Origin of the sequence: Brucella tritici, from assembly GCF_008932295.1 — a bacterium.
Classification (GTDB): domain Bacteria; phylum Pseudomonadota; class Alphaproteobacteria; order Rhizobiales; family Rhizobiaceae; genus Brucella; species Brucella tritici.
Map to the genome: position 1 here is coordinate 339,181 of NZ_WBWA01000002.1, position 55,639 is coordinate 394,819.

The following is a 55,639-nucleotide window of genomic DNA, read 5'->3' on the forward strand; positions in this document are numbered from 1 at the left end:
GCAGCTAGGGAGCCATTATTGGGTGTTCCAAATGTGGTGAACGCTGCCTCCGTGTAGTAGGATCCAGATGCCGTGGTAGGTGAGGATATCCTCAGCTTCAATCCGGAAGTGAACGCCAGCGTCAGTTGTTCTCACAACCAGGAAAGCATTCCCAAAATCCAGGGTTCGTATATTTTTTCTTGTCGAAGTATGCTGGATGTAGGTACCAGTTTCCTCGCTGAATTGTTCTTCAACCTCTTTAGCATGCGGATGAGGAATGAACATTTCATCGATATGTTTATATATTCGATCTCTCATTTTGGAGGCCTTTTGGTTCGTTTCATTCCAATCGGTGTAAGTCTCCAATGCGTCCAAAGATAAAAATGTGTGCCAACTTAAAAGTTCTGTGCAGCCGAGCATTTGTCAGCGATCAATATCTTGCGATCAATGCCCAGATGGTATGAACCCAATTGGAGTTTACGCAGCGCTACGAGACAATGCGAAAGCTGGAGCGGCGCGCTAGGGCAAGCCGTCCTGCATGATATTGCTTATGATGTTGCGAACGGTGTTACAAAAACATTCGATGTGATTAGATTGATGGCTGGCTGTTATCGACACGCGCAGCCCCGCCGCGCCTCTCGCTACCGTCGGAAAAAATATAGCCGAAGCGTAGAAGCCGTGCTTCAATAGTTCCTGGGCGCATGCGATGGACGTCATTTCGTCGCCTATTGGAATAGTGCGGATAGGCATCGATGAACCGGTTTGCGCTGTTTCCAAAAGTCTGTCGAAAAGCGCTATATTTTCGCAAAGTGCGATCTGTCGTTGTTTTAGTTCCGGCGATCGGTGGATCTCGGCGGATGCCAGGGCGGCGCCAATTGCTGCAGTGTTCATGGATGCCGAAAATGCGTGTGCAATCGCAAAGCGGCGAAACAAGCTTTCCTGTATTCCGGTTCCAAGCATCAACAAGCCACCAGATGCTCCAAAGCCCTTACCCAATGAAGTAGCGATAATCGTTCGATTTCCGAGATCCCCAAATTGGGATCTCGCATAGCCTTGGCCATTCTCTCCGAATATTGAAACCCCATGCGCATCATCGATGTATAGAAATAGGCCAAATTTCTCCTGTAATCGCTTCAGTTCATTTATTCGTGCGTGTCCTCCCATCGAATAAACGCCGTCACAGACGTAGACTACCTTCCCGTTTTCCTTGCATATGTCTTCAAGTGCTCCGTAATCATTGTGGGGAATTGTTCGTACGGAAGTTTCGTTTGCGATGACGGCTTTGTGATAAGCAAGTGTTGCATGTGCAAAACGGTCAAAGACCATGACTGGCTTTACACCTCCAGTCAGATGCCCTGATGCGATAAGTGGAAGTGCGCTCATATTGGCAGCTAGAACGGTCGTGTAAGTTATGGCACGGGCCTTGAATAGATCAGAGAGGCTCTCTTCCAGTCGGTAAAGGTCAGCGAAGTTCAACCTTGTCCGCGCACATGACCAGTGCAAGCTGCCGTTTTGGCGGATTCCATCAATAGCTCCAGCAATGATACGAGGATGATTATCCAATCCGAGGTAAGAACATCTGACGAAATCGACGATCGGGTCTTCTTGGCCTTTCAACAAGACCTGTCGTCCCGGGTATGGGGTTGCATACAGCGCCATAACCCCCTGAAGGTGGGCTGCGTCGAAATGGGAGACAGCGGTATCGATGACTTTGGTTGTATTGCGCGCTTCGGCCTTTGAATAGTGCGGAAGCGATTCATTCGAACTCTTTGGCATCACATCCTCCATCGTGGTGCCAACATTTGAGTTTTTGTTTATGTGCAATGCAACAAAGTATTTATGAAGACTTTTTATGAAGTATTAAAAAAATCTTTATTTTTATAAAGTGCAAAGTTATTGGGAATAATCAAATGCGTAGCCTGTCGTATGTACTGTACGTATCATATTTTTACCGGTCAGTTTCCGCAGTCGACGCCGCAGATTGCCGACGTGAACGTCTACGGTGCGGGGTTGGACATAATGATGCGGTGGCCAGCCCATTTTTATAATCTGTTCTCGCTTCATCACCTGACCGGGCGCATCGACAAATCCTTGCAGAATGCGGAATTCGATCGGGGGTAGCTGTACTTCAACTTCTCCGTGTCTCAGTGTTCTTTCCTCAGGGCTCATGTCCAGGTTACCAAAGGTATTCTTACGAGGAGGTAATGTTGATGAGGTTGTGTTTGTCGAGACAGGCCGCCGATCTTGCAAGAAGGATAAAACTCGTTCGGGAGTGAATGGATGCGGAAAGCACTCGTCAAATCCAGACTTCAAAAAATCTAGGAAAGTCAGCTCGTTGCATGGATGAAGCAGGGCGACAAGAATTATCGATTCGGTCATGGAATTACGTTTAATTGAGGCGCAAAGTTCAAAAATCGGATCTGTGTTTTCACTTGTGTCAAATAATATAGCGTATGGAATCGTCTCAAGGGACAAATCTGTGGAGAAGGGGAGTTGCAACAGGTTTGGGTTGTACCCCGCGACGCTGAGAATATGCCCCAATATAAGGTATGTTTGGGGATCCTGTGTGCAGATTGATACGTTAATATTCAAGGCAGGGGTCTCCGTCGGAATGAATGTTGCGTCAAAAAGATACACTCAATGGAGTAATTTTAATAAAAAAATCATAAGCGTCAATAAATATCATTTTTAGAATATGATTACTTGGTATGAAAGCAAAATATGTGATATCAAAAAAATATTGGGTGTGGGTAGCTAACATTGTAGCCTGAATATCTCGAGGAAGCCTGCTTCTGGGTATCCGTGGATGAAGCTCGAGATGCGCAAAGTAAACGGAAAATCGGGCTCTGCCGAGTTCATCCGATGCTTTGCATTTGTGCGGGGAACATCGGCGGCAACTTTGTTGATCGAGTTTGGATACCATCCGACGACAGCGAGCAGGTGGGCTGATACAGGCTGGTGGACCAATTTTTTTATGGCTTGTAAATTGAAACGCCCTGATCGGTTCGTTCGTCAATTGTTTATCCTGAGCGGCCCACCTCGCGCCTGGAAATGGAAACTGTGATAACATTTTAAGCACCCAAACCAGTGCCCTACTATTTGATCGTGTCCCAGGGCGTGGTGTAGCAGGGCAGCGGTGGTCACCAGTGTTTTCCGGTAGGGTCGGGTTGTTCAAGACCAACCTGAAGGATACCACCGATGACCGACGACATGATGAACCTGCGCTCACTCGTTGAGAAGAGCGCCGACGCCGATCTGCTGCGCGAGATGATCGGCTTCGCTGCCGAGAAGTTGATGATGCTGGAGGTCGGCACGAAGACCGGCGCGGGCTATGGCGAGAAGAATGGCTTCCGGCTTGCCCAGCGCAACGGCTATCGCGACCGGGACTGGGAGACACGGGCGGGGACCGTAGAACTGCGCATTCCGAAGCTGCGCACCGGCAGTTATTTCCCGAGCTTCCTTGAGCCGCGCCGCATGGCGGAGAAGGCCCTGACGGCGGTGATTCAGGAAGCCTATATCCAGGGTGTCTCGACCCGCTCCGTCGATGACCTGGTCAAGGCCATGGGCATGAGCGGCATCTCCAAGAGCCAGGTGTCTCGGCTCTGCGAGGAGATCGACGAGAAGGTGAAGGCCTTTCTCGAGAGGCCCATCGAAGGTGAATGGCCCTACATCTGGATCGACGCCACTTACCTGAAAGTCCGACGCGGCGGTCGTATTGTCTCTGTCGCAGTCATCATCGCGGTGGCCGTGAACACAGACGGTCGACGCGAGGTGCTCGGCATGGAGATCGGCACATCCGAGGCCGAGGCGATCTGGACTGAGTTTCTTCGAAAGCTGACCAGACGGGGCCTGCGCGGCGTCAAGCTCGTCGTCTCCGACGCTCATGAAGGCATAAAAGCCGCCGTCTCCAAGGTTCTCTCGGCCACCTGGCAGCGCTGCAGGGTCCACTTCATGCGCAATGCCTTGGCCCATGCCGGAAAGAGCGGACGGCGTGTCGTGTCCGCCTTCATCGCCACCGCATTCGCCCAGGACACGCCAGAGGCCGCCAGCCAGCAATGGCGCAACGTCGCCGATCAGATCAGGCCGAAGGTGCCAAAGCTTGCAACTCTCATGGACAGCGCCGAGCAGGACGTGCTCGCCTACATGACCTTTCCCAGGCAGCACTGGACCAAGCTTCACAGCACAAACCCCATCGAACGTCTCAACGGTGAGATCAAACGACGCACAGAGGTCGTCGGCATCTTTCCCAACGATGACGCAATCGTCAGACTCGTCGGGGCGTTGCTGCTCGAACAAAATGACGAGTGGGCCGTCCAGCGGTCCCGCTACATGACACTTGAGACAATCGCCACGATGAGCGATGATCCGCTCATCAGCCTGCCAGCGGCAAGCTGACACGTTCCCGGCTCTGTCCGGAAGGCACGGCGAGCGCCGAAGCTACACCACCTCTTGGGACACGATCGCCTATTTTCTTTTCGTCTTATTGGTTTTGTCATCGAGACAAGAAACAACGAGAGCGTGCGATTTTTTGGGTGCTTATTATTGTGAATTTCACCCCCGAACCCACAGATTCCATTTTTGCAGTAACATTCTGGCATTCTCGTTTATCCATTTAGCATCAGGAATGACGACGCTGTCTTGCACCTGTTCGGCCGTCGGCATGAAGCGCTTTGTTTCGGCGGACATCATAGCGATCGCTTCTGTACTTGGTGGTGTACAGGCCAAGACATCGCAAGCTTTTGCCTGGGCGATCGGATTGTCGAGCCAAAAAGCTATCAGTTTGAGTGCATTTTCACGATTGGGGGCTCCTTTAATGAGGGCAATGCGATCGCCTACAAGAAAAGATGCGTCATAAGACCAGCCGATAGGAAGACCTTCAATTTGCATAGCCCTCGCACGGGTAAGCCAAATCTGTCCCAATGCATATTCATTATTGCGGAAACCTTGAACACTTTGGTCGCCGCTTTTCCACCACAACGAAACTGAGGGACGAATTTCATCTAGTTTTTTGAATGCCCGCTCGACGTCAAGGGGAAAAAGTTCGTCCCGTTTTACACCGTCAGCAAGCAGCGCAGCAGCCAATACACGCCAGGGATCGTCAAAATTCGGGAACGCCCGGCCTCCGGGAAACTCGGCAGTATTCCACATATCCGCCCATGTCTGCGGTTCCCGTTGGCCTTCCTTTTCTTTCCGGTAGACGAGCAACGTTGCGGTCGACTGGAGCAAAGCACCGCCCGGCGCACACGCATTCTCGGGCAAATCAGGCCGGTCAGCGAATGCTTTACAAAACTCGCTCAGATCTTCGGTTACAAGTCGATGAGCCTCGGATTCCGACTGGATTTCTCCATCAAGATAAAGATCCCAGGAAACGTTTCCGGCCTTGACCATTGCTGAGGCCTTAGCGCGCATTTCTGAATTGGTGGCGGAGACAATTTTTACGCGAATCCCCGTCTGTTTGGTAAACGGATCGAACCAGGCTTCCTTCAAAGCGCGATCATAAGCGCCTCCTGTTGATGCGATGATAACATCGCTTGCGTGAGCGATGTCGGCATATAAGGCCGCCCCCAGGGTCACCGCCAAAACCAACGAATTGCGAGCAATATCTTTAACGCTTTGATATTTCATGATGATTTCCCCACTTCTCAGTGTTGCTTGGATCGTGAAAGCACGAAGGAAAGTGCAATCAGGCACATTGACACCAAAACGATGACCGTCGAGGCGGCTGCGATGGTTGGTGTCAGATTGAAATCAATGTCTTCGAATATTTTTCTACCGATCGTCTTGCCGTTGATATCCGAAATGAAGAACGCCACCGTGGCTTCATCGAAAGAGGCCAGAAAGGCGAATACAAATCCAGAGCCGATACCTGGGGCGATAATGGGCAGAGTTACATGGAAGAACGCCCTGCCTCGTCCCGCACCGCAATTGAGAGCCGCAAGTTCTAATGCTGGATCGAAGCGCTGCAACGCAGCGACAACAGTAATCATTACGAATGGAACCGACAAAACTGTATGGCTGAGGAGAAAGCCCGAAAAGGTTCCCGTCAGTTGATGCGGTGCAAAAACCAGGTAGAGGGCGACACCCAGAACAATATGCGGAACAATCATCGGGCCGATCGTCAGTACCTGGAACACCCCTTTGAAGGGGAGCTCACCTCTAACGAAAGCGAGGGCTGCCATGGTTCCCACAACGGTGGAAGTTAGGGCTGTCGCCAAGGCTATTTTCAGGCTGAACCATGTTGACGCCATCCAGTCAGCATCGCTGAAATATGCAGCGTACCATCTCAACGACAAACCCTGCGGCGGGAATTGCAGATAATCTGTCCGGCTGAACGACATTGGAATGATGATTAAGGTGGGTAGAATGAGAAATAACAATATGACGCCCACGAAGAAGGTTGCGAGCAGTTTCCAGGCGACATTGCCCATGCGCCTTCCTGTCAGTGGCATCCTTGAAATCCTGATTTCTGGCTTCGAGCCGATTGTAGAGAATTGATCAATGGACACTGCCAAACCCCTTGTTGAGTGCTAATACTCGTCGGAAGCACGCGACAAAGATAATCGTCATGCAAAGCAGTACGGTTGAAAGGGCAGCTGCGAATGGCCAATCGAGCGTCACAGTGGTTTCTTGTCCAATAAGCGTTGCCATCAACATGGAATCCGGCCCTCCGACCAAAGCGGGTGTTATGTAAAAGCCAAGCGATAAAACGAAGCACAGTGTGGCGCCGGCAAATATCCCGGGAAGGCACAAAGGAAATGTGACGATGAAGAAAGCCTTCCAAGGATTTGCGCCTAGGTTTAGAGCAGCCCGATCAAGGTCCTTGGGTATAGCTTTGAGCGCAGCATAGATGGGCAGTACAACGAAAGGCATGAGAACATGTGCCATCGCCAGTGTAACCGCGCCTTGCGTGTAAAGAAGCTTGAGAGGTTGGTCAGTTAAACCGGCGGCGCTGAGAAATCCGTTCACGATCCCATTCCGCTGCAACAGGACAATCCAGGCATAGGAGCGAACAAGAACCGAAGTCCAGAGCGGAATGAAGACGCAAATCGCCGCTATAATCCCTGCAAGCTTTCCTGCTCTTGCCATGACCAGGGCGACAGGAAAGCCGAGCACGCAGCCAATGGCGGTTACAGCGACCGCAACGCCAACCGTGGAAGCCAGGACATCGAGATAAAGACGCCCCTCCATGATGCGTGCATAGCTTATCGCATCGTCTGAAAAACTCAGAACAATAAGCTTGCCTATCGGATACAAAAAGCCGAATGCCAACAGGGATAGCAAAGGCAGAACCAGCAACCATGACATTAATGGAGGGTACTTGCGTGCGGATTTTCCGTTTAAAAATGCACCAAAGTTCGAAGGTGAAGAAATCATGCTGCCAGCCTCTTCTCAAGGTCGAAAGTAAGAAGTGTGAGGGCGTCGAAATTCACTCCAACACGGCTATTCCTTCCGGGCACTGGCGAAGATGCCGCCGCAGGTAACTGAACACGCAGTTCGATATCTGGAAAAGCTTCAAGCCGGACCAGGACAACCGTGCTTGAACCGATGAAGACGGAAGCCTCGACTGTACCGGACAGCTGCCCCTTTTTAAGATCGGTAGAGATACGAATATTTTCCGGCCGCATGGCCAGCCTGATTTCGGAACCGATAGATTTTTCAGCTAGTTGGGGATGAAGTCGTGCATCGACTTCAACGACGACACCTTCTGAGATTTCCAGAATGCACTTACCGTTTTCTCGGCCGCGATAAGTTGTCGGAATAAAATTGATAGAGCCAATAAAATCGGCAACGAATGTCCCGTTGGGTTCCCTATAAAGCTCTGACGGAGTGCCAATCTGCTGCACGCGACCGTCGTGCATTACCACGATGCGGTCGGACATTGTCAGCGCTTCTTCCTGATCATGAGTGACATAGATGACTGTTGCTCCGAGATTCTCCTGTATGCGCTTGATCTCAAACTGCATTGCCTCTCGTAATTTCTTGTCGAGGGCACCCAGTGGCTCATCCATCAGAATGACTGGCGGAGAGAAAACTAATGCGCGAGCGACCGCCACGCGCTGCTGTTGTCCACCAGACAACTGGTTTGGATAACGATCGGCGAAGTCATCGAGACGGATCAGTTCAAGCATTTCATCGACGCGGGACTGGATATCTTTCTTCGAACCCAGTCGGCGCATTTTCAGTGGAAACGCAATGTTCTGCCGCACCGTAAGATGGGGAAACAGCGCATACTTCTGAAACACCATGCCAATATTACGTCGATTGGGTGGTAGCGCGGTTATATCGGTGCCACCAATAAGAATTCTGCCTTTCGTTGGATGTTCGAAGCCAGCGATCATGGTGAGCAGAGTCGTTTTGCCTGAACCGGATGGTCCAATTATAGAAACGAATTCGCCTGCCCGGATGTCAAGCGTAGCTTCGTGGACGGCCCAGGTTTCGCCAAATCTTTTCTGAACTGCGGCGAGCATTAATTTCTGACCGATCAAATTTTCCTCCTCCGAAAACCATGTTGAAATCTGTGCGTAGCGCCTTCAGTGCATGATGCCAGAAAGGCAAGGTGTGGGTCGCACGCAGAGGCGAACTTGATTGGCAACTGCGTGACTCCATAAGTGGGTGGTGCTAGAACCTTAAATGACGCGACAAAATCTTTACAAAAACTTTACATAGATGTTTTGTTGCATCAAAATTTAAATGTGTCAACAGAGATTGAGGCTTAAATGAGCGCAGGGAAAGTGCAGGACATAACGAATGAGGGGCAGGCTCCGGGGCTTGGAGATGTCGCTTATCGGGAAATGAAAGAGCGCTTGATACGGGGGGAGTATAAGCCTGGTAAAAAGCTTACCGTCCGTGCCGTGGCCGAAGATCTCGGATTTAGTTCCACGCCTGCGCGGGATGCAATCAACCGTCTTGCTGGTGAGGGTGCGCTGGTCTATTCGGGACCGAAAACTGTAATCGTACCGGTCTTGAATGAAGACAGTTTGCGTGAGATTACGCTAATTCGCCTCGCTCTTGAAGGTCTAGCGGCGCAGCTGGCGGCGAACTCAGCGACCGTTGAAGATATTGAAAGACTTCAAGATATTCAAAATTATATCAACGATGCGCTGGATCAGCGCGATTACGAGACGGCTTTACGGTATAACAAAGATTTCCATTTTCATGTTTATGGAATGGCCGGGCTGCCGCGGCTTTTGTCAATGATTGAGGGGGCCTGGCTTAGGGTTGGCCCATCTCTTTATGATCTGTACCCAGAGTTTGCCGAAGAGAAATATGGTGTGCGCAATCACCAACTGGCAATCGAGGCGCTTGAAGAAAAGGATGGCGCATCCTTGCGTGCTGCTTTCGAAAGCGACATTCGGGATGGATATCGGCGCTTGCGCCAGGCGGCGCGAGTGCGCTCCGAAACAAGATAGATTTTTGTTGTATGGACTTGACCTTTCGTATTTTTGTTGCAACAAAAGTGCAAAGGTAACGCAAAAGCGTTAGCTGATGTGCGTTTAAAAGGCCTAATCAATGATACCTAGTCCGAGAATAAACCGTGGCGATCCGGTGCAGAGAACGGAATCGTCACGCCTTTACGCCCGCAGCTTGCAGGCTTTGCCGCAAGGTGTTTCACGCGCCACGATCGATATCGATCCGATACCGATCTACATTGACCGTGGTGATGGCGCCTATCTGGTTGATGTGGACGATAACCGTCTTCTGGACCTCAACAACAACTTCACCACGCTTATACACGGACACGGCTTCGAACCGGTTGCGGAAGTGGTTGCTAGGCTATTGCGTAACGGAACCTGTTTTTCCAATCCGACGGAACACGAGGTCGCACTGGCTGAATTGCTGATCTCGCGGATCCCGGCAATGGAAAAGGTTCGCTTCGTCAACAGCGGGACCGAAGCGGTCATGTTTGCAATCAAGGCCGCTCGAGCGTTCACAGGTCGCTCTGCGATCGTTCGCTTTGAGGGAGCTTATCACGGGGGTTATGATTGGGCTGAAACGGGGCAAACCGGCACCTATCCCAATAACGGGTCCGGTCGAAACATTGCACGGCCAGGATATCATGGTGCGCCGTCCAGCCTTGGCGACGATGTGATCGTGCTCCAGTTCAATGACAAAGAGGGGATTGTTTCGAAACTCGAAGGCCACGCGCATCGGATCGCCGGTATTTTGATTGATCCGATGCCGAGCCGCGCCGGGCTATTTGGGCCAAGCCAAGGATTTATTGAAGCGCTGACAATCTTCGCGCAAGAGCATGGCATTCTGCTGATCGCCGACGAGGTGTTGAATATCCGGCAAGGTTATAGGGGGGCTTCGGACCGTTACGGTCTTAGTCCCGATCTGATAGCAACCGGCAAGATCATTGGTGGCGGGTTTCCAATTGGAGCCATCGGCGGGCGCGCAGAAGTCATGTCGGTCTTCGAAAAACGGGATGGTAAGCTGCCGGTTCCGCAAGGTGGCACGTTCTCCGCTAACCCAGTCTCCATGGCGGCAGGTCTTGCCGCTATGAATGCATTGACACCTGATTCCTTTGCACGGCTTGAGGAACTAGGAGATGCCTTGCGTTCACGTCTGGCTCAGATCGCTCAGTTGCGACAGGCACCTTATTCAATCACAGGAGCCGCTTCCCTCTTCCGCATTCATCCAAAACGTGAAGCGCCGACTGATTATCGCTCTTCGATTACGTCGCCTGATCAAGCCCTACGCATCCGAGAGCTCACACGGCATTTCGCCCGCAATGGCGTGCTGTTGCCCTTTGGGGCCGCGGCCAGCCTATCGACTCCGATGGGCGAAACAGAAGTCGACCTTATTGCCTCGCTTTTTGATGATTTCCTTGCACAAAACCCCGTACGGGAGGACAACTCATGATACATGCCGCAATTACAGACAGCGTTGCCGATCGAATCGCTCAAGCACTTGTCCGCCATGGCGTGGAAGTGATCTTCGCACAAAGTCTGCCCTCCGCTGTTATTCTTGCCGCGGAAGCACGTGGCATTCATCAGATCGCCTATCGTCAGGAAAATATGGGGGGAGCGATGGCGGACGGTTATGCCCGCGTTTCCGGCAAAGTGGGTGTCGTCGCGGCGCAGAACGGTCCGGCTGCTACGCTGCTTGTTCCACCATTAGCTGAAGCCATGAAGGCGAGTATTCCAGTTGTCGCGCTTGTACAGGACGTCGAGCGAAATCAAACGGACAAGAATGCCTTTCAGGATATCGACCAAATCGCCCTCTTCCAATCCTGCACAAAATGGGTTCGTCGACTTAATGTGGCCGAGCGCGTCGATGACTACATCGATGCAGCTTTTACCGCGGCGACAAGCGGGCGATCGGGACCGGTTGCGCTTTTGTTGCCTGCGGATCTGCTGCGTAGCCCGGCTCCGAAGGTCGATAAGCCGAGAACTGCTTGTCTTGGCTACTGGCCGCTCGACAGGTTTTGTCCATCCCATGACGTTATTCAGGCTGCGGTAGATACTATTGCTGAAGCTCGCAACCCTGTTGTGCTTGCCGGCGGCGGTATTCATGCCAGTGGCGCAGCGGCGGCGTTGGCCCGGCTTCAAGAGATAGCCTCCCTTCCTGTGTTCACGACGAATATGGGCAAAGGGGTGGTTGACGAATTCCATCCTCTATCTGCTGGCGTTCTAGGATCTCTGACTGGTCCTAGATCGCTGGGTTTCCACAGTCGTCAACTTATGAATGAAGCCGATCTGGTAATCCTTGCCGGAACACGCACCAATCAGAACGGAACCGACAATTGGCAGCAGATTCCTGCTACTGCAAAAGTCATCCACATTGACATCGACCCCAGCGAGATCGGACGTAATTACGAGGCGTTGCGTTTGCATGGCGATGCACGCGAAACACTCACGGCCTTATGCGAAGGGTTGTCTAAACGAACCTTCCTTCAGCGTAGTATGCCGCGCCTCGCCTATGAAGAGAGAATTGCCGGTTTCTGGACGAAATATGATGAATCTCGTCGACCAGTTCTTGAAGATCGGTCAGGTGCCATGCGGCCTGAGCGCGTTATGCAGGAACTGCAGCCCTGGCTCGATCATGACGTCACGGTTGTGGCGGATGCGAGCTATTCGTCGATGTGGGTTGTCGGTCAGCTTCGCTGTCGCAAGGTGGGCACGAGATTCATTACACCGCGCGGGCTTGCTGGCCTTGGATGGGGCCTACCGCTTGCGATGGGGGTAAAGGTTGCCCGGCCTGACAAGCCGGTGGTTGTCCTCGTAGGAGACGGTGGATTTGCACACAGCTGGGCCGAACTGGAAACGATGATACGTATGCAGCTACCCGTCACCGTCATCCTCTTGAATAATGGCGTGTTGGGCTTCCAGAAAGATGCGGAAACAATAAAATTCGGCCGCTATACAACGGCGTGCCATTTTGCACCGGTCGATCACGCGGCGGTCGCTTCAGCGTGCGGATGTCGATCTGCCACCGTCGATAATGCTGCTGACTTATCGGAGCAGCTACGTCGGAGCATTGAAAGTGGTAAACCGTCGCTCATTGAAGTGATTACGGATCCCGACGCTCATCCTCCGCTTTCACTTTTTGCCGCAATGGATCATGCAGCATGACAGTCGGCGCGCGTGAGCGTATAGCGGTCGTCACCGGGGGTAGTTCCGGTATTGGGCTGTCAACGGTTAGACGATTGGCGCAAGAAGGCTACAAAGTAGCTTTTTTCGGGCAGACACCTCAGCGAGTCTCGGCGGCTGGCGAAATGCTCATTTCGCAGTTCGGGGAAGATACCATCTTTTATCGAAGTGCAGACATAAATGAGCCGACAGCAATTGTCGGTTTTTTCGATGAGGTGCGAAGCTATTGGGGGTCGCCAGACACACTGATCTGTAATGCTGGCATATCACCCAAAGCCAAGGATGGCAAAGCTGCAACGTTTGTCGAAACGTCGACAGAGGAGTGGAGCGCAGTCCTTTCAACCAATCTGATTGGACCTGTCCTTTGTTGCCAATGGGTTTTACCTAATCTGATTAAACGGCGCTTCGGCAGAATTGTTTTGGTTGGCTCTATCGCCAGCAGGGCCGTGCCCTGCCTCGCTGGCAGCGCTTATACCGCATCAAAAGCTGCGCTATCGGGTTGTCTTCGTTCTCTCGTGTCCACACTTGGCGGCACCGGAGTTACGACCAACATGGTTGCGCCGGGACATGTAGTAACCGGAATGACTGGCCCGATTGATTCCGATGCAAATCGCAATGCTCTTTTGCGTATTCCAGTCGGTCGGCTGGGGAGCCCTGACGATGTAGCAGCTGTAATTGCTTTCCTGGCTTCGGAAAATGCTGGCTTCGTCAATGGCGCCACGATCGATGTAAACGGTGGAGAATATGTTTCCCCTTAATAGTGCTTCAGCAGGGCGATGAATGTTATGTCGAAGATTCTTATAAAGACATCTGACGCGCAATTGTTTTTGATGCTTCGTCATCTGCTCTCGGTTGAAGGGTTCGATGCGGAACTCGTATCAGAGATCAGAGACCTGACCAGTGCCGAGATAGGCGGCGAACTGAATGCGAGCGTCTTGATACTGGACAGCGGCGAGGCTGACCTTTTCGAGTTTTCTCACCTCAAGGGGCAGCTTCCCGGTCTCGCACTGATTTTACTGGCAAAGAGCGGTATCGATAGTAGGCTCGGGATCAATGAGCGATTGGATCTTGTTCTGAAACGCCCGTTCGATCCATTTATTTTGCTACAGTTTCTCCAAAGGTACCGAGGCGATTTCACGGCTACTGGCGTCACACGAGTTGTTTTGACCTACTGCGACCTATTGCTGAACCGTTCGCAATTCAGGGTGTATCGAAACGGTCATCACATCGATCTCACACCGTTAGAATTCAGTCTACTTGAAGCGCTCATGCAAAAGCCTGAAATTGTCTGGAGCAGGCAGGACCTTATCGATGCTGTATGGGGTCGAGGAGCTATCGGCGAGCCACGTACGGTCGACATTCATATCGGACATATCCGGCGTGCATTGGTGCGGCATGGTCCAAATCTGATCAGAACGGTGCAGGGCCGGGGCTACGCGCTCGATCGGCCTGCAGACCCGTTTCAGTAAGTTTCAATTCATGAGGCGCTGAAAAATCCGCGTCCAGAACTGAAAATTTCGCTGATCGTCTTCGAACCAGGCGTCGAGTGCAAAAAGCGCGGCAGCTGTGGGGGCTGTGTCTGCATAGATTCGCCTCGTGGCATCCACAATCAGACTGTCTTCAGCGCCATAACGGATAGCATCCTGCTGCAAAAGTTCCCGGGCGGCTCTCACATTCGAAATTTGCAACACAAGCATTCCTCCTGCGCCCGGCGGAGGGTTCAATGAATAGAGCCGGACGTTGTGGAGACCGCATGACGGCTTTTTTTAACAGCAATCGCTGTATCGTCGTCCCTGGCATGTGTTGTTTGAGAATGCACTGTCTTGTAACAGAATCAAATAGTTGTGGCAACAATCGGAAACAAGGTTTAGATGAATCTCAAGATATTTCGAGGAGCGCAACAACAAAGGAAAATAAGTGCTGTAGGATCGGTGGAGAAAACTCATATCTCGTCGGCAGAGCCACATAGGAATAAAATCGCACAAACTTTGCAAAGGCTTTCTTGATCGACGTCGTTCAATTTTGCAATTTAAGCCCACATTCAAAATAGTTCGCCCTTACTTTTTGACCGACAGGTGCGCCCGTGCTGATGAAAGACCGTATTGATCACTTGCCTCACGTAAAGCAGCGTGAGTTGCAGCGCGTGCTGGAAGTTATCTTCGAGGAATTCGAGGATGCGCTCAAGGAGGGGGCGGCCGAGTTCAAGAAGCGCGGTCGTATCGTCAAGACCATTTTGTTCGGATCGTATGCGCGCGGCACACAAGTGGATGAACCGTATACCGGCAAAGGCTACCGTTCCGATTTTGACCTGCTGATTATCGTCAACAATCGTAAGCTGGCGGACTTTGAGTTCTGGCGAAAAACCGAAGACCGGCTTATGCGCCTGCGTGATGTGCAGACTCCGGTAAACTTCATCGTCCATTCTTTGCGTGAGGTAAACACGCGAATTAAGGAAGGGCGATATTTCTTCACTGACATCCGCAAAGAAGGCATTGTACTTTACGAACTCGATCCCGAGCCGCTCGCCCAACCCGGTATTCTTAATCCGGAAGACGCCCATCGTATTGCAAGAGAATATTTTGATGATCGGCTACCGCATGCACGAAATTTCGTACTGACCGCCAATTTTTGCATTGAGACGGGAATTTTCAAAGAGGCGGCCTTCCTGCTCCATCAAGCGATAGAACAGGCGTATTCCACGTTCCTGTTGGTAACAACAAACTACTCTCCGTCTTCGCACAATCTGAAATTCCTGCGTCGGCTCTCGGAAGGGCAACGCAATGAGTTGGCCAAGGCATGGCCGCAAGATCAACAGCGTTACAAGGCGTGGTTCAATATCGTCAATGAAGCTTACGTGAAGGCGCGGTATTCTCCGCATTTTGATATCACCGAGGAAGCACTACGATGGCTCCTGAAGCAAACGAACCTGCTTATCGCTCAGATTGAGAAAATCTGTTCCGATTATCTGGAAGAAATGAACGATGCGCGATAGATGGCGCAGAAAAATTCAGTCGGAAGTATGTCCGTTTTATGATTGTTTCGGTTTGCTGAGTCTGCAAAGCTTATGAATGTCGATCCAGTTGAAATAATTTTTATAGTATAGGCGCCAGTATCCATTAATTTGTTGACCGAATTTGCGCAAAAACCTCAGGCGCAAACTCGAACTGTCGCGCTGTGCCTCTGCCCATGGAATTCTTGCCCATTGTTTCGGTCAGAATGCCACGTTGTACAAGAGCGTCCATCGTTTCAATGACGCCGCCGCGGGTCATTCCTGTAAAAACCATAACATTAGCAAGGGTTAAAGGCTCATGAGCCTGATGCATCATATAGAGGATGTTTACCATTCCAATCTGTTTGATGCGGGATTGAGGTGATTCATCCGCGAGCGGTTTTTCGAGAATTTCACGAACCGCGAAAACCGCCAGTGCCTGACTTTGCCATCGATCACTTAAAAAGCTTGCCATTTTTTTAACTATGCATTATTTAATCAGTATGAGTGCTGATGACATTACTTCATCATAACGTCGAAAGACGGTCGATAACGGAGTTATGAGCATGAGAAGCCTTCTCTTAAAACTTGCGATAGGGGTTATGGGTTGCGGTTCACTATACCTCATTCAAGCCCCCGACGCTCGCGCCGAAAGCTGGGGATGCCAAGTTATCCTGTGTTTATCCAATCCTGGCGGCCCAATGCAATATTCCGAATGTCGACCGCCTATCCAGAAACTCTGGAGTTGGCTGGCAAGAGGCCATGCATTTCCCACTTGCAATGGTGTTGGTTTCAAAAGTTCGCGGCCGCGCTATGAGCCGTATTATTATCAATCCGGATATCGTCTATTTGCCGGACAAAGTGCAGGCGGACGTGCGACGACATGTATCTCAACATCTCTTCAGGCTGTGGATGGCGCCTTTTGCCGGAACGAAAGAAGCATCGCCTCCATTGAAAAGACGGTCATCTCGCCGCGAATGCAGCGAAACAATAGCCGCAATCAATGCTTGGCATATGTAACCACCCGGCCATTCGTTCGCGAAAAACCGAGTTATATCGATGTGACCATCGATCACTTGGGTAAGCACAGAGTGTGGTACTAAGCCATGCCTGTTTCGTTTCTCGTTCTCGCTCAAACTTGCGCAGCTTTTGTTTCGCCCGAAACGCTCGCCGGTGTCGTCAGCCTGGAAAGTGGTTTTGCCCCTTTTAATATTCGCATCAACAGCGATTTGCCGCTCAAGCAGCAACCAGCGACAAAAGCCGAAGCGATTGAGGTTGCAACTTCACTTGTCACCGAGCAGCAGGACATTCAGCTTGGTTTGGGTGGTATCAGCCTTGAGGACTTGAGAAAATCAAATCTATCGATCGCTGACGCATTCGATCCCTGTTTGAATCTCAAAACAACTGCTCATCTTCTCGATGGGTATTATCGCCATGCAGTCGAGGAAAATTTCGATCCGGTAAGGGCTGAAAAACAGATGCTGAGATCCTGGTATGGGCGCGGTGACGCCTCGATCGGTGAAATGGTCCGATATGACGAACAGGTCTTCCAGAAAATCAAACAACTGCGGCCAACCATGGCCAAGCTCGTCATCGAAAATGCCGTGGAGCAAAGGGGCATTATACATGATTCATCTGTTGCCGCTGTGACAAGCAGAAGCAAGCAGAGCGCGGCTAATAATGCCCTGGAGGAAGCAGCTTCCGTCCCACCTGTGTCCTCGTGGGATGTCTTCAGGAACTCACGCAATTTATCGGTTCTCGTGTTTCAGAACAAACAAAAGGAGCAAAGCGAATGAATTTCTGTTGCCGCCTCCGTCCAATTGTCGCCTCTTGCATTATGGCCGCGGCCATTGTGCCGATAGTGAGCCAGCCTGCATTTGCACAAGCCGCTGGCATCGAGACCATTCTCCAAAACATCGTTGATCTTCTCACCGGCAACATATTCAGACTGCTTGCGACCATTGCGGTAATCGTGATCGCCATCGCATGGATGTTTGGTTACATGGATTTGCGTCGGGCAGGGTACTGGATCATCGGGATCGGCGTCATTGCTGGTTCATCCGAGCTTGTTGGCACCATCGTCGGAAGCTGAGCGATGACAAGTGTTGGGCCAATCTTCGAGGAAGACACATTGTTTCTCGCCTGCACCCGACCCGCTATGGTTGCTGGCGTGACGATGGAGGCCATGGGCATCAACGTCATGGCAACGACGATATTCTATCTCCTTGCTGGCTCGATTTCCTATGCTCTTGTCGGCATCGTTTTCCATTTCGTTTTTCGAGCTCTCATCAAACACGACCATAACATGTTTCGCATTGTGCTCGCATGGGTGGATACGCGTGGTCGATCTCGCAATAGCGGATATTGGGGTGGGTCAACGCTATCTCCGCTTTGCCTGATACGTCGATATGATGAAAGGGATCTCAACCTTGCCTGACATCATGAAGCTAAAGGTCCGGGAACTTCGACCGGAAATCTACATTCCTTACGTCCGTCATGTCGATGAGACGACGATTGCTCTTAACGCCGGAACGCTGATGGTGATGATCGCACTGGAAGGAGTGTCATTCGAAACGGCGGATGTGCTCGATTTGAATGGATTACACCGTGACCTCAATACCCTTTATCGCAACATCGCCGATGAGCGGCTTGCCTTATGGACGCATGTTATCAGGCGGCGGAACGACAGTTATCCGGACGGGGAATTTTCGGCAGCGTTTTCGAACGCCCTTAACGAAAAATATCGCCTCAAGATGGCTGGCGAAAACCTCTTTTGTAACGACCTTTATCTCACGCTGCTCTGGTCTCCGGCCCGTTACGGTGCAGATAAAACGACACGATTTTTTTCAAAGCTAAGGCGAGTGCAAAATGTCGAACTTGATGAGGAGGCATTTAAAGATCTCCAGGACAAGGTAATTGATGTAACCGCAGGCCTGGAGCGATTTCACCCGCGCGTGCTTTCGGTTTATGAGCGAGACGGGCTTGTGTATTCACAACTGAGCGAAGTTTTGCACCAACTGGTTGGTGGTAGGCGCGAGCCCGTTCCGTTGACGGAAGGACCAGTTTCTTCCGCTATTTACTCTGACCGCGTTATCATCGGGCGAGAAACTGTCGAGATCCGGCACGAGGCTGAAAGCCGCTATGCCGGTATACTGAGTTTCAAAGAATATCCAGCTCGCACCAGAATAGGCATGCTCGATGGAGTGCTCTCGAGTCCATTTGAATTTATCCTGACGCAATCCTTTGCATTCACCTCCAAATCAGACGCTCGATCGATCCTGGGCCGTAAGCAAAATCAGATGCTTAGCAGTGGTGACAAAGCAGCATCCCAGATTGGTGATCTCGACCAAGCGATGGATGACCTTGAATCAAACCGATTTGTTCTGGGCGAGCATCATCTTTCGGTTGCCGTCGTTGCTTCCTCCGTCAAAGATCTCGCCGACAACCTCGCCAAGGCGCGGGCAAGTCTTACGAGTGGTGGGGCCGTCGTTGCACGCGAAGATCTTGGATTGGAGGCCGCCTGGTGGGCACAGCTTCCTGGGAATTTCCGCTACCGTGCACGGTCCGGGGCGATTACATCGCGTAATTTTGCAGCGCTTTCACCCTATCATTCGTATCCGACCGGTCAGAAGGACAATAACGAATGGGGGCCAGCTGTCGCGCTATTGAAGACGGCTTCCGGGTCGCCGTTTTATTTTAATTTTCATTACGGCGATCTCGGCAACACCTTCATGTGTGGACCATCGGGAACCGGTAAGACGGTCATCATCAACTTCATGCTTTCTCAACTCGAAAAACACGATCCTCATGTTGTGTTCTTCGACAAGGATCGTGGAGCCGACCTTTATGTGCGGGCCGCCGGCGGAACATATCTTCCGCTTAAAAATGGTAGTCCGACCGGATGCGCTCCTTTAAAGGCGCTCGAGCTCACACCTGAAAATAAAGTGTTCCTTGCTGTGTGGGTTGGCAAACTTGTTCGCTCCAATGTTCGAGATTTGACCGTAACCGAACTGCGTGACATCGCTGCTGCGATCGATGGCCTATCAGATCTGCCTAGAGAGCGCCGAACGATTGGTGCACTACGCACATTCTTGAACAATACCGATCCTGAAGGGATCGCTGCCAGGCTTCGTCGTTGGGAACGCGAAGGGCCGCTTGGCTGGGTTTTCGACAATGACGATGACGATATTGGCCTCAACGAATTTGCCCCGATGAGGGCAGGAAGGGGCGGGAAGTTCGTCGGCTACGACATGACGGAGTTTCTCGACCATGAAGAAATCCGCACACCCCTTATGGCCTATCTGTTTCATCGTGTCGAACAGCTGATTGACGGAAGGCGCATACTCATCGTTATCGATGAGTTCTGGAAAGCGCTGCAGGACGATGGCTTTCGCGATCTGGCGCAAAACAAGCTCAAAACCATCCGCAAGCAAAATGGTCTGATGCTATTTGCAACACAAAGCCCACGCGATGCGATTATCTCTCCAATTGCTCATACGATAATCGAGCAATGTCCGACGCAGATTTTCCTCCCGAATTCGCGCGGTAATCACGCTGACTATGTCGATGGGTTCAAGCTTACCGAACGTGAATACGAACTGATTGCGCGCGAACTATCAGTCGAAAGCCGGCAATTCTTGTTGAAGCAGGGGCACAACAGCGTCGTTGCAGAGCTCGACCTGCACGGCCTTGATGATGAACTGGCTGTTCTTTCCGGTCGTACCGGAAATGTCGAGCTTGTCGATACGATCCGCGCTGAAATCGGAAACGATCCTGCGGACTGGCTTCCAGTTTTCCAGAAAAGAAGGAGTGCAAGTTGATGGCTTCCTATAGACGTTTTTGCGCAATGATGGTTGCAGTGCTGACCTTGTCGACAGGAGCTGCGATGGGGCAGGGCATCCCTGTCATTGATCAAACGGCGATCGCCAAACATCTGGAAAGTATCGCGCAGTTGAAATCGCAGCTCGATGCTCTTCATCAGCAGATTGAGAAGGCCGAAGAGCTTTATACCTCTTTCAACAAGCTGACAGACATGGCGGATGTCGCACAGGTTCTCAATGATCCAGCAATCCGAAAAGCCCTTCCGCCGGAATTTGCTGCCGTAGAAGGATTATACGAAGGCAATGGCAGCGGGGCGTTGAACGATGCTGCAACAAAATTCCTCGACAAAAATACGACCTACAAAACCTCTGCCGACGATTTTTACGCAAAAGAACTGTCCCGTGTGCAGAACAAAAATGCCGGCCAGATGGGGATCGGCCAGAAAATTTACGACGCAGCAACAAAACGCATCGAAGGAATTGATGAACTGCGTCAGAAAATTTCCACGGCAAGTGAAGCCAAGGAAATTGCCGATTTGCAAGCAAGGCTCCTGGCCGAGCAAGCCTTTGTGCAAACCGATGTGCTGCGAATGGAAGGCTTGCGCATGGTTCAGCAGGCGCAAACGCAGGTTGATGATCAGCGCAAGGCAGAAGATTGGCGCCGTCGCATGGATGCAATGAAGGGGGGGCTGAAATGAAAAATGTCCTGATCCTGACAGCGTTCGTCCTCCTGTCCGCATGCGCAGAGAAAGCAGAAGCGACCTACACGGTCGAAGACTTGCTGGCCGATCACAGAATGCTGTCACGCATTCTCGACAAGTGTCGCAACAATCCAGGTAAGTTGCGCAATACGGTCAATTGCATGAATGCCGAAGCGGCCAATAGCAAGTTGCGTTTCCAGAATATGCGCAAGGCGCTTGGAGGCTAGCACCGTGTATCACGTTTTCGAGTTTATTGATGGACAATTCAAGCGGCCGTTGGAGATGTTCATATCCGATGGGACGTCGAATATTGCCGAATGGCTTTCAGGCCCGCTTACCGTTGCCGTGACCCTTTACGTTATCCTGTTTGGTTATCTTATCTTGCGCGGTTCGGTGCATGAACCCATCCTGGATTTTGCTTTTCGCGCAATCAAGCTTGCGATCATCGTGACGCTGGTCAAGAACGCCAGCGAATACCAGACCTATGTCACCAATATTTTTTTCGAACAGCTGCCGCGCGAGATTTCGCAAGCACTTAATTCCGGCGCCGCGCCGAGCGCATCGACTTTCGATAGTCTGCTGGATAAAGGACAGAACTCAGCGACCGACATCTGGTCACGATCCTCCTGGCCCATCGATATTGTAACTGGTGTTGGCGGATTATTGGTGATTGGCGTCAGCTTTCTTGTCGCGGGAATAGGCTATGTCGTTTCACTTTATGCGCGATTGGCACTAGCCATCGTGCTGGCGATCGGCCCAATCTTCATCGCATTTGCCATGTTCCAGTCGACGCGACGCTTCACAGAGGCTTGGATCGGACAAGTGGCAAATTTTGTCATTCTTCAGGTTCTTGTCGTCGCTGTTGGAGCACTGCTGATTGCATGTCTCGACACCACTTTTACTGCAATCGAGGGCTATTCCGATGTCTTGATGCGCCCCATCGCGCTTTGTGCCATCGGCATTGCCGCTCTTTATGTCTTTTATCAGCTTCCAGGCATCGCTTCGGCTCTAGCGTCCGGCGGAGCGTCTCTGGCTTACGGCTATACAGCTTCACGCGATGCGCATGAAGGATTGCTTGCCAAGGCAACATCGCGCGGCGTCGGGTTCATGGCTCGCGGCACCCGCATGATGAGAAGAGCATTCTGAGCGAAGGAGATCTGCGTATGACCTCGTCTGCGGCGATAAAAAACAGGTATTTATCAGTGATCAAGCCGACCTTGGTTCTCGGGATCGCGGTCGCACTTGCCAGTTGTTCGTCGCTGACAAATTCCTTGCCAAAATGTGATGGAAATGCGCGAAGACCACTGAATCGCGCAATGTGGCAATGGGAAAAATCGAGTGCACTGCCGAAGTCCAAAGCCGAATCCATCACGCGCTTTGTTGATGAACGCAAACCATCCAGGGCTTTTGATCATTTCGATATTGGTGCTTCTTTTGGCGATTGCGAGGATTGATGGTCACGACAGACAATCTCAAAAGCTATTTCGAGAAAGCGCGTCGCTTTGATCAAGACCGCATGATTCAGGTCGAGCGATCAAATCGCTTGGCGTGGTCGATCGCAATTGCGTCCGGTATTGTTGCCGGCATATCAATCCTCGCCGTTGCGAGCCTTGCGCCGCTGAAAACTGTCGAACCTTTCGTGGTTCGTGTCGACAATTCTACCGGGATCGTTGATGTCGTTTCAGCGCTATCGGCGACCGCTGGCACTTACGACGAAGCCGTGACCAAATATTTTGCGGCAAAATATGTTCGTGGACGCGAAGGCTATGTCTGGAGCGAAGCCCAGGAGAATTTTCGAACAATTGCGCTTCTCTCTACGCAAGCCGAACAGGCGCGGTTCGCAGCTACTTATCGTGGCAGCAATCCGCAATCACCACAAAATTTCTATGGCCGTTCTGCCACGGTGCGGATTAACATAGTCTCCATCGCGCTCATTAATCAGAACGTGGCATCGGTACGCTATATGCGTAGCGTAACCCGCGGTGAAGAAGTGCGGACAACACATTTTGTTGCGACCCTCACCTATTCCTACGCCAACGCACCCATGTCATCGACAGACCGACTGGTGAACCCGCTTGGTTTCGCTGTTAGCGAATATCGGGCAGATCCGGAGGCAATCGATTGATGCGCTTTCCAATAATTGTCACATTTTTTCTGGCGTCATCTGTGTCCAGTGTCCTCGCGCTGGAGATACCGACAACAGCATCGCAGGACAGTCGGGTCCGTTTTGTCAGTTATCAGCCTTACAATATCACAAGGATCATCGGGTCCTTGCGCTCCTCGGTTCAAGTCGAGTTTGCTCGGGATGAGGAAATTGCACATGTGGCCCTTGGCAACAGCGTTGCCTGGGAAGTAGCACCAGCCGGTAATATCTTGTTTTTAAAACCACGAGAAAACCAACCGGTTACCAATATCTCTGTTGTAACGACACGTCGGGACGGATCTACGCGCAGTTATCAGATGGAACTTAAGGTGCGGGAGGGTTCGGTAGAAGTCGGAGAGAACACTTACTTTTATGTGAAATTCAGATATCCGCAGGAGGAAGCCGAACAGCGCCGCCAGCAAGCTGCGGCCCAGGCGCGCACAGTCCAAGCAAAGGATGCTGACGATGTGCTGTCGCTTCACGAGGCATATGGTCCGCGCAACTGGCGGTACTCTGCACAAGGGGCAGAGGCACTGGAGCCACAAAGCGTCTACGACAACGGTAAAATCACAACATTCTCCTTTGCGGGCAATCAGGAAATGCCTGCGATCTATATGGAAAACTCCGACGGGTCGGAGACCCTCGTGCCCAAAACTGTCGATGGCAATCTGGTCATGGTCCATGCGTTAAGCCGGAAATTCATTCTGCGACGAGGCAAAGATGTGCTGTGCGTATTCAACGAAGCCTATGACCGGATTGGCATCAACCCTGCCACAAACACGACGTCTCCTTCAGTTGAGCGCATCGTGAAACCGGATCTGGTGGGACAGGGGAAGAAGTGATTAAGATGGCCGAGATCGAGGAACATCAGATCCCAGGCGAACGCGCCGAAACGGTTACAGCTACACGCATCGACAATAATCCAGTCCTCAAGCGTGGTGCTGTTGCACTCGCCATTGTGTTGTTTATTGGCTTTGCTCTGTGGTCGACATCTGGAAGCAAAACAAAGGACAACAATATCCAGACCGAGCGCGTCGTGATCCGCCAAACGACACCCTTTGAGGCGGCAAGAGAAAAGACAGAGCCGGTTGAAGAAAAGCCGGTGGTAAAACTGCCAACACCGGTCCTTGAAGACCCCATGCCCGAAGTGGACCAATTGCTTGATGCCGCCCGTCGTGCGCCCGTTATGGCTTATAGCGGCGGACAGAAAAATTCGGCCTCACGAGGCGAGGGCGGGAACGGCAGTAATGCGGTGCCAGATGGGAATTTTGTGCCAATCGATGGCAATTTTATTGGCCAGAACCAGCAGAATGCCGACGAACAACGGTTCGAAAATCTTCTGCGACCGACCCGACTAGAGGGATCGCGCGCCGGTATGCTCGGAAATCGCGATTTCATCATCGCCATGGGTAGTTCGATCCCTTGTGTGCTCGAAACTGCACTTGCCTCTGATCAGCCGGGGTTTGCAAGCTGCGTGATCAACCGCGATGTTTTATCCGATAATGGCCGCGTGGTGCTGATGGAAAAGGGAACCCAGCTTGTCGGGGAATATCGTGGCGGCCTCCAACGGGGTCAAAAACGTCTGTTTGTGCTTTGGAACAGGGCGAAAACGCCTCAAGGTGTGATCGTCATGCTTGCCTCGCCAGCAACAGATGCGCTTGGCCGCGCTGGCGTTGATGGGCAGGTCGATACGCATTGGTGGGAGCGTTTTGGCAGTGCGCTTCTCCTTTCCGTCGTCGGCGATGCGACAAGTTACGCAAGCAGTCGTCTGCAAGACGGCAATTTTGATGCACAAAATACCGCAGATGCCGGCAAACAGGCTGCTGCCATTGCAGTGGAGCAATCTATTAATATTGCCCCGACACTCAACAAGCATCAGGGGGAATTGGTCTCCATCTTTGTCGCTCGCGATCTCGATTTTACAGGCGTTTACCAGCTTCGTGTAACCGAACCTAGAAATCGTATTCTCGATCGGGCAGCTTTGGGTGATTTCCACCCGCCATCGACGCTTGTGACAAAATAGGTGGAAAAATGGCTGAAGCCCAGGACAGCACTGTCGTTCGTGAACTTCTAAAGCCTCTCGCGGTCTTCCTGGATGATTGCTCGTTATATGAGATCATTGTCAATCACCCCGGTCAGGTGCTGACGGAAGGGCCGGGTGGTTGGCAGATACACGATCTTCCTGGGCTTTCCTTTGAAAAACTCATGCGCCTTGCCCGGGCGGTGGCGAGCTTTTCCCATCAAACCATCAATGAAACGCGACCGATACTTTCGGCAACACTTCCAGTTGGCGAGCGAATTCAAATTGTCATTCCGCCTGCCACCACGAAAGGAACGGTCAGCATCACAATCCGCAAACCATCATCGCTCGATTTTACGCTTGATGATCTGGACGCCAATGGCTTTTTCTCTCATACGCAAACAAGCTTTCGTGCCCTTTCAAAAGAGCAAGAACGTTTACAAGAACTCTACAAAAAAGGGCAATTCAAGGAGTTTCTTCGTCAAGCTGTTATCGCGCGGAAAAATATCATTATCTCTGGTGCGACAGGGTCCGCAAAAACTACTCTTTCAAAAGCTCTTATCAAGCATATTCCACAACACGAGCGTGTCATTTCGATTGAAGACAGCCCGGAACTTATAATTTCCCAACCAAATCAGGTGCGTCTGTTTTATTCAAAGGGCTCGCAGGGGTTATCGAATGCGGGTCCGAAGGAACTACTCGAATCGTGTCTGCGAATGCGTCCCGATCGTATATTGCTGCAGGAACTCAGGGATGGAAGCGCGTTTTATTATATTCGCAATATCAACTCGGGCCATCCAGGATCCATCACAACAGTTCATGCAGATTCTGCCAGACTTGCCTTCGAGCAACTGACTTTACTAGTCAAGGAATCGGAAGGGGGAAGCGCACTCGAACGCGCTGACATCCGACGTATGTTGGAGATTTCTGTTGACGTTGTTGTGCAATGTAAACGCACCGATGGAACGTTCCGCGCTGCTGAAATTTACTTTTCTGGCTGTGCGAACGATTGAGCACAATTGGAAGCATAATAATGATTTTTTTGCTTTCTCGTCCTCCCAATATGAACCTTTACCGTGCTGATCTCGCGTTTAATCGATTCTATTGTCGCGGTTGGTTTTTTTTGGTTGGCAGCAGCCTTTCTGATCGCATAAGCAACGGGAAGCAGGTTCTGGGAGTGCTTGCAACTGTTGCAAGCCTTTTCGTGAGCCTATCCTGCAGTAAGGAGGCCATGATGGCGAAGTGGGTGTACACGTTCGGCGACGGCAAGGCAGAAGGTGCGGCAAGCGACCGCAATCTTCTCGGCGGCAAGGGAGCGAATCTGGCTGAAATGAGCAGCCTTGGCCTTCCGGTACCTCCAGGCTTTACCATCACGACCGAAGTCTGCACCTATTATTACGATCACGACCGGTCTTATCCATCCGAGCTCAATGATCAGGTTCAGGCGGCTCTGACCCATATCGCAAAAGTGACGGGGCGCAATTTCGGCGATGCCGAAAAGCCGCTTCTGGTGTCGGTGCGTTCCGGCGCCCGTGCTTCCATGCCGGGCATGATGGATACGGTGCTCAATCTCGGCCTCAATGACGAGACGGTGCAGGCTATCGCCCGCGAGGCGGGTGACGAGCGTTTTGCCTATGACAGCTACCGTCGCTTCATCCAGATGTATTCAGATGTCGTGCTGGGCGTCGATCACGGCTTCTTTGAAGAAATTCTTGAAGACAAGAAGGCCGATCTCGGCGTTGAGGTCGATACGGCACTGACGGCCGAAGATTGGAAGGGGGTCATCGCCTCCTACAAGGCCAAGGTCGAGGAAGAACTCGGCCAGCCTTTCCCGCAAGACCCGCGCGAACAGCTCTGGGGCGCCATCGGTGCTGTCTTTTCAAGCTGGATGAATGCGCGCGCCATCACCTATCGGCGGCTGCATAATATCCCGGCGGCCTGGGGCACGGCGGTTAATGTGCAGGCCATGGTGTTTGGCAATATGGGCGAGACCTCTGCGACTGGCGTTGCGTTTACACGCAATCCTTCGACAGGCGAGAAGAAGCTTTACGGCGAGTTTCTCGTCAATGCGCAGGGTGAAGATGTCGTAGCCGGTATCCGCACGCCGCAGAACATCACCGAGGAAGCGCGCATTGCGGCCGGTTCCGACAAGCCGTCGCTTGAAAAGGTAATGCCGGAAGCTTTCGCTGAATTCCTCAAGGTCGCTGACCGGTTGGAACAGCATTATCGCGACATGCAGGACCTCGAATTCACTATCGAACGCGGCAAATTGTGGATGCTCCAGACCCGTTCGGGCAAGCGCACCGCAAAGGCAGCGTTGAAGATGGCCGTCGAAATGGCAGGCGAAGGCCTCATTTCCGAGGAAGAAGCGGTTCTGCGCGTCGATCCGGCAGCGCTTGACCAGCTTCTGCACCCGACCATTGACCCGCGTGCGGAGCGCCAGATCATTGGTCAGGGCCTCCCGGCGTCGCCGGGCGCTGCAACGGGCGAAATCGTCTTCTCTTCGGAAGAAGCCGAACAGGCAAAGTCGGAGGGCCGTAAGGTCATTCTCGTTCGCATCGAGACCAGCCCTGAAGATATTCACGGCATGCACGCGGCAGAAGGCATTCTGACGACGCGCGGCGGCATGACCAGCCATGCAGCCGTTGTCGCACGCGGCATGGGCAAGCCATGCGTTTCCGGTGCGGGGTCGCTTCGCGTCGACTATCGCAATGGCGTCATGCTTGCAGCAGGCCAGACCTTCAAGAAGGGCGATGTCGTTACCGTTGATGGTGGCACCGGGCAGGTCCTGAAAGGCGCTGTGGCCATGCTGCAGCCCGAGCTTTCCGGCGATTTCGGCAGGCTGATGGAATGGGCTGACCGGACCCGCCGGATGAAGGTTCGCGCCAATGCAGAAACCCCGGCAGATGCCCGCACGGCGCGTTCGTTTGGTGCAGAAGGCATAGGCCTCTGCCGGACTGAACACATGTTCTTCGACGGAAGCCGGATCGTGGCCATGCGCGAAATGATCCTTTCCGACAATGAAGAAGGCCGCCGCACGGCTCTCGCAAAGCTTTTGCCGATGCAACGTTCGGATTTCGTCGAACTTTTCGAGATCATGAAGGGGCTCCCGGTTACGATCCGTCTGCTTGATCCGCCATTGCATGAGTTCCTGCCGCATACGGACGAGGAAGTCGCAGAGGTTGCCCGGTCGATGGGTGTCGATGCGGCAAAGCTGCGCGAACGCGCAGATGCCCTGCATGAATTCAATCCGATGCTGGGCCATCGCGGCTGCCGTCTGGCTGTATCCTATCCGGAAATCGCGGAAATGCAGGCACGGGCGATTTTTGAAGCTGCCGTTGAAGCAGGGAAGAAAACTGGAGAACACGTGGTGCCGGAAGTAATGGTGCCGCTGGTTGGTCTGAAAGCCGAACTCGATTTCGTCAAGGCGCGCATCGACGCCGTTGCCAAGGAAGTCATGGCCGAGGCGGGCGTCAAGATAGACTATATGGTTGGCACGATGATCGAACTGCCGCGTGCAGCCTTGCGCGCTGCCGAAATCGCGGAAACGGCTGAGTTCTTCTCGTTTGGCACCAACGATTTGACGCAAACGACATTCGGCATTTCACGCGACGATGCGTCGTCGTTCCTGACCTCCTATCAGCAGCGTGGCGTGATCGAACAGGACCCGTTCGTGTCGCTTGATCTCGAAGGCGTTGGTGAACTGGTGGAAATTGCCGCTGAACGCGGACGAAAGACCCGCGAAAAACTGAAGCTCGGCATCTGCGGCGAGCATGGTGGTGATCCGGCGTCGATCGCCTTCTGCGAAAAGACGGGTCTCGACTATGTTTCCTGTTCGCCGTTCCGTGTGCCGATTGCCCGTCTTGCCGCTGCGCAGTCGGCCATACGCAAGGTTTGACAGCATGCCACAATTTGGCTTAGCTGCCGGAATAATCTCCGGTGGTTAAGCCATTTTCAGAAGATATTGTCATGCTTCGTTTTATTGTTTCGGCAGGAGCCGTCATTCTCGCCACGACTGGCATTGCCAGCGCATACGATATCTCGCCGCAGGAGCGCGCGGAGAATAAGGCTGCGCACGACACGATCAAGATCGTTGAGCCGCAATTGCATATCGCGCGGGGTGGTGCAGCATCGCCCCAGGTGGCACTGACGCTTGATGCCTGTATGGGCAAGACCGATCATCGCATTCTGGACATGCTGGTGCAGAACCGTATTCCAGCGACGATCTTCGTGACGGGGCGATGGATAAAGCAGAACCCGGCCGCCATGGCGGTTTTGAAGGCCAATGCCGATCTGTTCGATATCGAGAACCATGGCGCAATGCATGTTCCGGCCATTACCAACGAGCAGAAAATGTATGGCATCAAGACAGCAGGATCACTTGAGACGGTTCATCTGGAAATCGATGCCGGCGCGACGGCGATCACTGATGCCGGAGTGTCGAAGCCTGTCTGGTATCGCGATGCGACTGCCCGTTATTCGACCGATGCCATCAAGCTGGCAACAAGCATGGGCTACAAGATCGGTGGCTATTCGCTGAATGGCGATCAGGGTGCCTCGTTGCTGGCGCCGACGGTTGAGCGCCGCATCGCTGCTGCGCGTGACGGCGACGTCATCATCTCGCATATCAACCAACCAACGCGGTCGGCGGGTGAAGGGGTAGCCAAAGGCGTCCTGGCCTTGAAGGCGAAGGGGATGAAATTCGTGCGCCTCAAGGATGTCGAGACAACGATGACACTCAACCCGGTTGCTCCGCACAATCTTCATGCGGGCGTTCCAAAGCCTGTCGCGCCGAAATAATCCCGTTCAGGCGCCGTTGACTTTTTCCTTCAGGGAAAGACTTTTCATGACGGCGGCGTAGTTGCGGCCAAGGCTTTCAAAAACGGCATTTTCGCCCGTGGGCGGTTCAACGGACAGCGTCGTGCCGTCGTTGCGCAATGTGACGAAGATAACCTGATCTTCCGGTTGCCCGGCAATGGCAATTGCACCGATGCGTTGTGCTTCACTGGTGTCGAGAGCAGGCATATTGAACAGAACTTCGCCGCCAACGCGTTCTGCGGCCTTGGCGAGCGCGGAATCAAAACCTTCGATAAGGACGTCGATGGCTCCAAGCGCAAACTCCAGTTCGACGGCTTCAAGCGTCATCGCATCCTCTGCGGTTGTGCCGTCCGATGACTGGTTGCCATTTTGAAGGGCGCGATCCATTCCGTCCTCTCCGACGATTGCAATATAAGCCCCCACATACGCAATCATGCCTTCTGTTAGCGGTTGCTGCAATGCCTTTTTATTTGATTTACCTAGCTTTTTCTCACTTATTCTTAAAGCTGGTGATCTTTGCAGGCTAAGAACGCATCCCGAAAAGTGCAAAACGGTTTTCGGATCAGATGCGTGCTGAACAAACAATTGGAGCGCCAATCTGCCGTAATCAGATTGAATTGCGCCCCTGGAGGGTGCTGCCCCTAATGCGATTTGCCTAATCTATCAAGCACGCCAAACGTGCATTAGCTGTTGCTTTTGTAGATCGCTAAATATTCCCCCGACAGGTTTTGATCGCGGTCAATGCTCTTTCATCCCGAATCTTCGACGTTCTCCTCATCACAAGGGAATTGGTGTCGGAGGGCACATGAAACTGATCTGGAAAGCGGCGGTCGGCGGCGCGGGTGCGCTAGCCGCAGCTTGGCTCTTTGCGCTTTCAACACCCCATTGGCTGACGGCGAAACACGAAGCCGCCGTCGATGTCACCGACAAGGCTTTGATCGAAAAAGGCGAGTATGTCGCCCATGCGGGCGACTGCGCTGCGTGCCATACGGCTCCGGGAGGCAAGGCGTTTGCGGGTGGACTCGGCATGCAGACGCCGCTTGGCACGATTTATTCCACAAACATCACGCCAGACAGCAAAACCGGTATCGGCGGCTACAGCTATGCCGACTTCGAGCGCGCCGTACGGCAGGGGGTACGTCAGGATAATGTCCATCTTTATCCGGCAATGCCCTTTGTTTCCTATACGGTCGTGAATGACGAGGACATGAAGGCGCTTTATGCGTTCTTCATGTCGAAGGTGGAGCCGGTACAACAGGATAACCAGCCCAGCACCTTGCCGTGGCCAACCAACATGCGCTGGCCACTCGCCTACTGGCAGCTTTTCTTTGGAAATTCGCGTCCGTTCGAAATTGCAGCGGACACTGATCCGGTGATCGCACGCGGCGCTTATCTGGTCGAGGGGCTCGGTCATTGCGGTGCGTGCCATACGCCACGTGGTCTCGCCTATGAAGAAAAAGCGGTGAAGAACGATCCGAAGGGCAAGTTCCTGTCCGGCTCGGTTCTGGAAGGCTGGTATGCGAAAAACCTGCGCGATCAGGATACAGGCCTTTCGAGCTGGGCCGAAGACGAGATCGTCACCTTCCTCAAGACCGGGCGCACCGATCGCACGGCGGCGTTCGGCTCAATGGCCGATGTAGTGCAGCATTCGACCCAATACCTTGCGGAAGATGATTTGCGGGCGATTGCCCGTTATTTGAAGTCGCTGCCACCAAGCGAAGGACGCGAACGTGAATGGCAACCGAAGGAAGATGTGACGGCGGAGGCCCTCAAGGCGGGAGATTTCAGTGCACCGGGCGCTTTGTCCTATGTCGAGCAATGTTCGGTCTGCCATCGTATGGACGGTAAGGGCGCACCGCGCATCTATCCGGCGCTTGCTGGCAATTCGATTGTCTTTGCCGATGATCCAAGCTCGCTCATTCAGGTCACTCTGACCGGGGGCAGGACGCCTGACACGCCGGCGGACAAGATGGCTTTCACTATGCCGGGCTTTGCCAACCTTCCGAACTGGCAGGTCGCCGAAATCCTGAACTTCATTCGCAACGGCTGGGGCAACCACGGTGCTGCCATAACGGAGCAGGATATCGCGCGTATGCGGCGTGAAATCGCTCACAAGCCCGTCCATTACGTTCCGGAGAACAAGCAATGAAAACCAGTACGATTGTCGTTCTTGGTGCCAGTTTTGCCGTGGCAGTAACGGGCGGCGCATTTCTCTTCAATCACCTGCGGCCTTCGCTGGATGCCCCGGCTCCCAAAGCCTATGCGGTTCTGGACAAGGACAAAAATCAGGTCGGAACCTATGTCATCCCGCCGGACCGTGACATTCTCAAGCAGCCGAACGCGCCTGAAATCATGCACGGCAAGCGGTTGCTCAACGAAACCGCGCGGCTTCTGCCCGACAATGTCGGCAACGGCCTGAATTGCAACTCCTGCCACATGGGGCAGGGCAAGATGGATAATGTTGCTTCCTATATCAACAGCAGCAATTTCTATCCCGCCGTCATGCCCCGTGCTGGCAAGGAAGTCGATCTGGTGATGCGCATCAATGGCTGCTTTCAGCGTTCGATGAACGGCAAACCGTTGCCGCCTGACGGGGCCGACATGAAGGCGATGGTCGCCTATATGGACTGGCTTCGGCAGGATGTGAAAAAGGGCACCAAAGTGGCGATCCGCAATGGCGGTCCCATCGATGAAAGCCTTGTTCCCGATCCAGTCAACGGTGCCAGAATCTATGCCGCACAATGCTCGACCTGTCATGGTGCGGGTGGCGAAGGCATGAAGGACCAGGCCGGTGACTATATCTTCCCGCCGCTCTGGGGGGATGAAAGCTTCAACATCGGGGCCGGACTGGCCCGGACTTACAAGGCGGCGCAGTTCGTCAAATATGCGATGCCGCCAGCCCAGAACTACAATCTGCCCATCGGGCAGGGCGGTGTTCTGACCGATCAGGAAGCCATTGATGTGTCGGAATATTTCACCCACATGCCGCGTCCCGACTTCGCAGGCAAGGTGAAGGACTGGCCCAATATGAAGAAGCCGAAAGATGCGCGTTACTAGAGCATTTCCAGCAAAAGTGCGAAGCGGTTTTGCGTGGGACAATGGGACGAAACAAATAGTTAGAGCGGTTCCGGCAACTCAGTTTTGACCGGAGCCGCTCTAAATGACATCGCCGAGAAAAGTGCCCCGCCATGTCCAAGCCAGGTGGGGCATTTGAATTTCTACGCCGAAGTTTTGCCGAGCGAAAATCTCTCTGCTATTCATACTGTGTGAAAACAGAGAGACAGAGCGGCTCCAATGATTCAGTATAAGCTGGAAATGCTCTCGGAGACTGCATGAGAAAACTTCGCTACCAGCGGCGTCAGTCGCGCTCTGCAGTGTGGGCGCTTCGGCTTGGCATCTTTGCGCTCGTGCTGCTTGCGATGGCGTTTCTTTTGCATCGCTTCTGGACACTGGAGACACCGGATCTGGTGCTGCTTGCCGGATTGAGCACTGGTCTTGCCGCTCTGGCCCTTCTCTGCTCGGCTAAAGGTTTTCGCAATCTCTGGGTCAATGGCGACAAGGGCGGCGCACGCTCCTTCTGGGGCGGCATATTCGCTTTTGCCGTGCTACTTTCAGTCGGACTGGTCACGGCACTGTGGTATCTCTCTCCACCCCTCTACGACATCTCCACGGATTTCGAGACGCCACCGCAATTTCCGTCCAATATGCCGCCACGCCTGCAATGGATGAATCCGCTGACAGTGGCCGTGAGTGGCGATGCGCTGACCCAGTTGAGCGCCTATCCCGATGTGGTCGGACGCCGCTATGAAGCCGCACCGGACCGCGTTGCGCAGGGGGTCGAGACGGTTCTGAGGACTTTCGGGTGGCAGGAGATCGCACGTAATGCGTCTTCGCCGGAACAAAACGCGACGCGATTTGCCGTGACCGCGCATAGTTTCATTCTGGGTCTGAAAAGCGATATCGTCATCCGCCTGCTCGACGAAGGCGAAACCACCTATGTCGATGTGCGCTCGCTGTCACGCTATGGCAAGCGCGATATGGGGCAGAATGCCGGTTTCATTACCGATTTTCTGGGGGCGCTGGAAGGCGAGGTCAACAAGGCTCCAGCGGACGTGGAATAATCAGCCGGGAAGATAGATACTGCCCAGCGACGGATGGCCATCTGTCGTGACTTCCCCGCGCCCGACCAAATCTTCCAAATGTGCGAGCACGGACAGTGCAGCCGCACCGTGCAATCGCGGATCAGTCTCGCGATAAATCACTTTCACCATGTCGCCGATTGTCCGGTCCCCCTGTAGAACACGCTCTAGAATGGCACGTTCGCGCATCTTGCGATGGGCACGCAGGCCACGAACGAAGGCGGCAGGCTTGGTCACGGCGCCGCCATGCCCCGGCAGATAGACCTTGTCGTCGCGTGCCAGCAGTTTTTCGAGCGAGACCATGTAGTCATTCATCGAGCCGTCCGGCGGTGCGACGATGGACGTCGCCCAGGCCATGACATGGTCTGCGGAGAAAAGAATGCCGGTTCCTTTCAGGCCGAACGCCATGTGATTGGCGGCATGTCCGGGAGTGTGAATTCCTTCCAGAGCCCAGCCATCACCTTCGATCGTGCTTCCGTCGGTCAGTGCGATATCCGGAACGAACTCCGTATCGGCGCTTGCCTCAAGCATGTTTGTTTCGCCCGCATAATAGGGGCGGGCAGGGCGATGCGGTCCCTCGGCAACGGTGCGAGCGCCAAGTTTTTCCTTCAGGCGCTGCGCCAAAGGTGAATGGTCGCGGTGGGTATGGCTGACGAAGATATGGCTGACCGGACGACCGGCAATGGCTGCGATCAAGGCGTTGTAATGCGCCTCATCGTCAGGGCCGGGATCGATGATCGCCAGCGTATCCGTGCCGATAAGATAGCTGTTAGTGCCGTGAAAGGTGAAAGCGCTCGGATTGTTGACGGTGAGGCGCAAAATGCCTTTACTCAGTTCAACCGGCTTCCCATATTGGGGCGTGAAACTGCTGTCGAAAACAAGCGCCATTGAAGCGGCTTCCATTCTTCTTTGGTTTGATTGATGAAACGGCATAGGCCTTATATAGTCGGGTTGCAAACGTGAACAGTCACGCGGGCTGACAATCGCGTCAGCGGGCAGGTTCCGGAGAATTTCACATCCCGGTGTCTGTCGCCGCGTCAAAAGTGGAGTTGGATATGCCTCATAGAGCAAAGTCTCGCGTCGCCACCGCCTCTCTCGCAGCAGAATATCTGCCGACAAGACAACTGGCCCGTGCTTTCTGGTTTGTCGGGCTTGCGCTGATCGGAACGGCTGTTCTCACCATTTCTGCCAAGATCAAAGTCGATCTGGTCTACGTCAATGTGACGATGCAGACCTTCGCTCTCTTTGCAATTTCAGCGCTTTACGGTTCGCGGCTCGCCGTGGCGACTGTCGCTCTTTATCTGCTCGAAGGTGCGCTTGGCATGCCGGTTTTCACCGGAACGCCGGAGAAGGGCATCGGCCTTGCCTATATGGTTGGTCCGACAGGTGGTTATCTGCTCTCCTACCTTGCCGCTGCCTGGATCGTCGGACGTGCTGCCGACAAGGGACTGGCGCGTAACCCTCTCGCTCTCGGCGGTGCAATGCTACTCGCAGAAGCCGTCATTCTTTTGATGGGTGCAGGCTGGATGGCTTATCTTTTCGGTCTGGAAAAGGCGATTGCCTTCGGGTTCGGTGCCTTTATCGTCGGCGATCTCGTGAAACTCGCACTTGCCGCATGCGGTGTCCCTGCGGTGATGTCACTTTTGAAGCGCTGAAATTTTATCGGTCCTGCATGTTGAAAGCCGGGTTGTTGGCCCGGCTTTTTCTTGTTTCGGTTGAAACTGCTTCGCAATTGACAGAGACCTCTTCAACAAGCTTTGTCGTTATAAGAAATCTGCTTTTACGGGGAGGATGATTTGCACGTCGAAACTCTGGTGGTCGAACCGCTGACAAAAGACGCTTTTGCGCCATTTGGCGATGTCATCGAGACAGAAGGAGCCGAGCTTCGTCTGATCAACAACGGCACGACCGAGCGATACCACGATCTCGCGCGTGTCGAAGCCGCTGGCACTGAAGCAAGGGTTCTCGTCAATATTTTCCGCGGACAATCGTTCGAAGCGCCAATCGACATCGTCATGATGGAACGTCATCCTTTCGGTTCGCAGGCATTCGTTCCATTGAACGGCAGGCCGTTCCTTGTGATCGTCGCCGAGGATGACGGAGGCAAGCCTGCACGTCCGCGTGTTTTCCTTGCGCGCGGTGATCAGGGCGTCAATTATCTGCGCAATGTGTGGCACCACCCGCTACTGGCGCTTGAGCAGAAATCCGATTTTCTGATTGTCGACCGGGCAGGCAAGGAAGACAATCTGGAGGAGTTTTTCTTCTCCGATACCGCCTACCGCATTGAAACGACGCAACCTGCCTGAGCTTTATCGAGGGATATTATGGGTAAACTTTCCACACATGTTCTCGACACTGCCCACGGCAGTCCAGCGGCGGCGATGCGCATTGAGCTTTATCGTATTGCTACAAACGGCGTTTCCGAACTCATCAAGCGGACGGTGACCAATCTCGACGGACGCACGGACGCGCCTCTGCTTTCCGTTGATGAATTGCGCACCGGCACTTACGAGTTGCAGTTCCATGTTGCTGAATATTTTGAGGGACGCGGTGCGGAACAAGCCAATCCGCCGTTTCTCGACCTAATTCCGATCCGCTTCGCAATCGCCGATGTTGATGGAAACTACCATGTCCCGCTGCTTGTCAGCCCGTGGTCCTATTCCACCTATCGCGGAAGCTGATCCGGACTTATCCTCTTTTCGGACAGACGAACTAGACTCCTCGCATTATCCACTGCGAGGAGCTGTTCATGGACCAAACCCCAAATCTGAAAATGCCCTATATTCTGCCCAGTCAGGCGCAGAAACATGTCACCCACAATGAGGCCTTGCGGTTGCTCGATGCTGTTGTGCATCTGAGCGTCAAATCACGGAATCGAGCTGAAGCGCACCAATTGGCGCAGCATTCGCACCAACACCATAATTGCCTGACAATAAATGCGGCGGATTGGCCGCTTACAGTTTTGCCGCGGACGGTCTACGAGCCGTAATTTTGCCAAAAGATGTTTGTTAAGCGCCTGAAACGGCAATTGATATAGTCCTTCCGGAGGACTCATGTTAACGGTGGCGAGAAATTAGAATGCTTCGCAGTTATGGCGTACGGCAAGTCGCGAAGGGATTGACTAAGCTTTAGTCCCCATTAGTAGTATAAATAGCCTTATGGCGCTGGAATCGTTCCGGTATTTCTCTCCGGCGGAGAGCGGGATAACACGCGTATGAGTTTGAAATATCCATGGCAGAGATTGGCGCTTTTGCCCCGCGCCAGCAAACAGATCATTCTGATGCTGAGCGACTGTGTTCTGCTCTTGCTGAGTGCTTATCTGGCTTTTGTCATGCGCCTTGGTTTCGTCTTCGTGCCAAACGAGGGACAAACCTTCCTGATTTTCATCGCGCCCGTTCTGGCAATTCCGGTTTTTATTCGCTTCGGACTCTATCGCGCCATCATCCGCTATCTGGCTGAACGCGCGATCTGGCCGATTTTTCAGGCTACCGCCATTGCAGCGCTCTTCTGGGTCGCGCTTGTCTTCCTGATGGAACTCTACGGCAGTACCGGTTTGCCGCGCTCTGTTCCGCTACTTTACTGGCTTTTGAGCACTGTATTCATCTCTGCCAGCCGTTTCGGTGCGAAATGGCTTTTGCGTAGTTCCGAGTCGGACAAACGTTATACGAGTTCAGCACTGATTATCGGCGTGGGCGAGCCCGCCCGTCAGCTCGCAACCGCGCTCCGCAGCCATAGCGACACTCTGGTCGTCGGCTTCGTTGATCCCGATGGCCAGCTTAATGGCATGGATATTATCGGGCTGCGGGTCTATGGCGTGGAAGACATTTCCACCTTGATCGAAAATTACGGTATCAAGCAGGTAGTGGTATCTGAACCGTCGCTGGAACAGAAACAGCGTCAGGATTTCGCGCGGCTTTTGGGGCGCCTTCCGGTCAATACGCGTATTCTTCCGCCGATCGCCGATCTGACGGCTGGGAAATATCTGGTCAGTTCGCTACGCAATGTCGAGATCGATGATCTGCTCGGGCGTTCGCCCGTGCCGCCTGATGTGGCCTTGTTGCGAGAAGTGGTCGAAGGCCGTCGCATCATGGTAACGGGAGCGGGCGGCTCGATTGGCAGCCAGCTTTGCCGTACCATTTCACAATGGAAACCGGCCTGCATCGTTTTGTTCGAGTCGAGTGAATTCGCACTTTACAATATTGAGAGGCAGCTCAGGCAGATCGCCAGTTGCGAGATTGTGCCGATCCTTGGGACGGTCAGCAATCGGGACTGCGTCGAGAAAGCCATTCGCGACAACAATGTCGATACGGTCTATCATTGTGCAGCATACAAGCATGTGCCGCTCGTCGAGAAAAACCCGCTGGTCGGTATATTCAACAATGTGTTCGGCACGCTGGAAGTGGCGCAGGCGGCTCTCAACACCGATGTTGAGCGCATGGTCCTCATCTCGTCCGACAAGGCAGTGCGACCGACGAATGTGATGGGCGCAACCAAACGCTGGGCTGAGCTGGTCGTCTATTATTGCGGTTTGCTGGCCGAGCAATCGGGAAAGAAGAAGGCGTTCTATTCTGTCCGTTTTGGCAATGTGCTGGGGTCGAACGGTTCTGTCGTCCCGCTTTTTCGTGAGCAGATTGCCGGTGGTGGTCCGATTACGCTGACGCATGAGGACATGACCCGCTACTTCATGTCGATCAAGGAGGCTGCCGAGCTTATCGTGCAATCTGGTGGCATCGCCGCGTCGGGCGATACGGTTCTGCTCGAAATGGGCGAACCGGTGAAGATCCGCGATCTGGCCGAGAACATGATCCTGCTGGCAGGGCTGACCGTTCGAAATAACGAGAATCCGCACGGCGATATTGCAATTGAGACGACAGGGATTCGTGAAGGCGAGAAGATGTATGAAGAGCTCTTCTACGATCCTTCACAGGCGAAGCCGACCCGCCATCCCAAGATCATGCGCGCGCCCCAAGGCAATAAGGCTGCGGTCGATGTGCCTGCCAGCCTCACGGCGCTTCGTATTGCCATGGAAAGCGGTGATGTCGATGCGGTTCGCAAGGTACTGTTCGACGTTATAACTTCCTGAAGCCTCCGCGGAGATCCATTAGCAGAACAAGGGTTGCGACAATAGCGACGAGCAGAAGTGCGACCTGGGTAAGCATGTGATCAAGCGCGAGCAGCGTTATGGCGCAAGCGATGAGGATCAGATTCAGGAGCGCCACGTGGCCAACGACCTTTAGTACACTCCAGCCTGCGCGTTTTGCCACTTGATAAGCGTGTTTGGAATGCGCTTTAAGGATGTTCTCGCCTTGGCTTAACCGCATCACGATGGTCGTGCTTGCGTCGAGAATATAATAGAGCGGCAGGATCAGCGCGACGGCGATATGCGTTTCCCGTGCGAGCAGGATTAGCGCTGTTCCCGTGATCAGGCCAAGTGGCAGACTTCCAGAGTCACCCAGAAAGATCGTTGCTGGTGGACGGTTGAACAGGGCAAAGCCCAGCACTCCACCTGCCGCGATGATGCCGATACCGCCACTTTCGAGCCCGGTAAGGCAAAGGGCGGCCAGAGTGCCGATCCCCGCCAGCGGAATCCCTATGCCTGCGGCAGTCATAAGATCAAGACCGTCCATGAAGTTAGTCACATTGATGGCCACCACCAGCGCGAAGACAATAAGAGTTGCCTCCAGCCAGTAGGGCAGAAGGTCCGGCAGCAACCGGAAATCCGGGCCCAGGCCGTAGACAACCAGTCCGGCGGCAATGAACTGCGATCCCAGTCTGATGATCTCTGAAAGCTCATAGTGGTCATCCAGTCCGCCGACGATCCAGAGCAGCAGCGAGGCCCCGGAAAGGCAAAGCGCCAGAAATGCGTTGATTTCCAGATCCGGCGCAAAGATCAACAGCGTTGCGATAATTGCGGGAATAAGTGCCAATCCGCCGATCTGCCGCGCTACCGTCGTATGGTTGGAACGCGAACTCATGCGAGCCGCGAGAAAGCGCTCGGGCAAGAGCCGGTTTAGCAGATAGAGACCGATGCCGCACAAGGCAGCGCTGACGAGAAACGAAATCAACAAAAACAGCATAGTGAATACCGAAAATACACTCTTCCGTAGGAAGTAGCAGCTTTGAAGCCGGACGCAAATCAGCGGTTTCGTTTTGGGGAACGAGGAGCGATGATATGCGGTTGAAAACGTTGTTCACAGGGCCTGTAATCCTGAACGGGATTTCGCGATTAGGCGATTGCGCTCGGGTTTCGAAGCGGCTATAAGGCCGCGCAACCGATTGCTTCGGTTTGATTTGTTGGGGCGTAGCCAAGCGGTAAGGCAGCGGTTTTTGGTACCGCCATTCCCTGGTTCGAATCCAGGCGCCCCAGCCATGAATCATGCGTAGAATCAATATCTTATTGATTTTACTTAATGTTTCCCCAGGTGGGAATCCTCAGTCTTTTCTCGATTTCGCCGAATGTGCACGTAACTGTGACACAGAGCTATGACACATGCCGATTCGCCTTGGTCGGTTTGTCTCATCAGCTCCAAACGGCGAGCTTATTATGGCAGTCAGACATCAGGTTCAGAATCTTCAGCGGCGCGGAAATATTTTTTACTGGCGTCCGCGTCTTCCAGCACGAATGAGCGAGCATATCGGCGCGCGTCATCTTGCATTCAGCCTTAAACAATCAGATCATCGCCAGGCAGGTCGTATGGCCCGCAAGCTTAATCTGATGCTGATTGAAATAGCAGAACATCCGCGAAGTGCATTGATGTCGAAAGAAGCCCTCGAACGATTGTTTCAGTCCGAAATCGCGCGGATGAATGATCATATGGAGAACCTGCAATTTGCAGGCCAGCGCACCCCGACAGGTTTCCATCAGATCGATAATCTGGCCGCCGATCTGGAAGTAGGCTGGGCTCACAGGCTTCTGGAAAAATTTGGCACCCGTCGTGTCTTGTTTGAAGAAGAAATTTGCCAAGGTTGGCGCTTTCTGGAGCAATCGAAGGTACCGCAGAGCCTCCATCACGGCATCGCGATATCTTATCGTGCTGAACGCCAGGATGCAGAATCTTCGCGTTTTGTCGACGAAATGCGTGCTCTCATGCAAGAGCATGGTCTGTCTTATTCGATCCTTAATTTCGAAAAGGCCAAGGCTGAATATTTCAAAGCGCGCGCAGACGTTCTGCTCAATACCGATGATCGCTATCTCATCGATTATCCTGACGAGCAGGCTGAACCAGACCCTGCCCGGCCAGCACCAATTGTTTCGGTTGTAAACGTGGAACCTGTACCGGATATCATTCCACAGCCACAGCCACAGCCACAGCCACAGCCACAGCCACAGCCACAGCCACAGCCACAGCCGGTAGTGGAAAATCTTGTTCTTGCATCAGCATCTGACATGCTGGGGCTTACTGGGGAGGACCTGCCAGTGAAGCAATTCATGAAGCAGTGCGACCTTCTGATTGCCAACAACCGTGAGAACTGGAACGAAGGCACGGCAAAGGACGTCAAGACAGTCGTTCGCATTTTCTGCGGTATTCTGGGCGAGCACAATGTTCTCACGAGCAGTGCCATTAATCAGACCCACTTGGCGGCGTTGCGCCAGCATTTCAATAACATCCTTGCCAGATGGGGAAGCAGTTCGCGTTACGTGGCAATGACGACTGCGCAATTGCGCGAGGCGACAGAACGGGAAGTAATCCGCGCGCAAAAGCTTAATTTGCCAGCACCCAAGGTTGGTTTGTCTAGCGGGACCATCAGACGCCATCTCGGCAATCTCGAACAGTTCCTGAACCATCTTGTCGCGTCAGGTTTCATGTTACGGGCATTTACGTTCAAAGGGATCAAGCCGAAGAAACGCAGCCTCGCATCCGTTCGGGCGCTGACTGCTAAACCCGGCCCTGAGCAGGTTGAACCGATCTTCCAGATTCCGGTGTTCACCGGTTGTGCCGGGCCCATGTCGCAGGAAATGCGGGAGTTCGGGCAGGCCGTATATCATTCGTCCCTTTATTATGTGCCAATGCTTTACGCATATCTGGGCGCACGACGCGCCGAATTTACGGGCCTCATGGTCGATGATGTGGTTTACGCAAAAGATGAAGGTATCTGGTCCATCAAAATTCGGGAAAATGAGCTCCGAGGACTGAAGAACCTCCAATCAGTCCGCGATCTCCCCGTGCCAGATGAGCTTATCCGACTGGGTTTTATCGACTACGCAAAGCGTTTGAAGGAACTCGGACACAGATGTTTATTTCCGGAATTGGTCGCTCCAAGACGCAAAAACGATACCGGTGATCGTTTCTACAAGAGCTTTGTCCCTTTGCTGAAAGCGGAAACGGGGCTTGGTGATCAGCTTTGGGGTAGCGCAATCCATGCGTTGCGCCATGGTTTCAGCAACACGCTGAAACAGAAGGGGATAGAAATGTCGATTATGGAAGACATTACCGGGCATTTGGGCCGAACGGAAGGAGAAACACGTTATACGAATATTGCCAGCTTGCAGGTGATGAAAAAAGCTATTGACGTGTATCCAGTCATTACGAGCCATCTGCAACCACAGCCCTTATGCTTGCTGCCGTATGTCGAGGCAAAAGAACCTGCACCTTGGTTTAAAAAAGAAAAAGTGAAGCCGTCCCGACGTCGTAATCCGTAATCAAGAAAACAGCGCGCCGTCGTTAGATGTCGCGCTGTACTATTATCAACGTGGGAGATACCCCTCGAACGGAGCGGAAAGCACAGAAAACCCATGTTTCGGAAGTAGACCGGGAGAGATATATTGTATAGTGCAAATGGCGTTTGCATCGGCGGACCCAGTACGTGATATGGATTGCAATAATTTCTCGGCACTTCATTTGAAGTTGCGGGCAGGGCGCCGCAACGTGTCGGCATGCCATTGCGATTTGCCAGCAATGCACTTCAAATCGCGCTAATTTGCATTAATCCGATTCAAAACCTGGCAAGAGCGTTGCAAAGTTACGGACAAACGTTGCTGAACCCGTGATTTCCGTTTCATCTGCAAACGTCGTTTGCGGGCAGACCGGGGAAAACGCTTTATGTCAACAGGTTTCGAGCTCATAATTTAATTGTTAGCGGGCAACAGGGGGTGAAATGGCATCGAACAAACAGCAGGCAGAACGCTTGCGCAAGCAGCGTGAGCGGCAGAAAGAATATCGGGATCGTCTGAGAGCGGAGCGCAAACCGACACGAGACGACGTTGCTCGGGTGTTCCTGCATTTCATGATTGCCAAAGCGATGAGGTCTGGCAATCAGGATGGGATGGAGAAGCTGATTGATATGCTGCTTGATGGGCTGGCAGCTCAGGGCTTCGATAAAGACGCTTCGTTGGATGTCATTGATGATCTGATTGACAGATACACCAAAAAGGGGTGGGATTTCCGACGCAAAGTGCATTTGATGCCTCACGGAGATGCTGGCGAACCGGAAAAATGAATATGGCTTCCAAAACTGTGGCCACCTGATTTCACTGGTTCGTTTCATAAACGGCGTTTGGTTCTTTTGTCTCTTCTCCCCCCGTTACTCCATGAAACGCCGTTTGCAGATGAATCGGAAATCTCGGGCTTGAAATGGCTGACCGGTCGGGGCGCGTAATATGCAGGCACGTTATTTCGATTTGTCGGCAACGCATTTCAAATCGAAATAATTTGCAGTCATCCGATTCAGGAATCGAGAAAAGCGTTATCTGAGGTGATTTTTCCGATTCCGTTGCAAACGCCGTTTGCGAGCGGCTCGCAGGAAACGCTTTGCATCGAGCCGTGGGAAATACACGTGCGCTGAATTATGCTATCCGAGTGATCTGACGGGCGGGGAGTGGAAACTGATCGATCTTTTGATCTGGCCCGCCGAGTATGCTGGTTGTAGGTACGAGGCTGTCAATGGGCTGGCTTGCGCTCTGAACACAGGCTGTTCGTTCCCGCTGTTGCTGGCGAAGCAACACCAGACGCAAACGCCTTACGACACCATCCATAAAGCTGCGAAGGCCCCAGACCTTCAGAGCGTGCAATCGCCGAGACGTTGACCCCTGGCTGCAATGACACGGTAGCAATCCGCGCCTTCTCGTCATCCGACCAGTCACGCGGCCGCCGTCTGCTTCGCACGGGTTCCGCCGTCAAAACCTCAAATATCTGGGAATGATTCATATCCTCATTCATAGGACTCTCCGCATGATTCATACGGAAAATCGCCCATCACGCCGATAAAAGATATGTTGGGTGGCTTACGCGCTTTCGCTAAGCCAGTCTGACGGCAGTCATCATCGGAGCGGCGTCTTGGCTGGGGCCTTGAAAGTTAGCGCTTAGGCAGATATCACGACATGCTTCTGATACGAACGTCAAGCTGGCCTGCCAACGCCGTCATCGTACGCCTTTCACCTCGCGGATTGGCAACTTGCACGGCTCGGCTTCTCGGCCATGTTGGGTGCGCCCATGCACTATGACGGCAACTGCTTGGCCTTTGTCACCTCGCACAAGGCCGCCGATCACCTCGAGCTTCCCGGACTGGCTACACAATAGTGTAGGGCCAACCCACGATGTAGCATTCCGAGATGTCAAAAGCTGCGCTGGATCATCGACAGGGGAATTTAACCGGTTCGTTTGACAAATGGCGTTTGTTTCCTTTGTCTGTGCTCCCCCCATTACTTGATAAAACGCCGTTTGCAGGTGAATCGGAAATCTCAGGTTTGAACTGGCGAGCCGGTCGGGGCGCGTAATGTGCAGGCACGTCCTTTTGATTTGTCGGCAACGCGTTTCAAGTCGAAATAATTTGCAATCATCCGATTCAGAATTCGAGAAGAGTGTTACCTGAGATGATTTTCCCGATTCAGCCGCAAACGCCGTTTGAAATAAGGCCGGATATCCGGAGAGGCTGCTTCGCTTAATGAGCGCTATGACCTGCTGTTAAAATGGTTCCTGAGGCCCCGCCTGTGGATAACTTTTGCCTTGTTTTAATCGTGCTGGTCAGCCGTTGACAAATACAAAAGCCTTACGGGCACTGGCTTTTGAAGCCGTAGGCGCGAATTCGAAAAAGCCGGTGATATCCGGGACTTAGATAAAAATGCTCGATTGGGATCTTTTTTCGTTTTGGATCCTTGCAGCACGTTTGAGATCCTGCAATAGTCACTTTGTCTGATTGATCAGACGTCTTCATTCTGGTGCTGGAACACCAGAATGAAGACTAACTTAGCCTGCCAACAACAGGAGCCAAGCTATGCTGGTTATTAGCGACATTCGTCCCGGATTAAAAGATCCACGCCCTGAATTCCTCGTCAGCATGGCGGCTCGACAGCGGGAATAGTTTCCGCCCCTAACGCGTTCGGCGCTCTTTAAAGCCCGAACTCCCAATTTCCCATTCTGGCGCTCTGGTCGTGTGCGTTTGCGCGCAACGTCACGGTCTTTGCTGTCTTTAAAATCTGACGCTGCTTGCAAGGGCAAGCGCAACCGACCTTTCACACCCATTTGGCTCCGGCGATTGCATCGCTTCGGGGAAGGAGGACTTATGTTTGCAGAAACTGTCGTCGGCTACATCGATTTGATCGAACACAAAATCCCGGTCCGTAATGTCGGACGAGAATTGTATGCGTCGCAAAATCTGGCGTGGCTGTTTAACAGTATTGCCCACGCTGAAGATCGGGCCAGGCAGAAATGCGCCGTTCGTGACGTTCTTCTACGGTGGGCGATCTGGAACGAGGGTGAGAAAATCCTCGCACTTATTGAAGAAGCATCGGCGCGGGCAAAGGTTTCTGGTGATACGGAACCGACACGTGCGATGCCAATTACACGCGATATTCTTAATCGCGTCGTCAACTCGGTTGACCGCAAATCTGCACCGGACGAAGCTATTCTTGCAACTGCGACTTCGGCATTGCCCAAGAACGCACCGTACGCTTTTGATCTGGTGCATTACGATGCTGAAAAGAAAGCGTTGCGGATAATAAGTATGATCTATTGCATCAGCATGCATAAAGACGCGCTAGATCAATGGCGCAAAGAAGTCGCGACCCTGCCGTCGGCATGGGCCCGTTTGGCACGGCAATATTATGACATCGACATTGAGCACTGCGAATTTGCACTGATCGACCCGCTGCTCGATGACAGTGATGAAGAAACCGGGGTCTGGTCGATATTTGATCTTGATCAACTGCTCGGCAAAGCTGGGATTGCGGACAAGGTAGTGGCGTTGCAGGAGGGTCTCTGGGGAGACCTTCTCATCAGGATTGGTGACACTTTTGCAGATACACAAAGCGAGCAGGCGCAGTTGATGGAGCAGGAACTGGTGAAGATTGCCCTCAAGGCCCTGGACAGTAGGTCAGCACCGCAAGCTCAAATCCTGACGCCTGATAACGCATCGCGTTGACGAGATGCCGCTGGGGCGGTTCTGGTTAAAACGGAGTCGCTGGAGCCGCGCTGTCTCCTTGCTGTACGCATGTCTCGATCCCAAAGCCGGTTGCCGCTTTTCGGGATATGCTTAGGAATTCACTCTTCTATCCATGAGGTCGCTTCATGACCATTTCACCACCCGGCGCAAGCCGGCTTGGGCGGCATCTACTTGCCCGCCTGAAACATGCTTTGCATCGCGACGTGCGACAGGTTTTCTGCGAGCTCGATCTATTGTCTCAGACTGAAGTCGACATTGATGGGTTTTTCGCGATGCGCTTCGACATGCCCGAACAGTCATCTGATCCGGGTGATACAGATCGACCAGTATTACCTCTGACCGGTCATCCGGTTCATGATCTGCGTGTCTTGAACGCTTATATGGGTGCCAGCTTCAATCTGAGTGCTTCCAGCGTGCAAGATCAGTTTGCCCTTTCGCTGCCATTTCCAATGTTCCTGAGCGAGATGCTCTGTTATCCCGTCGAGCGAACATATCTTTTGAAACTCCTGCGCTGCTTTCATGTCGAGCCCGATATGGGCGATATCGCGGTCTGTCATCTGCTGGCACGGGCTCTGGAGGAGAGGAGTTTCGGGCAAAAACGCTTGATGGAGCTTTCACGCAGACGATCCGGGCTTGTCATCGTGCGCACCGATATCGAAGGCTTTGAAGATATCTTGTTCCGGATGTTGAATGAACAGCGGCTTTATCGCGGGCACGTTGTGGTACGGCCCCTTGAGCACTGGGGAATGACAACGATCCGGCAGTTAAAGCGGACAAGGGGCCGCCTCCGTCCGGCAGATGTCATTATCAATACTATTGATGCTGATGGATTTGAGAAACTGGCGCTGATCGATGAAGACAGCATTGGGGATGCACTGTCGCGTGGCGAATGGCTTCTTGGTATCGTTGATATGCAATACGAGATTCCGGCCAGGCTGAAAGTGGCGGCAGATATTGTCCTTGATACCGGTCCGCTTGATGGTGCTCTTCTCAACAGGCTGCTCGATGCGGTGACTGCACACGATGCCGACACCGTTTTTCCAGAGGAGTTTACACTCGGTTCATTACGTAAGTTGAGACACTCGTTCCGGGAAGCCAGCACACGCCAGGAAACCTTCGCTTATCTGCTGGCCCAATGGGAGTTGGAGGGGAGAAAGCAGGCACGCCCGGTGCAGGAGCAAAAGCAAAAGCAGAAAGAGGCAGATAAAAAGAAGGATAAGGCCGATGACAAAAAATCGTTCTCGACTGGAGAACGCGGTCGGCATGGCAGGAAGATTGTTTCCGACAGCCGATTGATTGAACCTGAACCGCTTAATGACGTCATCGGTGACGTCGGTTCCGCAGAGAGCGCCACGCGTCGAACACCAACTCTATGCGTGGAAAACCTGTCTGGCTATGGCGAGGCGGCTGACTGGGCGTTGGCGCTCAAGGATGACCTTGCATTGTGGACGTCAGGATCGCTCGTCTGGTCTGACATCAGCACACGGCTGCTTCTGTCCGGCCCGCCCGGCACCGGCAAGACCACATTTGCACGGGCGCTGTGTAACAGCCTGCGTATTCCTGTCCTTGCAACGTCTATCGCGACATGGCTGCGGATGGGCCATCTTGGTGATGTGTTGCTACGCATGAAGAGTGCGTTTGAAGAAGCGGCGTCTCATGCTCCGGTCATCCTGTTTATTGATGAGATCGACAGTATCGGGCGACGTCAGGATCCATCCCGCGATTATGCAGATTACTGGAACGCTGTCGTCAATCAACTGCTCGAATTGATGGATGGTGCTGTCAGACAGGAAGGCATCGTCATCGTGGGTGCGACCAACCGGCCTGACGATATTGATGAAGCATTGTTACGATCAGGACGGATGGAAACCCATGTCCGGATAGCAAAGCCTGACACGGATGCACTGGTCGGCATTCTCGCGCATCATCTGGGTGCTGATCTTGAAGCTGTGCTGGAAACACGACAGATGGAGCAACAGCGATGACAGGTTGCAAATCAGATGAACGTCTCAAGAGTTTGCGTGATCTGCGTCCTCTGGCGCTAAAGGCACAGGGTATGACCGGAGCCGATATCGAGCGGATTGCCCGTCAGGCTCGCCAGCAAGCACGTCGTACGAAGCGTCAGCTTACTTGGACGGATATTGAAAAGGGCATTGTTGGCAATCGCCGGGCAATCCTGCCGGAAGAGCGCTGGCGCATGGCGGTGCATGAGGCAGGCCATGCTCTCATCCGTCATATATTGCAAGTCGGCCATCCGCTGACGCTGAGCATTGAAGAACAGGTGGGGTTCGGCTTTGCAACGGAACGTCGCAAGCTTATTCCGCTGGAAAAGGATTGCGAAGACAATCTTGCGGTGATGCTGGCGGGAAGAGCGGCGGAAGAGCTTGTTCTTGGAGATGTCTCTGTCGGCTCCGGGATGCGACCGGGAAGCGATCTGGCGAATGCAACCGACCTGGCGCTGGCAATGGAAACGACATACGGCTTTGCCAGAGAGCGCCCATTGCTGTTTTGCGACGGCGTGGCACGACGGGAACTGCTCCATGAAACCCATCCCATAACCAGCCATGTCGATGAGCGGCTGCAAAAAGCCTACGACATTGCCCGTCACGGACTTATCCGTTACGCTAAAGCGCACAGGGCGCTTGCCGAGGCGTTGCTTGAACATGGCGTTCTGGAGGGTGAAACCGTCACCGCCATTCTCAACGATGCCATCCGGCGACAGGATCAACAAGGCAGTCATGCTTCGGTGAGCATAGCGGATAGCAGGCCTCAGGAGACGAGCGCACCCGGTCCAGCCTGAGCGGTCAGAGGCGACCGGCATTCAACTCAATCAACAATCCGGATTCATTCCAAAACGCGCTCGTCTGCTCGAACGCGAACGATCCCGCACATCCAATGAAAGGAATATCTCATGGCAATTATCGCAAACGATGGCGCGTTCAACCGGGAAAGGCTTGCAGCAGAAATCAAGGCCCTCAAGGCGCTTGTTCATGATCTCGAACGCCTGCTCAATGGAGAGCATCCAGATCCCAAGGAACTGGCGGATGCGCCATTGATCAACAACTGGGATTTTGATCGTCGGGACACAACATGCCTTGTGGGCACATTGATTTCTCATCCGCGCCTGGGGCGTATCGTGCCAAATGGCGTTACCTCCGAACTCTGGTACATAAACCCGGACGAAGGATATGCGCGTACATTCAGCCGCTTCTGCAGGCTCGGTAAACCGGCCCGGTTTCGGGAAAGCAAGCGTTAACACGCTCATTGAACCAGTGCTTTACAATGAACGCGGATTTTCATATTGGTGAAATGGGGAATGCTCCACTCATATAGGTTGATTTTGCTGCATTACTTCTCTTTGAGGTTTAATTTGAATAATTGACATCTGAGCTACGTCTGTTCTAACAGACAAGCTTGAAGCTAAAAGTCCAAGGTGGATCAGCGATAAATCGGTCTCAGAAATTTCACGGGTAATTGCCATCATGAATGGAATAAGGGCGAAAATTTTAAAAAAATTATGAACTCTAAGCTTTTATATAAAGAATGGAGTGAGGCCCGGCTGATACATAGAAGTAAACTATTTGATAGACAATGGTATGAGGCGCAATATCCCGACGTTAAGCTTGCGGGAGAACATCCAGTGAGGCATTATCTTCGGCATGGTGCGGAAGAAGGCAGGGATCCTAGCCCTCACTTTAGCGGACTTGCTTATCTTGTGCTTTATGAAGATGTGCGCGTAGCGGGATTAAACCCCTTAGTACACTATATAAAGTATGGAAAATCTGAGGGGCGGGCATTGCCTAATTGCTCGTACATGCAATCTCCATCTTCACCAGTGACTAAAATTGCGTTGGAAGATGAAGGTGTGGAGAGCGCAAACAGCCAATATCTGGAAGGTTATTTTGACCCCGAATGGTATCAAGCAACCTATGCAGATGTTCGTATGGGAGAACTCACGGCCTACGAACATTTCCTGCAGGTGGGGTTAAAAGAGCAAAGAAATCCTTCTGCGAGATTTGATTCCAGAGCTTACAAAGCAATTTATGCTGATGCAAGAAAATCTTCGTTGCCCCCAATTAGGCATTATCTAATATATGGCCGATTGGCAGACTACAGTGCTCCTCCTGTAGGTGAATATACCCCTTCTCACATTGATGACATACCATATGTATGGGCAGAAGGTGGGCTTACTAGAGATATTAATAAGAAAACAATTCTGCTCGTTGCTCATACTGTAGGAAAGTTTTTATTCGGTGGAGAGCGTAGCTTTATCGATATAATAGATGGTTTGTTGGCTGCTGGTTATAATGTTATAGCAGTTTTACCTCGTTATAACCAGGAGTATACAAATGCAGTGCAGAAAAAAGTATGTGGCTTGTTTATTGCAGAGTATAGTTGGTGGAAAATTTCTGTAAATAACGATAAAGCAATAGCTTTATTTAGTCATTTAATCCGCATAACAAGAGTGGATTCGGTGCATGTAAACACAATAATGTTACATGACGCTCTTATTAGTGCTCGTATGGCAGGTGTGAAAAGTGTTGTTCATGTAAGGGAGCTTGTTAGTGAAGATTCATGGCTGTCTGCCTCAATAGGTTTATCGCCAGCAGATATAATTTCTGAGATAAAATCTGCAGCTGACTGGATTGTTGTAAATTCTGATGCAACTCACAGGTGCTTTGGTTTTGATGAGAAGACATTCCGTATCTATAACACGATTGACACGGATAGATTCAATATAGAAAATAATATAAATGAAAAACAAGTTATATTTGGTATTATATCCAGTAATATCCCTAAAAAAGGTATCCAAGATTTCGTTGCATTGGCATCTAAATGTGCTGACCTAGAGCCTAGGGCTTGTTTTACAATCATCGGGCCTGATACCGAGTTGATAAAGGAGCTTCGTGCGAAGGAAATACAAGGCGTTCTTCCGAGGAATATCCGGTTTGGTGGCTATTACACGAACCCCGCTGATGCAATTAAACAAGTTAATGTCGTTGTTATTTTTTCGCATTTTGCAGAGTCGTTTGGTCGTACGGCTTTGGAGGGAATGGCGGCCGGTCGTCCTATAATCGCATATGATCACGGCGCTCTTCCAGAGCTTATCGAGCATAAGGTAAGCGGTTATTTGATACCTTTCAAGCATTACTCAGATGCGATACCTTACGTTCAAGCATTATGTTCCAACTTGCAGCTAATCAAGACAATGGGTAATGAAGGTAGGTGTATTGCAAAAGAAAAATTCAGTCAAAGTAATTATAATATCGCATTAGAATCATTTTATAATAAAGTGTATTCTAAGCGGGACTCGTTGAGTAATTGTGAAAGTTTACAAAGAATAACGGTAGCTTATTTTTGCTGGCATTTTCCTGTTCCGTCCGAGACTTTCGTATTGAACGAAATTCGTGAGCTGAGCAGACAAGGCTATCATGTCGTGGTCTTCTGTCGCCAATCACCTTATCCTGATTTCAAACCTGATTTCCCAGTTGAGTGGTATCGAGTCGAGGATGTAGAACAGTTAGCGTCACTATTAATAGAGAAAAAATGCTCTGTTGCTCATGGGCATTTTGTTTATCCAACTGTGACAGATTTTTTGTGGCCTGCTTGTGAGCAAGCCTTGATTCCTTTTACATTTATTGCCCACGCGCAGGATATATTTAAATATGACAACGACTTTAAGAATCGCATTGGTGAAATTGGACAATCCGCATTATGCAGGGCCGTCTTTGTATTGTCACAGTTTCATCGTGACTATTTAATTCAAAGAGGTGTGCCAGAAAATAAGATTATCATCAATCCAAATGCTGTGGATGTTTCCGACTTCGAGAATGGTCATCTGCAGAAGGTAAAATAATTATGAACAAACGAATTTGCGCAGTACACCGTTTCGTAGAAAAAAAAGGTCTCGACCTGCTCATCAAAGCGGCCGCCGATATAGAAGAAGATGGAATTACGATTGATATATTTGGCTATGGTCCTCTTGAGGAGGAGTACCGAAATACAATAAGGGAAATGGCTATAAACAATGTAAATATTTTTGGGCCATTAAATAACCGAAATGAAGTTGGTGAGACGATCAGAAAATATGATTTGTTTGCTTGCCCCTCTATTCGCATTTCTAGCGGTGACATGGACGGAATACCCACCTCCATCGTTGAATCAATGATTGCGGGTGTGCCTGTACTTACAACTAGCATATCAGGTATTCCTGATCTGGTTGAGGATGGGATCACGGGAGTAATATGCGATCCCACCCCAACATCCATTGCGCAGGGTATAAAAAGGTTTTTTTCATTTAGCCCGGAAAGAAGGCAATACATTGTCAAGAATGCCAAAACCGTGGCAATCCAGAAACATGATGCTAAGAAACTGACACGATTAATGACGCGAGTTTGGGAGTCCAGAAAGATCGATGTCATTATGATCGGTTGGAAAAACCTTCGCGAGCACCAAGAGGTTTTAAACAGATTGTACAAGTACACAGCATTACCGTTTAGTGTCACGGTATGTGCTAATTCTAATGAAGATGAGGATATTCGCATTTATGATAAATATTTGAGTAAGTACGCTAATTTCAACTTAATTATACCTGGGTACAATGCCTACGTAGGGCCCGGAACCAACAAAGCCATCGATAACGGAAGTGGTGATATCTGCGTCTATTTATGTGGACGGGAAGGATTTATATTGAAATCTGGTTGGGACCTTAATGTCGTACATTATATGGACGATAATCCAAGTGTTGGAGTGGCTGGAACACTTTGTTATTCGCCTTCCTATCTCACTGGTAAAGACTATGAAAATATTCCGTTATTTGAAAAATTTAGAAATAAAAATTATGCACATGAAAATCCCAATCGAGTTTTTCAGCATGTGCAAGGAGGTCTGTTTGCACTCCGTCGAAAGATGTATGATCAGATTGGTGGTTTCAGTCAAGAGGTCCCTCATTCTTACACAGATGTTGAATATAGTTATTATGTAGAAAGTATGGGATGGAAACTCGGTGAGTTGCCCGGCGTTTTGTCTTTATTTAACAAGACTAGACCTGGCTTAAAGAGTAGAATAGATAGTGATATATTTGCGATTCATCCGGGATCGTTAGATTCCGTTCAGGAATTTGAGTGTATTTCTCAAGGGAAGGTTTGCAACTGCAATATATGTGGTTGGTCTGGATCAAGTTTTAAATGTGACGATGAGAAGGCGGTATGTCCGAGATGCCTGAGTTCATCTAGTGATAGAAAGATTTTTTGTTGGCTTGCAAACTCAGTATATCTAAGTCGTCGTTTGCCAGCTATTGGATTAGGATTAAGCGGCGAAATTCAACGCTTCTGGAAGCAGCAGTTTCAGGGACCACTTTATGATTTTGAAGAGTTTAGCCGGATTCTAGCTCAAAGAAAAATGCTCGAGAACCGCTCTGATACCCTCAAACTTGGTCTTTTGCAGGTGATTAATGAAAGATCCTTAAGATTATCAATTAAAGAAGTATATAGACTGCTTGAGCCCGGTGCCGAACTTGTTGTTCAGAATTCGTCTAAGATGTATAATTCGTTAATTTCAGAGATTTTGGTCGATACTGGGCTACAGTTAGTTTCAGAGTTTGATAAGTTTCCGACATCATTACAATTGGATTGGCGACCATTGTTAATTTTCCAAAAATAGGATGTTTGGGTAATCCGTGGCCCAGTATCTCCATCCGCATCGTCTACCTCAATCGTGAGCGATGGGGTGGACGCTCCCACTCAACGGCATTTTTGTGCCAAGATGGTTGTGTTGGAAACTCGGGTAAAAAGTAAGCGGGTAGCCTTGCAATTAATCCAGAATACGATCATCGCAGCGCCCGACGTGTTGCGGGATCAGCTGCGTCGCATGACCCGCATGCAACGTAACGGCCCGATTGCTACCGCCTGCCTGAGTTCGTGATTTTGGCATAAGACACGTGTTTAACGACGTCGTTAGCGACGTGTCTTATGCGAGGATTGGATGCGAGTTGAAGTTCTTGGCGCGGAACGGCGTCGTCGCTGGGGAGATCAGAAGAAACTGGACATCGTGATGTCGATTGGGATCGACGGCGCGACAGTGACGGATGTGGCGCAGAAGTACGATGTGACCCGCCAGCAGATTTACTCCTGGCGACGGGAACTGAAGAAGAAGGGGCTTCTGCTCTCCTCACAGGAAGCCGTATTTCTTCCTATTGAGATGAGTAGCGAGCAGATCGGTGGCGCGGGGAACGATACCCTTGATGCTTCGCCCTCCATGATTGAATTGCACTTGCGCTGCGGCCGCCGTCTTTGTTTTGGCAGCCGAGTGGAGGGCGCAGTGCTGACGCGGCTCATCCGGGCGGTGGAACAGGCATGATTGGACCGGGCACCGGCGTTCGGGTTTACCTTGCCTGCGGCGTCACAGATATGAGGAAGGGCATTGAGGGCCTTTCGATGTTGGCGCAGAATGTCTTGCGCCAGAAGCCGACAGGTGGAGCTGTCTTCGCCTTTCGCGGGCGACGTGGCGATCGGGTGAAGCTGCTGTATTTTGATGGCCAGGGATTTTGCCTTTACTATAAAATTCTGCAGAAAGGTCGTTTCCCCTGGCCTTCAGCGGCCGATGGGACGGCTCGACTGACAGCAGCGCAACTGGCGATGCTATGGGAAGGAATAGACTGGAGACGTCCGGACTGGGGTGCTCCGCCGGCACGTGTCGGTTGATTTTATCCTACTGAAACTACTTGTTTTTATAGCGTCCTGTCCTGATTTATGCTAGTCAGGATCATGACGAATGCGAGCTCAACTCTTTCTGATGATCGTGAGCGCGACGAACAGCCCACTGCTTTCGGCGTTGACGGGATCGCAATAGCACTTTCTTTCAGAACTTCTGTTTTGCCCGCTTCGGCATAAAGTAGGTTCGGATATTGACGAGTGCTTCGGCGACGTCAGCAGCATCCTGGCGGGTGGCTTTGCGTTTTGTCTCGCCGAGCTTGCGAATTGGCGCAATGATATCGCCGGTGACGGCATGACCGCGAAGAACCGGCTGCCAAAGTCTCGGCGCGTATCCTGTTGCCAGCA

General features: G+C 52.1%; 50 protein-coding genes, 1 tRNA gene and 2 pseudogenes. 41 read left to right on the plus strand and 12 right to left on the minus strand.

The genetic code is table 11. The annotated features are described in order from the left end of the window. Nucleotides 1-498 precede the first annotated feature (498 nt). Nucleotides 499-1,767, minus strand: a complete 1,269-nt coding sequence (locus tag F9K91_RS03840; RefSeq protein WP_151677211.1) for an aminotransferase class I/II-fold pyridoxal phosphate-dependent enzyme — start codon at nt 1,765-1,767, stop codon at nt 499-501. Nucleotides 1,768-1,872: 105 nt separating this feature from the next. Beyond that, nucleotides 1,873-2,571 (minus strand): winged helix-turn-helix transcriptional regulator, encoded by a 699-nt coding sequence (locus tag F9K91_RS03845; protein WP_235912765.1) that lies wholly within the window; start codon nt 2,569-2,571, stop codon nt 1,873-1,875. 606 nt (nt 2,572-3,177) lie between these two features. On the opposite strand from F9K91_RS03845, the gene F9K91_RS03850 reads away from it, so the two are divergent. Next, nucleotides 3,178-4,374: an IS256 family transposase gene (locus F9K91_RS03850; RefSeq protein ID WP_151677213.1), complete on the plus strand. Its 1,197-nt coding sequence runs from the start codon at nt 3,178-3,180 to the stop codon at nt 4,372-4,374. A gap of 156 nt (nt 4,375-4,530) precedes the next feature. Here F9K91_RS03850 and F9K91_RS03855 read toward each other — a convergent pair whose 3' ends face one another. The 4 genes from F9K91_RS03855 to F9K91_RS03870 form a co-directional block, all read right to left on the minus strand. After that, nucleotides 4,531-5,604, minus strand: a complete 1,074-nt coding sequence (locus F9K91_RS03855; protein ID WP_151677215.1) for an ABC transporter substrate-binding protein — start codon at nt 5,602-5,604, stop codon at nt 4,531-4,533. A 17-nt stretch (nt 5,605-5,621) separates the two neighbouring features. Continuing rightward, nucleotides 5,622-6,407: an ABC transporter permease gene (locus F9K91_RS03860; RefSeq protein ID WP_151677217.1), complete on the minus strand. Its 786-nt coding sequence runs from the start codon at nt 6,405-6,407 to the stop codon at nt 5,622-5,624. Nucleotides 6,408-6,474: 67 nt separating this feature from the next. Next, nucleotides 6,475-7,353 (minus strand): ABC transporter permease, encoded by an 879-nt coding sequence (locus F9K91_RS03865; protein WP_151677218.1) that lies wholly within the window; start codon nt 7,351-7,353, stop codon nt 6,475-6,477. After that, nucleotides 7,350-8,465 carry an ABC transporter ATP-binding protein gene (locus F9K91_RS03870; protein ID WP_151677220.1) on the minus strand — a complete coding sequence of 372 codons (1,116 nt, stop codon included), beginning with the start codon at nt 8,463-8,465 and terminating at the stop codon, nt 7,350-7,352. Before F9K91_RS03870 ends, F9K91_RS03865 begins: the two co-directional genes overlap by 4 nt. 231 nt (nt 8,466-8,696) lie before the next feature. Between F9K91_RS03870 and F9K91_RS03875 the strand changes: the two genes are divergently transcribed. The 6 genes from F9K91_RS03875 to F9K91_RS03900 all read left to right on the plus strand — a co-directional run bounded on the left by F9K91_RS03875 (nt 8,697) and on the right by F9K91_RS03900 (nt 15,564). Next, the gene (locus F9K91_RS03875; protein ID WP_151677221.1) at nt 8,697-9,389 is read left to right on the plus strand and encodes a GntR family transcriptional regulator; all 693 of its coding nucleotides are present in this window, start codon (nt 8,697-8,699) and stop codon (nt 9,387-9,389) included. Nucleotides 9,390-9,489: 100 nt separating this feature from the next. Further along, a complete protein-coding gene (locus F9K91_RS03880) occupies nt 9,490-10,842 on the plus strand; it encodes an aspartate aminotransferase family protein (protein WP_412842137.1) in 1,353 nt (450 codons plus the stop codon). Beyond that, complete coding sequence (locus F9K91_RS03885) at nt 10,839-12,554, plus strand: acetolactate synthase catalytic subunit (protein WP_151677223.1); 1,716 nt, start codon at nt 10,839-10,841, stop codon at nt 12,552-12,554. Before F9K91_RS03880 ends, F9K91_RS03885 begins: the two co-directional genes overlap by 4 nt. Then, entirely contained in the window at nt 12,551-13,330 is a 780-nt protein-coding gene (gene fabG, locus F9K91_RS03890) for a 3-oxoacyl-ACP reductase FabG (RefSeq protein ID WP_151677224.1), read from the plus strand. Before F9K91_RS03885 ends, fabG begins: the two co-directional genes overlap by 4 nt. A gap of 27 nt (nt 13,331-13,357) precedes the next feature. Further along, complete coding sequence (locus tag F9K91_RS03895; RefSeq protein WP_235912768.1) at nt 13,358-14,041, plus strand: winged helix-turn-helix transcriptional regulator; 684 nt, start codon at nt 13,358-13,360, stop codon at nt 14,039-14,041. A 620-nt stretch (nt 14,042-14,661) separates the two neighbouring features. Continuing rightward, a complete protein-coding gene (locus F9K91_RS03900; RefSeq protein WP_151677226.1) occupies nt 14,662-15,564 on the plus strand; it encodes a nucleotidyltransferase and HEPN domain-containing protein in 903 nt (300 codons plus the stop codon). Nucleotides 15,565-15,688: 124 nt separating this feature from the next. Here F9K91_RS03900 and F9K91_RS03905 read toward each other — a convergent pair whose 3' ends face one another. Beyond that, nucleotides 15,689-16,036 carry a transcriptional regulator gene (locus tag F9K91_RS03905; RefSeq protein ID WP_151677228.1) on the minus strand — a complete coding sequence of 116 codons (348 nt, stop codon included), beginning with the start codon at nt 16,034-16,036 and terminating at the stop codon, nt 15,689-15,691. 91 nt (nt 16,037-16,127) lie between these two features. Here F9K91_RS03905 and F9K91_RS26270 point away from each other — a divergent pair, with 91 nt between their 5' ends. From F9K91_RS26270 to F9K91_RS03980, 15 genes are all read left to right on the plus strand, one after another. Beyond that, complete coding sequence (locus F9K91_RS26270; RefSeq protein ID WP_151677230.1) at nt 16,128-16,664, plus strand: hypothetical protein; 537 nt, start codon at nt 16,128-16,130, stop codon at nt 16,662-16,664. Between the two features lie 3 nt (nt 16,665-16,667). Then, nucleotides 16,668-17,357, plus strand: coding sequence for a lysozyme family protein (locus tag F9K91_RS03915; RefSeq protein ID WP_140019965.1), 690 nt, complete (start codon nt 16,668-16,670; stop codon nt 17,355-17,357). Then, entirely contained in the window at nt 17,354-17,653 is a 300-nt protein-coding gene (locus F9K91_RS03920) for a TrbC/VirB2 family protein (protein ID WP_140019964.1), read from the plus strand. The genes F9K91_RS03915 and F9K91_RS03920 overlap by 4 nt, the downstream gene beginning before the upstream one ends. Nucleotides 17,654-17,656: 3 nt before the next feature. Then, on the plus strand, nt 17,657-17,998 hold the full coding sequence (locus F9K91_RS03925) for a VirB3 family type IV secretion system protein (protein WP_140019963.1): 342 nt from the start codon (nt 17,657-17,659) through the stop codon (nt 17,996-17,998). Continuing rightward, entirely contained in the window at nt 17,973-20,381 is a 2,409-nt protein-coding gene (locus F9K91_RS03930; protein WP_174977401.1) for a VirB4 family type IV secretion/conjugal transfer ATPase, read from the plus strand. The genes F9K91_RS03925 and F9K91_RS03930 overlap by 26 nt, the downstream gene beginning before the upstream one ends. Then, nucleotides 20,381-21,079, plus strand: a complete 699-nt coding sequence (gene virB5, locus F9K91_RS03935; protein ID WP_151677272.1) for a P-type DNA transfer protein VirB5 — start codon at nt 20,381-20,383, stop codon at nt 21,077-21,079. Before F9K91_RS03930 ends, virB5 begins: the two co-directional genes overlap by 1 nt. After that, complete coding sequence (locus F9K91_RS03940; RefSeq protein ID WP_140019962.1) at nt 21,076-21,309, plus strand: EexN family lipoprotein; 234 nt, start codon at nt 21,076-21,078, stop codon at nt 21,307-21,309. The genes virB5 and F9K91_RS03940 overlap by 4 nt, the downstream gene beginning before the upstream one ends. A gap of 4 nt (nt 21,310-21,313) precedes the next feature. Continuing rightward, nucleotides 21,314-22,228, plus strand: a complete 915-nt coding sequence (locus tag F9K91_RS03945) for a TrbL/VirB6 family protein (RefSeq protein ID WP_140019961.1) — start codon at nt 21,314-21,316, stop codon at nt 22,226-22,228. A 17-nt stretch (nt 22,229-22,245) separates the two neighbouring features. Beyond that, nucleotides 22,246-22,536, plus strand: a complete 291-nt coding sequence (locus tag F9K91_RS03950) for a hypothetical protein (RefSeq protein WP_210296047.1) — start codon at nt 22,246-22,248, stop codon at nt 22,534-22,536. Next, nucleotides 22,536-23,207 (plus strand): VirB8 family type IV secretion system protein, encoded by a 672-nt coding sequence (locus F9K91_RS03955; protein WP_140019960.1) that lies wholly within the window; start codon nt 22,536-22,538, stop codon nt 23,205-23,207. Before F9K91_RS03950 ends, F9K91_RS03955 begins: the two co-directional genes overlap by 1 nt. Then, the gene (gene virB9 / locus F9K91_RS03960; RefSeq protein WP_151651710.1) at nt 23,207-24,067 is read left to right on the plus strand and encodes a P-type conjugative transfer protein VirB9; all 861 of its coding nucleotides are present in this window, start codon (nt 23,207-23,209) and stop codon (nt 24,065-24,067) included. Before F9K91_RS03955 ends, virB9 begins: the two co-directional genes overlap by 1 nt. A 5-nt stretch (nt 24,068-24,072) precedes the next feature. Beyond that, nucleotides 24,073-25,248 carry a type IV secretion system protein VirB10 gene (gene virB10 / locus F9K91_RS03965; RefSeq protein ID WP_151677231.1) on the plus strand — a complete coding sequence of 392 codons (1,176 nt, stop codon included), beginning with the start codon at nt 24,073-24,075 and terminating at the stop codon, nt 25,246-25,248. A gap of 8 nt (nt 25,249-25,256) precedes the next feature. Then, nucleotides 25,257-26,258 carry a P-type DNA transfer ATPase VirB11 gene (gene virB11 / locus F9K91_RS03970; RefSeq protein WP_151677233.1) on the plus strand — a complete coding sequence of 334 codons (1,002 nt, stop codon included), beginning with the start codon at nt 25,257-25,259 and terminating at the stop codon, nt 26,256-26,258. Nucleotides 26,259-26,479: 221 nt separating this feature from the next. Further along, nucleotides 26,480-29,143, plus strand: coding sequence for a pyruvate, phosphate dikinase (gene ppdK, locus F9K91_RS03975; protein WP_151677235.1), 2,664 nt, complete (start codon nt 26,480-26,482; stop codon nt 29,141-29,143). A gap of 71 nt (nt 29,144-29,214) precedes the next feature. Further along, nucleotides 29,215-30,045 (plus strand): polysaccharide deacetylase family protein, encoded by an 831-nt coding sequence (locus F9K91_RS03980; protein ID WP_151677236.1) that lies wholly within the window; start codon nt 29,215-29,217, stop codon nt 30,043-30,045. 6 nt (nt 30,046-30,051) lie between these two features. Here the strand turns inward: F9K91_RS03980 and F9K91_RS03985 are convergent, their stop codons facing one another. After that, nucleotides 30,052-30,450: a hypothetical protein gene (locus tag F9K91_RS03985; RefSeq protein ID WP_061345176.1), complete on the minus strand. Its 399-nt coding sequence runs from the start codon at nt 30,448-30,450 to the stop codon at nt 30,052-30,054. A gap of 418 nt (nt 30,451-30,868) precedes the next feature. On the opposite strand from F9K91_RS03985, the gene F9K91_RS03990 reads away from it, so the two are divergent. From F9K91_RS03990 to F9K91_RS04000, 3 genes are all read left to right on the plus strand, one after another. Further along, entirely contained in the window at nt 30,869-32,212 is a 1,344-nt protein-coding gene (locus tag F9K91_RS03990) for a c-type cytochrome (protein ID WP_151677238.1), read from the plus strand. Next, nucleotides 32,209-33,120, plus strand: a complete 912-nt coding sequence (locus F9K91_RS03995; protein ID WP_151677240.1) for a c-type cytochrome — start codon at nt 32,209-32,211, stop codon at nt 33,118-33,120. The genes F9K91_RS03990 and F9K91_RS03995 overlap by 4 nt, the downstream gene beginning before the upstream one ends. Nucleotides 33,121-33,395: 275 nt before the next feature. Further along, complete coding sequence (locus tag F9K91_RS04000) at nt 33,396-34,184, plus strand: DUF1499 domain-containing protein (protein WP_151677241.1); 789 nt, start codon at nt 33,396-33,398, stop codon at nt 34,182-34,184. Here the strand turns inward: F9K91_RS04000 and F9K91_RS04005 are convergent, their stop codons facing one another. Then, complete coding sequence (locus tag F9K91_RS04005) at nt 34,185-35,090, minus strand: MBL fold metallo-hydrolase (RefSeq protein WP_151677242.1); 906 nt, start codon at nt 35,088-35,090, stop codon at nt 34,185-34,187. Between the two features lie 167 nt (nt 35,091-35,257). Here F9K91_RS04005 and F9K91_RS04010 point away from each other — a divergent pair, with 167 nt between their 5' ends. The 5 genes and pseudogenes from F9K91_RS04010 (at nt 35,258) to F9K91_RS04030 (ending at nt 39,285) form a co-directional block, all read left to right on the plus strand. Further along, complete coding sequence (locus F9K91_RS04010; protein WP_036578020.1) at nt 35,258-35,857, plus strand: biotin transporter BioY; 600 nt, start codon at nt 35,258-35,260, stop codon at nt 35,855-35,857. Nucleotides 35,858-35,998: 141 nt separating this feature from the next. Next, nucleotides 35,999-36,508 (plus strand): ureidoglycolate lyase, encoded by a 510-nt coding sequence (locus F9K91_RS04015; RefSeq protein ID WP_105528903.1) that lies wholly within the window; start codon nt 35,999-36,001, stop codon nt 36,506-36,508. An 18-nt stretch (nt 36,509-36,526) separates the two neighbouring features. Then, nucleotides 36,527-36,883 (plus strand): hydroxyisourate hydrolase, encoded by a 357-nt coding sequence (gene uraH, locus F9K91_RS04020; RefSeq protein ID WP_151677243.1) that lies wholly within the window; start codon nt 36,527-36,529, stop codon nt 36,881-36,883. Between the two features lie 68 nt (nt 36,884-36,951). After that, nucleotides 36,952-37,089 (plus strand): annotated as a pseudogene (locus tag F9K91_RS04025) (DUF2793 domain-containing protein); the annotation flags it as partial. A gap of 327 nt (nt 37,090-37,416) precedes the next feature. Continuing rightward, on the plus strand, nt 37,417-39,285 hold the full coding sequence (locus F9K91_RS04030) for a polysaccharide biosynthesis protein (RefSeq protein ID WP_151677245.1): 1,869 nt from the start codon (nt 37,417-37,419) through the stop codon (nt 39,283-39,285). Here the strand turns inward: F9K91_RS04030 and F9K91_RS04035 are convergent. Next, a complete protein-coding gene (locus tag F9K91_RS04035) occupies nt 39,272-40,279 on the minus strand; it encodes an MraY family glycosyltransferase (RefSeq protein WP_151677246.1) in 1,008 nt (335 codons plus the stop codon). The genes F9K91_RS04030 and F9K91_RS04035 overlap by 14 nt on opposite strands. Nucleotides 40,280-40,497: 218 nt before the next feature. Here F9K91_RS04035 and F9K91_RS04040 point away from each other — a divergent pair. The 3 genes from F9K91_RS04040 (at nt 40,498) to F9K91_RS04050 (ending at nt 43,640) form a co-directional block, all read left to right on the plus strand. Beyond that, a tRNA-Gln gene (locus F9K91_RS04040) sits at nt 40,498-40,572 on the plus strand. A 174-nt stretch (nt 40,573-40,746) separates the two neighbouring features. Further along, a complete protein-coding gene (locus F9K91_RS26155) occupies nt 40,747-42,843 on the plus strand; it encodes a DUF6538 domain-containing protein (RefSeq protein WP_328593047.1) in 2,097 nt (698 codons plus the stop codon). Between the two features lie 455 nt (nt 42,844-43,298). After that, nucleotides 43,299-43,640, plus strand: a complete 342-nt coding sequence (locus tag F9K91_RS04050; protein WP_151677250.1) for a hypothetical protein — start codon at nt 43,299-43,301, stop codon at nt 43,638-43,640. 440 nt (nt 43,641-44,080) lie between these two features. Here F9K91_RS04050 and F9K91_RS04055 read toward each other — a convergent pair whose 3' ends face one another. Beyond that, nucleotides 44,081-44,359 carry a transposase gene (locus tag F9K91_RS04055; protein WP_151677251.1) on the minus strand — a complete coding sequence of 93 codons (279 nt, stop codon included), beginning with the start codon at nt 44,357-44,359 and terminating at the stop codon, nt 44,081-44,083. 1,342 nt (nt 44,360-45,701) lie between these two features. On the opposite strand from F9K91_RS04055, the gene F9K91_RS04060 reads away from it, so the two are divergent. From F9K91_RS04060 to tnpB, 8 genes are all read left to right on the plus strand, one after another. After that, on the plus strand, nt 45,702-46,559 hold the full coding sequence (locus F9K91_RS04060; protein ID WP_151677252.1) for a hypothetical protein: 858 nt from the start codon (nt 45,702-45,704) through the stop codon (nt 46,557-46,559). A 146-nt stretch (nt 46,560-46,705) separates the two neighbouring features. Next, on the plus strand, nt 46,706-48,565 hold the full coding sequence (locus tag F9K91_RS04065) for an AAA family ATPase (protein ID WP_151677254.1): 1,860 nt from the start codon (nt 46,706-46,708) through the stop codon (nt 48,563-48,565). Next, nucleotides 48,562-49,380 carry an ATP-dependent metallopeptidase FtsH/Yme1/Tma family protein gene (locus F9K91_RS04070; protein ID WP_151677256.1) on the plus strand — a complete coding sequence of 273 codons (819 nt, stop codon included), beginning with the start codon at nt 48,562-48,564 and terminating at the stop codon, nt 49,378-49,380. Before F9K91_RS04065 ends, F9K91_RS04070 begins: the two co-directional genes overlap by 4 nt. Nucleotides 49,381-49,491: 111 nt before the next feature. Then, nucleotides 49,492-49,836: a DUF6634 family protein gene (locus F9K91_RS04075; protein ID WP_151677258.1), complete on the plus strand. Its 345-nt coding sequence runs from the start codon at nt 49,492-49,494 to the stop codon at nt 49,834-49,836. A gap of 261 nt (nt 49,837-50,097) precedes the next feature. Next, nucleotides 50,098-52,437, plus strand: coding sequence for a glycosyltransferase (locus tag F9K91_RS04080; RefSeq protein ID WP_151677259.1), 2,340 nt, complete (start codon nt 50,098-50,100; stop codon nt 52,435-52,437). 2 nt (nt 52,438-52,439) lie between these two features. Then, the gene (locus F9K91_RS04085) at nt 52,440-54,242 is read left to right on the plus strand and encodes a glycosyltransferase (RefSeq protein ID WP_151677261.1); all 1,803 of its coding nucleotides are present in this window, start codon (nt 52,440-52,442) and stop codon (nt 54,240-54,242) included. 321 nt (nt 54,243-54,563) lie between these two features. Further along, complete coding sequence (gene tnpA, locus F9K91_RS04090; protein WP_167522168.1) at nt 54,564-54,938, plus strand: IS66-like element accessory protein TnpA; 375 nt, start codon at nt 54,564-54,566, stop codon at nt 54,936-54,938. After that, nucleotides 54,935-55,282 (plus strand): IS66 family insertion sequence element accessory protein TnpB, encoded by a 348-nt coding sequence (tnpB, locus tag F9K91_RS04095; protein WP_151677263.1) that lies wholly within the window; start codon nt 54,935-54,937, stop codon nt 55,280-55,282. The genes tnpA and tnpB overlap by 4 nt, the downstream gene beginning before the upstream one ends. Nucleotides 55,283-55,439: 157 nt before the next feature. Here the strand turns inward: tnpB and F9K91_RS04100 are convergent. Continuing rightward, nucleotides 55,440-55,639: pseudogene (locus F9K91_RS04100) on the minus strand (UPF0149 family protein); the annotation flags it as partial.

Coding starts and splice junctions, on each gene's coding strand:
- F9K91_RS03840 (WP_151677211.1), bottom strand. CDS start 1,767: ATGGAGGATGTGATGCCAAAGAGTTCGAATGAATCGCTTCCGCACTAT.
- F9K91_RS03850 (WP_151677213.1), top strand. CDS start 3,178: ATGACCGACGACATGATGAACCTGCGCTCACTCGTTGAGAAGAGCGCC.
- F9K91_RS03855 (WP_151677215.1), bottom strand. CDS start 5,604: ATGAAATATCAAAGCGTTAAAGATATTGCTCGCAATTCGTTGGTTTTG.
- F9K91_RS03860 (WP_151677217.1), bottom strand. CDS start 6,407: ATGGGCAATGTCGCCTGGAAACTGCTCGCAACCTTCTTCGTGGGCGTC.
- F9K91_RS03865 (WP_151677218.1), bottom strand. CDS start 7,353: ATGATTTCTTCACCTTCGAACTTTGGTGCATTTTTAAACGGAAAATCC.
- F9K91_RS03875 (WP_151677221.1), top strand. CDS start 8,697: ATGAGCGCAGGGAAAGTGCAGGACATAACGAATGAGGGGCAGGCTCCG.
- F9K91_RS03880 (WP_412842137.1), top strand. CDS start 9,490: ATGATACCTAGTCCGAGAATAAACCGTGGCGATCCGGTGCAGAGAACG.
- F9K91_RS03885 (WP_151677223.1), top strand. CDS start 10,839: ATGATACATGCCGCAATTACAGACAGCGTTGCCGATCGAATCGCTCAA.
- fabG (WP_151677224.1), top strand. CDS start 12,551: ATGACAGTCGGCGCGCGTGAGCGTATAGCGGTCGTCACCGGGGGTAGT.
- F9K91_RS03895 (WP_235912768.1), top strand. CDS start 13,358: ATGTCGAAGATTCTTATAAAGACATCTGACGCGCAATTGTTTTTGATG.
- F9K91_RS03900 (WP_151677226.1), top strand. CDS start 14,662: ATGAAAGACCGTATTGATCACTTGCCTCACGTAAAGCAGCGTGAGTTG.
- F9K91_RS03905 (WP_151677228.1), bottom strand. CDS start 16,036: ATGGCAAGCTTTTTAAGTGATCGATGGCAAAGTCAGGCACTGGCGGTT.
- F9K91_RS26270 (WP_151677230.1), top strand. CDS start 16,128: ATGAGAAGCCTTCTCTTAAAACTTGCGATAGGGGTTATGGGTTGCGGT.
- F9K91_RS03915 (WP_140019965.1), top strand. CDS start 16,668: ATGCCTGTTTCGTTTCTCGTTCTCGCTCAAACTTGCGCAGCTTTTGTT.
- F9K91_RS03920 (WP_140019964.1), top strand. CDS start 17,354: ATGAATTTCTGTTGCCGCCTCCGTCCAATTGTCGCCTCTTGCATTATG.
- F9K91_RS03925 (WP_140019963.1), top strand. CDS start 17,657: ATGACAAGTGTTGGGCCAATCTTCGAGGAAGACACATTGTTTCTCGCC.
- F9K91_RS03930 (WP_174977401.1), top strand. CDS start 17,973: ATGAAAGGGATCTCAACCTTGCCTGACATCATGAAGCTAAAGGTCCGG.
- virB5 (WP_151677272.1), top strand. CDS start 20,381: ATGGCTTCCTATAGACGTTTTTGCGCAATGATGGTTGCAGTGCTGACC.
- F9K91_RS03940 (WP_140019962.1), top strand. CDS start 21,076: ATGAAAAATGTCCTGATCCTGACAGCGTTCGTCCTCCTGTCCGCATGC.
- F9K91_RS03950 (WP_210296047.1), top strand. CDS start 22,246: ATGACCTCGTCTGCGGCGATAAAAAACAGGTATTTATCAGTGATCAAG.
- F9K91_RS03955 (WP_140019960.1), top strand. CDS start 22,536: ATGGTCACGACAGACAATCTCAAAAGCTATTTCGAGAAAGCGCGTCGC.
- virB9 (WP_151651710.1), top strand. CDS start 23,207: ATGCGCTTTCCAATAATTGTCACATTTTTTCTGGCGTCATCTGTGTCC.
- virB10 (WP_151677231.1), top strand. CDS start 24,073: ATGGCCGAGATCGAGGAACATCAGATCCCAGGCGAACGCGCCGAAACG.
- virB11 (WP_151677233.1), top strand. CDS start 25,257: ATGGCTGAAGCCCAGGACAGCACTGTCGTTCGTGAACTTCTAAAGCCT.
- ppdK (WP_151677235.1), top strand. CDS start 26,480: ATGGCGAAGTGGGTGTACACGTTCGGCGACGGCAAGGCAGAAGGTGCG.
- F9K91_RS03980 (WP_151677236.1), top strand. CDS start 29,215: ATGCTTCGTTTTATTGTTTCGGCAGGAGCCGTCATTCTCGCCACGACT.
- F9K91_RS03985 (WP_061345176.1), bottom strand. CDS start 30,450: ATGGATCGCGCCCTTCAAAATGGCAACCAGTCATCGGACGGCACAACC.
- F9K91_RS03990 (WP_151677238.1), top strand. CDS start 30,869: ATGAAACTGATCTGGAAAGCGGCGGTCGGCGGCGCGGGTGCGCTAGCC.
- F9K91_RS03995 (WP_151677240.1), top strand. CDS start 32,209: ATGAAAACCAGTACGATTGTCGTTCTTGGTGCCAGTTTTGCCGTGGCA.
- F9K91_RS04000 (WP_151677241.1), top strand. CDS start 33,396: ATGAGAAAACTTCGCTACCAGCGGCGTCAGTCGCGCTCTGCAGTGTGG.
- F9K91_RS04005 (WP_151677242.1), bottom strand. CDS start 35,090: ATGGCGCTTGTTTTCGACAGCAGTTTCACGCCCCAATATGGGAAGCCG.
- F9K91_RS04010 (WP_036578020.1), top strand. CDS start 35,258: ATGCCTCATAGAGCAAAGTCTCGCGTCGCCACCGCCTCTCTCGCAGCA.
- uraH (WP_151677243.1), top strand. CDS start 36,527: ATGGGTAAACTTTCCACACATGTTCTCGACACTGCCCACGGCAGTCCA.
- F9K91_RS04030 (WP_151677245.1), top strand. CDS start 37,417: ATGAGTTTGAAATATCCATGGCAGAGATTGGCGCTTTTGCCCCGCGCC.
- F9K91_RS04035 (WP_151677246.1), bottom strand. CDS start 40,279: ATGCTGTTTTTGTTGATTTCGTTTCTCGTCAGCGCTGCCTTGTGCGGC.
- F9K91_RS26155 (WP_328593047.1), top strand. CDS start 40,747: ATGGCAGTCAGACATCAGGTTCAGAATCTTCAGCGGCGCGGAAATATT.
- F9K91_RS04050 (WP_151677250.1), top strand. CDS start 43,299: ATGGCATCGAACAAACAGCAGGCAGAACGCTTGCGCAAGCAGCGTGAG.
- F9K91_RS04055 (WP_151677251.1), bottom strand. CDS start 44,359: ATGAATGAGGATATGAATCATTCCCAGATATTTGAGGTTTTGACGGCG.
- F9K91_RS04060 (WP_151677252.1), top strand. CDS start 45,702: ATGTTTGCAGAAACTGTCGTCGGCTACATCGATTTGATCGAACACAAA.
- F9K91_RS04065 (WP_151677254.1), top strand. CDS start 46,706: ATGACCATTTCACCACCCGGCGCAAGCCGGCTTGGGCGGCATCTACTT.
- F9K91_RS04070 (WP_151677256.1), top strand. CDS start 48,562: ATGACAGGTTGCAAATCAGATGAACGTCTCAAGAGTTTGCGTGATCTG.
- F9K91_RS04075 (WP_151677258.1), top strand. CDS start 49,492: ATGGCAATTATCGCAAACGATGGCGCGTTCAACCGGGAAAGGCTTGCA.
- F9K91_RS04080 (WP_151677259.1), top strand. CDS start 50,098: ATGAACTCTAAGCTTTTATATAAAGAATGGAGTGAGGCCCGGCTGATA.
- F9K91_RS04085 (WP_151677261.1), top strand. CDS start 52,440: ATGAACAAACGAATTTGCGCAGTACACCGTTTCGTAGAAAAAAAAGGT.
- tnpA (WP_167522168.1), top strand. CDS start 54,564: ATGCGAGTTGAAGTTCTTGGCGCGGAACGGCGTCGTCGCTGGGGAGAT.
- tnpB (WP_151677263.1), top strand. CDS start 54,935: ATGATTGGACCGGGCACCGGCGTTCGGGTTTACCTTGCCTGCGGCGTC.